Source organism: Candidatus Bathyarchaeota archaeon, assembly GCA_026014725.1.
GTDB lineage: Archaea > Thermoproteota > Bathyarchaeia > Bathyarchaeales > Bathycorpusculaceae > Bathycorpusculum.
On the sequence record JAOZHV010000052.1, the window covers coordinates 115,344 to 171,963 of the forward strand.

Annotated in this window: 61 protein-coding genes and 2 tRNA genes (2 of these 63 only partly in view); 33 read left to right on the top strand and 30 right to left on the bottom strand. The window is 45.7% G+C overall.

Annotated elements, in window-relative coordinates:
• From NWE95_10995 to NWE95_11005, 3 genes are all read left to right on the top strand, one after another.
• A protein-coding gene (locus tag NWE95_10995; GenBank protein MCW4004425.1) for a PQQ-binding-like beta-propeller repeat protein crosses the window boundary here: on the top strand, window positions 1-2,054 show its 3' portion. The gene continues 283 nt to the left of window position 1, outside the view; only the last 2,054 of its 2,337 coding nucleotides appear in the window; its start codon lies beyond the left edge, outside the window; its stop codon occupies window positions 2,052-2,054.
• 289 nt (window positions 2,055-2,343) lie between these two features.
• Complete coding sequence (locus tag NWE95_11000; GenBank protein ID MCW4004426.1) at window positions 2,344-3,099, top strand: diphthine--ammonia ligase; 756 nt, start codon at window positions 2,344-2,346, stop codon at window positions 3,097-3,099.
• Between the two features lie 242 nt (window positions 3,100-3,341).
• Window positions 3,342-3,647: a hypothetical protein gene (locus tag NWE95_11005; GenBank protein MCW4004427.1), complete on the top strand. Its 306-nt coding sequence runs from the start codon at window positions 3,342-3,344 to the stop codon at window positions 3,645-3,647.
• 8 nt (window positions 3,648-3,655) lie between these two features.
• On the opposite strand, the gene NWE95_11010 is transcribed toward NWE95_11005, so the two are convergent.
• The 3 genes from NWE95_11010 to NWE95_11020 all read right to left on the bottom strand — a co-directional run bounded on the left by NWE95_11010 (window position 3,656) and on the right by NWE95_11020 (window position 7,264).
• Window positions 3,656-5,116: a B12-binding domain-containing radical SAM protein gene (locus NWE95_11010; protein ID MCW4004428.1), complete on the bottom strand. Its 1,461-nt coding sequence runs from the start codon at window positions 5,114-5,116 to the stop codon at window positions 3,656-3,658.
• A complete protein-coding gene (locus NWE95_11015; protein ID MCW4004429.1) occupies window positions 5,035-6,447 on the bottom strand; it encodes a B12-binding domain-containing radical SAM protein in 1,413 nt (470 codons plus the stop codon). The genes NWE95_11010 and NWE95_11015 overlap by 82 nt, the downstream gene beginning before the upstream one ends.
• Window positions 6,448-6,535: 88 nt before the next feature.
• Window positions 6,536-7,264 carry a hypothetical protein gene (locus tag NWE95_11020; GenBank protein MCW4004430.1) on the bottom strand — a complete coding sequence of 243 codons (729 nt, stop codon included), beginning with the start codon at window positions 7,262-7,264 and terminating at the stop codon, window positions 6,536-6,538.
• Between the two features lie 227 nt (window positions 7,265-7,491).
• On the opposite strand from NWE95_11020, the gene NWE95_11025 reads away from it, so the two are divergent.
• Entirely contained in the window at window positions 7,492-8,868 is a 1,377-nt protein-coding gene (locus tag NWE95_11025; protein MCW4004431.1) for a B12-binding domain-containing radical SAM protein, read from the top strand.
• A gap of 11 nt (window positions 8,869-8,879) precedes the next feature.
• Here the strand turns inward: NWE95_11025 and NWE95_11030 are convergent, their stop codons facing one another.
• Complete coding sequence (locus NWE95_11030) at window positions 8,880-9,743, bottom strand: class I SAM-dependent methyltransferase (GenBank protein MCW4004432.1); 864 nt, start codon at window positions 9,741-9,743, stop codon at window positions 8,880-8,882.
• 149 nt (window positions 9,744-9,892) lie between these two features.
• On the opposite strand from NWE95_11030, the gene NWE95_11035 reads away from it, so the two are divergent.
• The gene (locus tag NWE95_11035) at window positions 9,893-11,308 is read left to right on the top strand and encodes a B12-binding domain-containing radical SAM protein (protein MCW4004433.1); all 1,416 of its coding nucleotides are present in this window, start codon (window positions 9,893-9,895) and stop codon (window positions 11,306-11,308) included.
• 7 nt (window positions 11,309-11,315) lie between these two features.
• On the opposite strand, the gene NWE95_11040 is transcribed toward NWE95_11035, so the two are convergent.
• The 4 genes from NWE95_11040 to albA form a co-directional block, all read right to left on the bottom strand.
• Window positions 11,316-11,750, bottom strand: coding sequence for a hypothetical protein (locus NWE95_11040; protein ID MCW4004434.1), 435 nt, complete (start codon window positions 11,748-11,750; stop codon window positions 11,316-11,318).
• A 269-nt stretch (window positions 11,751-12,019) separates the two neighbouring features.
• Entirely contained in the window at window positions 12,020-13,339 is a 1,320-nt protein-coding gene (gene aspS, locus NWE95_11045) for an aspartate--tRNA(Asn) ligase (GenBank protein ID MCW4004435.1), read from the bottom strand.
• A 15-nt stretch (window positions 13,340-13,354) separates the two neighbouring features.
• On the bottom strand, window positions 13,355-13,798 hold the full coding sequence (locus NWE95_11050; GenBank protein ID MCW4004436.1) for a hypothetical protein: 444 nt from the start codon (window positions 13,796-13,798) through the stop codon (window positions 13,355-13,357).
• Window positions 13,799-13,912: 114 nt separating this feature from the next.
• On the bottom strand, window positions 13,913-14,197 hold the full coding sequence (gene albA / locus NWE95_11055) for a DNA-binding protein Alba (GenBank protein MCW4004437.1): 285 nt from the start codon (window positions 14,195-14,197) through the stop codon (window positions 13,913-13,915).
• A 217-nt stretch (window positions 14,198-14,414) separates the two neighbouring features.
• Between albA and NWE95_11060 the strand changes: the two genes are divergently transcribed.
• From NWE95_11060 to NWE95_11075, 4 genes are all read left to right on the top strand, one after another.
• A complete protein-coding gene (locus NWE95_11060; protein ID MCW4004438.1) occupies window positions 14,415-14,891 on the top strand; it encodes an Lrp/AsnC family transcriptional regulator in 477 nt (158 codons plus the stop codon).
• Window positions 14,892-14,979: 88 nt separating this feature from the next.
• Window positions 14,980-15,141, top strand: a complete 162-nt coding sequence (locus tag NWE95_11065; protein ID MCW4004439.1) for a 50S ribosomal protein L40e — start codon at window positions 14,980-14,982, stop codon at window positions 15,139-15,141.
• 279 nt (window positions 15,142-15,420) lie between these two features.
• Complete coding sequence (locus NWE95_11070) at window positions 15,421-15,792, top strand: hypothetical protein (protein MCW4004440.1); 372 nt, start codon at window positions 15,421-15,423, stop codon at window positions 15,790-15,792.
• Window positions 15,768-16,196, top strand: coding sequence for a CTP-dependent riboflavin kinase (locus tag NWE95_11075; GenBank protein ID MCW4004441.1), 429 nt, complete (start codon window positions 15,768-15,770; stop codon window positions 16,194-16,196). Before NWE95_11070 ends, NWE95_11075 begins: the two co-directional genes overlap by 25 nt.
• Here NWE95_11075 and NWE95_11080 read toward each other — a convergent pair.
• From NWE95_11080 to NWE95_11150, 15 genes are all read right to left on the bottom strand, one after another.
• Window positions 16,186-17,685 (bottom strand): CoA-binding protein, encoded by a 1,500-nt coding sequence (locus NWE95_11080; GenBank protein MCW4004442.1) that lies wholly within the window; start codon window positions 17,683-17,685, stop codon window positions 16,186-16,188. The two genes, NWE95_11075 and NWE95_11080, sit on opposite strands and share 11 nt — an antisense overlap.
• Window positions 17,686-17,797: 112 nt before the next feature.
• Window positions 17,798-18,640 carry a coenzyme F420-0:L-glutamate ligase gene (locus tag NWE95_11085; GenBank protein ID MCW4004443.1) on the bottom strand — a complete coding sequence of 281 codons (843 nt, stop codon included), beginning with the start codon at window positions 18,638-18,640 and terminating at the stop codon, window positions 17,798-17,800.
• Between the two features lie 49 nt (window positions 18,641-18,689).
• Window positions 18,690-19,769: a radical SAM protein gene (locus tag NWE95_11090; protein MCW4004444.1), complete on the bottom strand. Its 1,080-nt coding sequence runs from the start codon at window positions 19,767-19,769 to the stop codon at window positions 18,690-18,692.
• A gap of 30 nt (window positions 19,770-19,799) precedes the next feature.
• On the bottom strand, window positions 19,800-20,855 hold the full coding sequence (amrS, locus tag NWE95_11095; protein ID MCW4004445.1) for an AmmeMemoRadiSam system radical SAM enzyme: 1,056 nt from the start codon (window positions 20,853-20,855) through the stop codon (window positions 19,800-19,802).
• A gap of 47 nt (window positions 20,856-20,902) precedes the next feature.
• On the bottom strand, window positions 20,903-21,235 hold the full coding sequence (gene hisI, locus NWE95_11100; GenBank protein MCW4004446.1) for a phosphoribosyl-AMP cyclohydrolase: 333 nt from the start codon (window positions 21,233-21,235) through the stop codon (window positions 20,903-20,905).
• Window positions 21,232-22,035, bottom strand: a complete 804-nt coding sequence (hisF, locus tag NWE95_11105) for an imidazole glycerol phosphate synthase subunit HisF (GenBank protein MCW4004447.1) — start codon at window positions 22,033-22,035, stop codon at window positions 21,232-21,234. Before hisF ends, hisI begins: the two co-directional genes overlap by 4 nt.
• 3 nt (window positions 22,036-22,038) lie before the next feature.
• Window positions 22,039-22,764: a 1-(5-phosphoribosyl)-5-[(5-phosphoribosylamino)methylideneamino]imidazole-4-carboxamide isomerase gene (hisA, locus tag NWE95_11110; protein ID MCW4004448.1), complete on the bottom strand. Its 726-nt coding sequence runs from the start codon at window positions 22,762-22,764 to the stop codon at window positions 22,039-22,041.
• Window positions 22,765-22,770: 6 nt separating this feature from the next.
• Window positions 22,771-23,376: an imidazole glycerol phosphate synthase subunit HisH gene (hisH, locus tag NWE95_11115; protein ID MCW4004449.1), complete on the bottom strand. Its 606-nt coding sequence runs from the start codon at window positions 23,374-23,376 to the stop codon at window positions 22,771-22,773.
• The gene (gene hisB / locus NWE95_11120; GenBank protein ID MCW4004450.1) at window positions 23,377-23,952 is read right to left on the bottom strand and encodes an imidazoleglycerol-phosphate dehydratase HisB; all 576 of its coding nucleotides are present in this window, start codon (window positions 23,950-23,952) and stop codon (window positions 23,377-23,379) included.
• A gap of 1 nt (window position 23,953) precedes the next feature.
• The gene (gene hisC / locus NWE95_11125; protein MCW4004451.1) at window positions 23,954-25,072 is read right to left on the bottom strand and encodes a histidinol-phosphate transaminase; all 1,119 of its coding nucleotides are present in this window, start codon (window positions 25,070-25,072) and stop codon (window positions 23,954-23,956) included.
• Window positions 25,069-26,367 (bottom strand): histidinol dehydrogenase, encoded by a 1,299-nt coding sequence (hisD, locus tag NWE95_11130; protein ID MCW4004452.1) that lies wholly within the window; start codon window positions 26,365-26,367, stop codon window positions 25,069-25,071. Before hisD ends, hisC begins: the two co-directional genes overlap by 4 nt.
• Window positions 26,349-27,344 carry an ATP phosphoribosyltransferase gene (gene hisG, locus NWE95_11135; protein ID MCW4004453.1) on the bottom strand — a complete coding sequence of 332 codons (996 nt, stop codon included), beginning with the start codon at window positions 27,342-27,344 and terminating at the stop codon, window positions 26,349-26,351. The genes hisD and hisG overlap by 19 nt, the downstream gene beginning before the upstream one ends.
• A gap of 240 nt (window positions 27,345-27,584) precedes the next feature.
• Window positions 27,585-28,169 carry a hypothetical protein gene (locus NWE95_11140; GenBank protein MCW4004454.1) on the bottom strand — a complete coding sequence of 195 codons (585 nt, stop codon included), beginning with the start codon at window positions 28,167-28,169 and terminating at the stop codon, window positions 27,585-27,587.
• A gap of 365 nt (window positions 28,170-28,534) precedes the next feature.
• Window positions 28,535-28,768, bottom strand: coding sequence for a hypothetical protein (locus tag NWE95_11145; GenBank protein ID MCW4004455.1), 234 nt, complete (start codon window positions 28,766-28,768; stop codon window positions 28,535-28,537).
• A gap of 13 nt (window positions 28,769-28,781) precedes the next feature.
• Complete coding sequence (locus NWE95_11150; GenBank protein ID MCW4004456.1) at window positions 28,782-29,453, bottom strand: PAC2 family protein; 672 nt, start codon at window positions 29,451-29,453, stop codon at window positions 28,782-28,784.
• Between the two features lie 127 nt (window positions 29,454-29,580).
• Here NWE95_11150 and NWE95_11155 point away from each other — a divergent pair.
• Window positions 29,581-29,656, top strand: a tRNA-Met gene (locus NWE95_11155).
• A 96-nt stretch (window positions 29,657-29,752) separates the two neighbouring features.
• On the opposite strand, the gene NWE95_11160 is transcribed toward NWE95_11155, so the two are convergent.
• Window positions 29,753-30,118, bottom strand: a complete 366-nt coding sequence (locus NWE95_11160; GenBank protein MCW4004457.1) for a nascent polypeptide-associated complex protein — start codon at window positions 30,116-30,118, stop codon at window positions 29,753-29,755.
• A 42-nt stretch (window positions 30,119-30,160) separates the two neighbouring features.
• On the bottom strand, window positions 30,161-30,628 hold the full coding sequence (locus tag NWE95_11165; GenBank protein MCW4004458.1) for a pseudouridine synthase: 468 nt from the start codon (window positions 30,626-30,628) through the stop codon (window positions 30,161-30,163).
• Between the two features lie 85 nt (window positions 30,629-30,713).
• Between NWE95_11165 and NWE95_11170 the strand changes: the two genes are divergently transcribed.
• The 10 genes from NWE95_11170 (at window position 30,714) to NWE95_11215 (ending at window position 37,755) form a co-directional block, all read left to right on the top strand.
• On the top strand, window positions 30,714-31,238 hold the full coding sequence (locus NWE95_11170) for a multiprotein bridging factor aMBF1 (protein MCW4004459.1): 525 nt from the start codon (window positions 30,714-30,716) through the stop codon (window positions 31,236-31,238).
• Window positions 31,232-32,491: a GTPase HflX gene (gene hflX / locus NWE95_11175; GenBank protein MCW4004460.1), complete on the top strand. Its 1,260-nt coding sequence runs from the start codon at window positions 31,232-31,234 to the stop codon at window positions 32,489-32,491. Before NWE95_11170 ends, hflX begins: the two co-directional genes overlap by 7 nt.
• Window positions 32,460-33,041 carry a tRNA (cytidine(56)-2'-O)-methyltransferase gene (locus NWE95_11180; protein MCW4004461.1) on the top strand — a complete coding sequence of 194 codons (582 nt, stop codon included), beginning with the start codon at window positions 32,460-32,462 and terminating at the stop codon, window positions 33,039-33,041. The genes hflX and NWE95_11180 overlap by 32 nt, the downstream gene beginning before the upstream one ends.
• Window positions 33,042-33,125: 84 nt before the next feature.
• Window positions 33,126-33,638: a transcription factor gene (locus tag NWE95_11185; GenBank protein MCW4004462.1), complete on the top strand. Its 513-nt coding sequence runs from the start codon at window positions 33,126-33,128 to the stop codon at window positions 33,636-33,638.
• Window positions 33,631-34,161, top strand: coding sequence for an HDIG domain-containing protein (locus tag NWE95_11190; GenBank protein MCW4004463.1), 531 nt, complete (start codon window positions 33,631-33,633; stop codon window positions 34,159-34,161). Before NWE95_11185 ends, NWE95_11190 begins: the two co-directional genes overlap by 8 nt.
• On the top strand, window positions 34,158-34,931 hold the full coding sequence (locus NWE95_11195; GenBank protein ID MCW4004464.1) for a DUF2110 family protein: 774 nt from the start codon (window positions 34,158-34,160) through the stop codon (window positions 34,929-34,931). Before NWE95_11190 ends, NWE95_11195 begins: the two co-directional genes overlap by 4 nt.
• 64 nt (window positions 34,932-34,995) lie before the next feature.
• The gene (locus tag NWE95_11200) at window positions 34,996-35,157 is read left to right on the top strand and encodes a hypothetical protein (protein ID MCW4004465.1); all 162 of its coding nucleotides are present in this window, start codon (window positions 34,996-34,998) and stop codon (window positions 35,155-35,157) included.
• Between the two features lie 125 nt (window positions 35,158-35,282).
• Window positions 35,283-36,083 carry a hypothetical protein gene (locus tag NWE95_11205; GenBank protein MCW4004466.1) on the top strand — a complete coding sequence of 267 codons (801 nt, stop codon included), beginning with the start codon at window positions 35,283-35,285 and terminating at the stop codon, window positions 36,081-36,083.
• On the top strand, window positions 36,083-37,174 hold the full coding sequence (locus tag NWE95_11210) for a hypothetical protein (GenBank protein ID MCW4004467.1): 1,092 nt from the start codon (window positions 36,083-36,085) through the stop codon (window positions 37,172-37,174). Before NWE95_11205 ends, NWE95_11210 begins: the two co-directional genes overlap by 1 nt.
• Window positions 37,159-37,755 (top strand): HAD hydrolase-like protein, encoded by a 597-nt coding sequence (locus NWE95_11215; protein ID MCW4004468.1) that lies wholly within the window; start codon window positions 37,159-37,161, stop codon window positions 37,753-37,755. Before NWE95_11210 ends, NWE95_11215 begins: the two co-directional genes overlap by 16 nt.
• Before the next feature lie 13 nt (window positions 37,756-37,768).
• Here the strand turns inward: NWE95_11215 and NWE95_11220 are convergent, their stop codons facing one another.
• Together NWE95_11220 and NWE95_11225 are read right to left on the bottom strand one after the other, a co-directional pair.
• Window positions 37,769-37,930 (bottom strand): hypothetical protein, encoded by a 162-nt coding sequence (locus tag NWE95_11220; protein MCW4004469.1) that lies wholly within the window; start codon window positions 37,928-37,930, stop codon window positions 37,769-37,771.
• 175 nt (window positions 37,931-38,105) lie between these two features.
• On the bottom strand, window positions 38,106-38,504 hold the full coding sequence (locus NWE95_11225; GenBank protein MCW4004470.1) for a hypothetical protein: 399 nt from the start codon (window positions 38,502-38,504) through the stop codon (window positions 38,106-38,108).
• 255 nt (window positions 38,505-38,759) lie between these two features.
• On the opposite strand from NWE95_11225, the gene NWE95_11230 reads away from it, so the two are divergent.
• The 3 genes from NWE95_11230 (at window position 38,760) to NWE95_11240 (ending at window position 41,376) form a co-directional block, all read left to right on the top strand.
• Window positions 38,760-39,176: a winged helix-turn-helix domain-containing protein gene (locus NWE95_11230; protein ID MCW4004471.1), complete on the top strand. Its 417-nt coding sequence runs from the start codon at window positions 38,760-38,762 to the stop codon at window positions 39,174-39,176.
• 141 nt (window positions 39,177-39,317) lie between these two features.
• Window positions 39,318-40,691: an FtsX-like permease family protein gene (locus NWE95_11235; GenBank protein MCW4004472.1), complete on the top strand. Its 1,374-nt coding sequence runs from the start codon at window positions 39,318-39,320 to the stop codon at window positions 40,689-40,691.
• The gene (locus tag NWE95_11240; protein MCW4004473.1) at window positions 40,684-41,376 is read left to right on the top strand and encodes an ABC transporter ATP-binding protein; all 693 of its coding nucleotides are present in this window, start codon (window positions 40,684-40,686) and stop codon (window positions 41,374-41,376) included. Before NWE95_11235 ends, NWE95_11240 begins: the two co-directional genes overlap by 8 nt.
• Before the next feature lie 135 nt (window positions 41,377-41,511).
• On the opposite strand, the gene NWE95_11245 is transcribed toward NWE95_11240, so the two are convergent.
• Window positions 41,512-41,718 (bottom strand): hypothetical protein, encoded by a 207-nt coding sequence (locus NWE95_11245; protein MCW4004474.1) that lies wholly within the window; start codon window positions 41,716-41,718, stop codon window positions 41,512-41,514.
• 14 nt (window positions 41,719-41,732) lie between these two features.
• Window positions 41,733-41,810, bottom strand: a tRNA-Pro gene (locus NWE95_11250).
• A gap of 641 nt (window positions 41,811-42,451) precedes the next feature.
• Between NWE95_11250 and NWE95_11255 the strand changes: the two genes are divergently transcribed.
• The 6 genes from NWE95_11255 to NWE95_11280 all read left to right on the top strand — a co-directional run bounded on the left by NWE95_11255 (window position 42,452) and on the right by NWE95_11280 (window position 50,465).
• Window positions 42,452-44,812, top strand: a complete 2,361-nt coding sequence (locus tag NWE95_11255) for an AAA family ATPase (GenBank protein ID MCW4004475.1) — start codon at window positions 42,452-42,454, stop codon at window positions 44,810-44,812.
• Window positions 44,813-45,463: 651 nt separating this feature from the next.
• Window positions 45,464-45,823 (top strand): endonuclease domain-containing protein, encoded by a 360-nt coding sequence (locus tag NWE95_11260; protein ID MCW4004476.1) that lies wholly within the window; start codon window positions 45,464-45,466, stop codon window positions 45,821-45,823.
• Window positions 45,824-46,070: 247 nt separating this feature from the next.
• On the top strand, window positions 46,071-47,597 hold the full coding sequence (locus NWE95_11265; GenBank protein MCW4004477.1) for a DNA topoisomerase VI subunit B: 1,527 nt from the start codon (window positions 46,071-46,073) through the stop codon (window positions 47,595-47,597).
• Window positions 47,578-48,690: a DNA topoisomerase IV subunit A gene (locus tag NWE95_11270; GenBank protein MCW4004478.1), complete on the top strand. Its 1,113-nt coding sequence runs from the start codon at window positions 47,578-47,580 to the stop codon at window positions 48,688-48,690. The genes NWE95_11265 and NWE95_11270 overlap by 20 nt, the downstream gene beginning before the upstream one ends.
• 108 nt (window positions 48,691-48,798) lie before the next feature.
• Window positions 48,799-49,623, top strand: a complete 825-nt coding sequence (locus NWE95_11275; GenBank protein ID MCW4004479.1) for a fructose 1,6-bisphosphatase — start codon at window positions 48,799-48,801, stop codon at window positions 49,621-49,623.
• On the top strand, window positions 49,623-50,465 hold the full coding sequence (locus NWE95_11280; GenBank protein MCW4004480.1) for a metallophosphoesterase: 843 nt from the start codon (window positions 49,623-49,625) through the stop codon (window positions 50,463-50,465). The genes NWE95_11275 and NWE95_11280 overlap by 1 nt, the downstream gene beginning before the upstream one ends.
• Before the next feature lie 155 nt (window positions 50,466-50,620).
• On the opposite strand, the gene NWE95_11285 is transcribed toward NWE95_11280, so the two are convergent.
• Window positions 50,621-52,381, bottom strand: coding sequence for a thiamine pyrophosphate-binding protein (locus NWE95_11285; protein ID MCW4004481.1), 1,761 nt, complete (start codon window positions 52,379-52,381; stop codon window positions 50,621-50,623).
• A 135-nt stretch (window positions 52,382-52,516) separates the two neighbouring features.
• Between NWE95_11285 and trxB the strand changes: the two genes are divergently transcribed.
• The 4 genes from trxB to gltA form a co-directional block, all read left to right on the top strand.
• Entirely contained in the window at window positions 52,517-53,449 is a 933-nt protein-coding gene (gene trxB / locus NWE95_11290; protein MCW4004482.1) for a thioredoxin-disulfide reductase, read from the top strand.
• A gap of 108 nt (window positions 53,450-53,557) precedes the next feature.
• Window positions 53,558-54,772, top strand: coding sequence for a hydrogenase iron-sulfur subunit (locus tag NWE95_11295; GenBank protein MCW4004483.1), 1,215 nt, complete (start codon window positions 53,558-53,560; stop codon window positions 54,770-54,772).
• Window positions 54,769-55,617 (top strand): sulfide/dihydroorotate dehydrogenase-like FAD/NAD-binding protein, encoded by an 849-nt coding sequence (locus tag NWE95_11300; GenBank protein MCW4004484.1) that lies wholly within the window; start codon window positions 54,769-54,771, stop codon window positions 55,615-55,617. Before NWE95_11295 ends, NWE95_11300 begins: the two co-directional genes overlap by 4 nt.
• A gap of 28 nt (window positions 55,618-55,645) precedes the next feature.
• Window positions 55,646-56,620, top strand: the 5' portion of a protein-coding gene (gene gltA, locus NWE95_11305) for an NADPH-dependent glutamate synthase (protein MCW4004485.1). Its footprint extends 390 nt past the window's final position; the window shows 975 of its 1,365 coding nt (coding positions 1-975); it begins with the start codon at window positions 55,646-55,648; the stop codon falls past the right edge of the window.

The window sequence follows — 56,620 nt, forward strand, 5'->3', positions numbered from 1 at the left end:
TCTACACCAAAGTCGGCTCCTACATAGAAGCTTGGGACTTCTCAAACCCAGCAAAACCGCCAACACGAACGTGGAGAACCTACATACGCGGCGGCGGCATAACAGGCATCGGAACTGCATACGGCGACGGCAAGGTTTTCACTGGCTCGTTTGAGAACCAGCAGTTGGCGCTTGATGCCAAAACAGGCGATGTTTTATGGACAACCCTGACCAAGGGTCCAATGGTTTTCACGGGTGCTTACTCTGATGGCAGATACTTCAAGGGAGGCACAGACGACAACACAATGTACTGCTTTAACGCCACAAACGGCGAAATCCTCTGGACATACAAACCTGACACAAACGGCTACTTCGTCACAGGCTGCGCTGTAGCATACGGCATGGTTTATGAAATGAACAAAGACGGTTTCCTCTACGCTTTCGATGTGGAAACAGGCGAGGTAATGTGGAAGTACAAGGGTCCAAACGATTCGCTCATGTGGCCTGGAATGCCCACAGTTGCAGACGGCAAACTCTACGTGACAACAGGGCAATCCGCCCAGTACAATGCTCCTGAAGGCATATCCGAGTTCTCTTGTTTAAACGCTTTCACAGGTGAAACTATTTGGTCACTTACCTTAGAAGCGTTGCCACCACGAGAATCTGTTGCCATTGCTTACGGCATGTTGCTTATGATTCCAGGTGACGTAACAACAGCGGTTGATACGATTTCAGGAACCGAGTACACTACAGCTAACCAGATATGGGCAATTGGAGAGAAATCGGTTCCCGTTAGTTCTTGGCCTATGTGGCGTGCTGACCCAGTCCACTCGTCTACAGCGCCAATTGGTCCAGCAAACCTTTCTTTGACTTGGAAGTTTGAAACAAAAGGCTCAGTTATTTCTTCACCAAGCGTAGTGGACGGCATAGTCTACTTTGGCTCTCAAGATAAGAACATATATGCCATCGGCGCATGGAGCGGCCAGTTGATTTGGAAATATGAAACCTTGGCACCCATCGAATCTTCCCCTGCAGTTGTGAACGGCAGAGTTTACACGGGAGGCGACGACGGCTACGTTTACTGTTTAGATGCATACAAGGGCACGCTAATCTGGAAAACATTTGTAAACGGCGATTTACCTTTCACCTTCGGCAACTTGGTTTTGAAATCTTCACCTGCAGTTGCTGACGGCATAGTTTACGTCGGTTCCTTAGACAATTACACGTATGCTATTAACGCAAACAACGGCGACATCGTGTGGAAAACCAAAACTGAAGGTCCAGTTTCGTCTTCACCAGCGGTAGCTGGGGGTGCTGTCTACATATTGTCTGAGGAACCCCAGACAGGAGCTTTCTACAAGTTTGATGCCAAAACTGGCGATGTAATCTGGAAGAAAAAGTTCCCCTACCGAATTTCCTTTGCCGGCGGTACCCAAATGATGGGTTCTCCATCCGTCGCTGATGGCATGGTGTTTGCAATGTCTAACTGGGGCGATTACTTCTGCATAGACACCCAAACTGGCGCGATAAAGTGGACTTTTTCAAACCCGACAGCCAGCGAGTTTATTGTTTCTTCACCCATTTACGTTGACGGCAAAGTTTTCGTCATTGACAAATTCAACTTGGCATGTCTCGACGCAACCAACGGTTACACCATTTGGAGTACGTATACAGGCGACGAGTTGTATGTTGCTCCTTCTTATGCTGACGGCAAAGTCTACATGGTAACGAGTCAACGTAACATATTCGTCCTAGACGTAACCAATAACGGTACAAAAATCGCGACTGCCACCACAGGCTCCAGCAGTTGGTCATCGCCAACTATAGCTAACGGAAGATTGTATGTGGGATGCCACGACTGGAATGTTTACTGCTACTCCGAATCATACACTCAAGGTGAAAGCACACCTGCTCCTACATCTACGCCAACACCGTTCGAGTTGCCCTCTGAATACATGGTTTTAATTGCAGTCGCAGTCATCATAGTTGTCATCTTTGTTTCTGTCGGCTACTTTGTTTTGAAACGGGCTAACATCTCCCTTTCAAACCGCTTCTCCGAGAAACCCACTGATTAAAAGTACTCCTGCTCAGCGCGCTCTTAACTTGAAGAAACCGATTTTCTGGTCACAATTGACAGAACCCGAACATATTTGGAGCATATTAGAAACTCTATGCAGAAACCTATAGGGGGTGGGTTACTATTGGTGATTTTGGCGGTCAATAGCATGTTGAAAACTTGTTGTCACGTTATTCTGAAAACGCAACTTAAACGTAGCGGTGTTGTCGGATTTCGTAAACGCTTAATAAGTTAACATGTTTAGTCTAACATCCAAAACAATTCAAACTCGCTTGGATGTTAAAGCAATGAAAGTTGTTGTTCACTGGAGCGGCGGAAAAGACTGCTGCACAGCACTCCACAAAGTAATCGAGCAGGGACACGAAGTAGCATGCTTGGTTACGTACATTTACATGGATCCCTACATTTTCCACAGCTTCAAAGTCATAGAGCTGCAAGCGAAAACGCTGGGGCTTCCGCACCAGTTTGTAAAAATCACAGACAACCGTTATGACGATATTATGGGTACCCTTGAACGGCTACATAAAGAAGAAGGCGTCGAAGCCATAGTCACAGGCGACATCGACAACGTCCATCATAGGCGCGTGTGGAAAGACGCTTGCAAAAAATTAGGCGTCAAACTCTTAATGCCGCTTTGGGATAGACCGCTCAACCTGATTCCAGGCAGTCGCTACCGCAAGCGAATCATGGAAATTGAGCAGTCAACAGGAGTTAAAGCAATCCTGAGCTGCATTGACCAAAGATACTTCACGCAGGATTGGCTGGGGCGCTGGATTGACAGGAAATGCATCGAAGACATGAAGCCCCTCGTTGGTCCAGCAGGTAAAGGAATAGATGTCTCAGGCGAGCCTGGCGAGTACCACTCAACTTCACTTGATGCGCCATTGTTCAAGGAACGCATTGAAATAACCAAATTCACCAAGAAAAGCAAAGTGGTTGATTTTGGAGGCTCGCCCTTCAGAGAGGGAAACTTTCTCTATATGGATATTGAAGAAGCCGTTCTTAAACCCAAAAACCAAAACACCCCTTCCCTAAAACAGTAGTTCAAGCCTTTTTTGATTGGTTTGTTTTTTTATAGTAGAAGAAGAGAGTGCCCGCCCTACTCATCATCTACCAGCAGATATTGTAAATTATTGCTTTTTTGTGTCATCGTTAGCCCCAGACTGCAGGCAGGTTGTAGCCAATTCTGCAACTTGATTAAAAATTTAAAGATTGCCGTTGACCTGTTTTATCGTAATGTTGATAAAGCGACCCTGCCCTAGAACAGTAAAGTCTGGAGTTAAGCATGGTGTCAGAAAAACAAGTTATCGGCAACCTTACACTAAACATTGTTTGGCTCTGCGGAGGAACAACCGCCGACATAACTCCAGCGCCGCCGGTAAAGTTTAAAATGGATCAAGCATGTGAAAAAATAAAAAAACAACACCTGAAAATCCGTGTGAAGTCGCCGATGATGTTGATGTTTGATTATATGAAGATGGAGATAAGCCTCTTTGACGGGGGGCGTATGCTAATCAAAAACGTCACGGACAACAAACTGCCAACAAAAGCCTACATCGAAATTCTCAAAACAATCAACGTGCCTATATAGCAAAATGGCTAGTGAAAAATCAGTTTAGTACCTTTCTTGAGGGCGCTTGCAAAGCCTTCTTGCCGAATAACGCGGATCAGCCTAGCCGCTGACTTTTGGCAGTTCCGCTGGAAGTCTCTTTGGATTTTCACAAGCATATCATAATCGAAGTCGGCAGTTTTGACGCGTGCCAAATAGTTATCCATCTGGTCATACAAGTCTTGGTTTACTACTTCATCGTAGAGTTTGCTGCCGGGGCAAGCGATGTAAATGTTGAATTGGCACCAGTCGGAATTCAAGCTCTTCGCGAACTTGAATGTGTCTTTCATGTCGTTAACTGTTTCTCCGGGGATTCCGAGCATAAATGAAGTAGCTGTTCGGATTCCAACTTGCCTGCACAACTCAAAAGTGCGTTTTACCTCTTGCAAATCGATGCCCTTGTTTAGCTTCTGCTGAATCTTGGGTGAGCCCGATTCGAGCCCAAAGAAGATGGTTTGGCAACCAGCAGACTTCATGTCAAAGAGCAATTCTTTTGAGATTAGGTCTGCTCGGGTTTCACATGTCCACTTAAGGTCTAACTTATTTTCTACAATTAGGCGGCAAAGCTCAGCTGTTCGTGTTTTGTTTATGGTAAAGTTGTCGCCGACAAAGTAGATGCCTCTTGTGCTGTAATTCGCTATCATGTGCTTTATTTCGTCTATGACTCTTTTCGGTGAAAAAGCGCGGCAAGTGGGTCCCCACAACTCTCTGGTTTCGCAGTAGGCGCATTTGTAGGGGCACCCTCGCAGTATACTCATGGTGTCAACAGGTTTAACATCCAAGTAGCTCAAGGCGCGATCATACATTTTCATCGGCAACAAATGACGCGCAGGAAACGGCACGGCATCCAAATCGGCGATGAACTCTGGTGGACTCTTAACGTTCTTGCCGTTTAGCCTAAGTGCCACGCCAGGAATCTTAGAAATTGTGCTGTCTGGTTCGCCTTTCAGGATGCTATTGGCAAGCTTTACCATTGCTTGCTCTCCTTCGCCGATGACTACGTAGTCTATTTCTTTATGCGCCAGCATGGTGTCAGGCATGTATGACGGGTGAGGACCGCCAACCACCACTCTGCAGGTTGGGCAGGCTTCCTTAACCGCCTTGGCTGTCTCGATGCATCGCTCGTACGTGAGGGAACTGCAGGTTATGCCCACAATTGTTGGCGAGCGCTTTTTGACTTCCAGCTTGACTTCTTCGATTGGTCGCTCCAGCAAGTAATTGTCATAGATTTCAGTTTGAAAGCTGCTCTTTTCTAGGGCTGCAGCAACATAGGCTAATCCCAGTGGAGGAAGCTTTCCAGCCATGCCCCAAGGCGATTTTAACGGTGGAGCAGTGGTCATCAGAAGAATCAAAGTGCTTTCTCCAAGCTTTATTTTAGTATACTGTCTGCTTTTGCCCTCACAGCTCTGCGGAAGTGCGCCAGTATTAGGCGAAATGCGCCAAGACCCCACATCTTGCCCTTCTTGAACATGCCCAAAGCACTGACAAAGTATGCTGGACTGAGGTAGAAGCTTTGGAAGGCTTGCTCTCGTATTTGGCTGAGTTCTTGCATGGTCATGTTTGGAATCTCAAACGTTGGGGTTGCCGTGTCGTACTTATCAAAGTCAGTTATTTTCAGCGAGCCGTTGGCTTTGACTTCGTCATACATGGGTGTTCCTGGGTAAGGTGTGGCTATGTAGAAGCCGACATCATTAGGGTTGAGTTCCTTGATGAACCGTATTGTTTCCCAAGCGCTCTCCTTGGTTTCGCCTGGAAAGCCCAAAATGACTCCTGCAACCGTCATTAAGCCTGCTTCTTTTGCCCACTTAAACGCGCGCCTTGTCTGCGCGAGCGAGAAGCCTTTGCCCATGCTTTCTAATTGTTTCTTTGAGCCTGATTCAACGCCGAACCAAACACCGACGCAACCTGCCTTACGCATCTTGACAAGTAGCTCTTTGCTGACCATGTCCACGCGGGTTTCACAATCCCATTTAATCTTTAAACCTCGGCGGTGTATCTCGTCGCAGATTTCTTCGGTTCTGGCTTGGTCTACTGTGAAGGCGTCGTCGTAAAATGTGAATTGGGTTGCATGATAGGTCTTGTGCAGATACTCTAGTTCGTCAACTACGTTTTTTGGGCTTCGCATGCGGTATTTTCTGCCGAACATTCGGACAGCAGTGCAGAAGTTACACCAGAACACACAGCCTCTGCTTGTCATCACAGGGTAAGGTATCGAACCGTACTTGCGGAGATTATCACTGTGCTTCCAAAGATGCAGTGCTGGGAAAGGCAAGCTGTCGAGGTCTTCCAAAAAGGGGCGGTCAGGGTTCCTCTTGATTTTGTTGTCTTCCCTGCAAGTTGTTCCTACAAGGTCGTGGAAGGCTTGATGGTTTTCCACTCTCTGGGCGAGTTCAAGCATTGTTTGTTCTCCTTCACCTCTTACGATAACGTCTAAGGCTGGCTCTTCCTGCAATGCCTTGTCATCCCAGAAAGTGACATGTGACCCGCCGATTGCTGTTATGCAGTTTGGGAAAACCTCTTTTGCACTTTTTGCGATTTTGAGGGCTGACTTGTAAGTGAGTGTGGTGGAGGTGATGCCGACTATGTCAGGTTTAAATTTAATGAGTTCTTCTCTGACCTGTTCGTGGGTAAGGTTGTATGCTTGGCAATCAACCACGTTAACTTGAAAATTGTTCTTGTGCAATACCGCGCCCAAGTAACCAAGACCCAGTGGCATGAACGCTGGATGCTGATGCGAACCAACTGGGTAGGGTGGATTGACAAGAGTTATGCGAGTTTTCATTGCGCTTCCCTAGGCAATAGGAGTTTACATATTTGGGGTTCATTTACTTTATGCAAAACTAATCGAGTTCTCAACAACGGCGTTTCCATCAAGTTACCAGCCCTTTTGGAGTTTCTTTTGGCTTCAAGAACGCTTCTTTTATGTCCATGTAGAGCCAGTTTCTCTTCCAATTCTTCGCTTTCTCCTTCTTGGTTTTCTTTTTGAATTTGCTAACGACTAGCGAGTCTTTAAAGAAAGGCGCATCCACAATCGTCGTGTGGTATCCTTGTCCGTCTTCGCTGGACACGTCTATGCCTTTTTCATCTGCCAACTGCTTTAGCTCTTTAATGGAGTTGCTGTCGATGGTGCGTCCTAACCATTCTTCGCCAAAAAAGTCCGTGTTGATGCAGTTGAGCATGGGTTTTAAGCCAGCGTCAACCACTTCCTTGAGAACGTCATAGGTGTCGCCTGAAGGATTCTCTAGCGGCATCATGAAAGCCATGCCTGCTTGTTTTGCCATGCTCTCGTAATAGCTTGAGTGGACGATGGCGCATCCTGCGCCTACGATGTCGCCTGTAACCATGCCTTCGACGCCTTCTTCATCGTGCAATTTGACAAGAGTTTTGAGGATGTCTTCGTATGACTTCTTAATTTTGACCCGTTTCAGGGGCACGCCTAAAGTTTTGGATTGGAGCTCCATCAGTTTGAAGCTGTGAAAGACGTAATCTCTCATGTACTCGTAGGTGAGAAGGTAAGCAACCTCATGTCCCTGCTTGAGGACTTTGTGGTAAGCTAAACAACATTCTTTTCCTCCGCTCCAGTGGACAACTAATTTCATTTTGAACGCCTTCTGCTGGAAAAAGGCGGGTGGAACCGCTATAAAGTTTTGCATTAACCAGCAGTAATCAGTCAAATCAGCAAAAATAGCAACAAAATGTTAACCATGACATTTTGAGTTAAAGCTATAAACTGCCAAATAATCAAAACTAAGCAAACATTCAAAGAGAGAGCCACCGTGACACACAGCCAGCTAAACCAAACATGCGGCAACGAGGAGAAGCAAATTTGATTCTTTTAATGACCACAGCGCCCCCTGAAAGCGGCGCATGGTACCTTGGAAAACGCTTGCCTCCGATAGGTTTAATGTACATTGCCGCGTCGCTTGAGAAAGCTGGCTTTGAAGTGCAGATGCTCGATAACTACCTCATGAAAAAATCAATCGCTGAAGTTAAGCAGTTGGTCGCGAAGCTTAATCCGCAAATTGTAGGTATCACATGTGGCTCAGCAACTTACGCACGCTGCATAGAAACCGCCAGAGCCATAAAAGAAGTCTTGCCTAACTGCAGAATCGTCGTGGGCGGATGGCATGCTTCCTATGAACCTGACAGTTTGCTGGCGAACCCAGAAATCGATTATGTTGTTATGGGGGAAGGCGAGAGAGCCATCACACAACTTGCCACCTGCATCACTAACGGCAACGAACCCGCCGCCATGACAATCGCTGGCGTTGCATTGAGGCGGCATGGAAAAAACATCAAAAACCCGCCTAAATTCATCGAAAACATGGATGAACTTCCTTACCCAGCAAGGCACTTGTTGCCGCTTGAACTCTACGACAGAACCATAGAATACCTAAACGTGAAGCCCGCGGATGTCATGAGCATCTCACGCGGGTGCGTCTACAACTGTGGCTTCTGTGAAACAAGAAAACTTTGGGGCAACATCTGCCGAGGCTTCAGCCCGCAAAGGGTTATCGGTGAAATGCAGGATTTAATGAGTAAATACGGCACGAAAGGCATCTATTTTATCAACGACAACTTTACGCTCAGAAAAAAAGAAACCCTGGAATTATGCGAATTAATGGTCAAAAACAAATTGGATTTAGAGTGGGTTTGCGACACACGCGTTGACCTCGTCAACCAAGAACTCCTAGAAAAGATGAGCAGAGCAGGATGCAAGACAATCTGGTTTGGCGTTGAATCAGGCTCAGAAAGAATGCTGCAACGGATTGGCAGAAACACAACGCTGAAGCAGATAGAAACCGCTTTTGAGCTTTGCCGCAAAAACAGAATACAAACCGCCTGCTCGTTTATGCTTGGCATGCCTGATGAGACGCTCAAAGACATGGAGATGTCGCTTAGGTTCGCTAAGAAGTTGAATCCTGACTGGTGTTTGTTTAACGTTTTCATCGCTAACCCAGACAGCAGGCTCTACCAAGAAGTGCTTGAATCAGGAAAATACGATAAACTTGACGATTTCTTGCTGAGTGTGAAAACTGAAGAGTTCGATTACAACTCGCTTCTGGAAATCCAGCGAAGGTATTTTAGGGAATTTAACATGTCGCCAAAGCAAATAATCAAGCGAGTGAGGCGTGAAGGCGTTATCAACTTTGCAAAAAGAAGGCTCAATCCTAAAGCGCCAAAACGTGTTGGAATCGCTTAACAGTTTTAGCACTATTTTTTTGCTATCCAATAACTCATTTCAGGTCTACATAGCAACCGATACAAGTAGAATAACGCGTTTGGGAACATTGCACCGTTTAGGTGGTAATCTGCCCTCTCAAACCGTTCGAAACCTGCTTGTTTGAACGTTTGAGCTATTGCATTGTGGTTTATGGCGTGCTCTTTTTTGTGCCAATAATCAGACAGCGTGTAATCGATTGAGGGCACCCTTAAGCCTGTGATTTGGAAGTAAAAACTGTTGATTAAGGGGTTCGAGTGGAAGTAGAGGCTCTTTACGAGTTCAGCTAGGCTACTGGGCTCGTTCTTCCAGTAAAAAGGCGAAGCCTCATGGTCAATGTAAATTACTCCGCCTTTCTTTAGTAAACCGCAAAGTGTTCGAAGCGCGGCAAGGTAATCGGGCAAGTGATGAAGCACCGAATAACCCACTATCAAATCAAACGCACCTTTTGTGAAGTTTAGGTCTTCGATTGGCGAGTTAATCACTGTGAGTTTGTCGTTGAGGTAGGCGAGGTACTTTTTCTTGAGGATGGCACACATTTCGGCTGAGATGTCTATGGCTGTGACTTTGTAGCCCATCTGTAGCAGTTTACCTGTTAAGTTGCCTGTGCCTGCGCCAACGTCAAGTGCGTTTTTTTGGTTATCAACAATCTGCTTGTCTATCTGCTCAAGAAGCGTCTTTACTCTTTTTTGTTCGCGTTTACTGTACACTTCAGGATGAATCAGCTCGTAGTACTCAGCTTCGCTACGGTGAACCTCAATGTTGGCTTGATGGATTTTCTCTTTTAGCGTTTGGTCTTTAGGCAATACTGTTTGTGCCTTCTTCACGGTTAGGTTTGTTGAGTAATTAGTTTCCAATTAATATATTATTTTCAAAAATTCAAGAATACGCATCGCAAAATCCAAGAGGCATTCTTAACCTACAGTGTCATAAGAAAATCATCACAGCTGTCTTGTCTTTGAATTTGCTCTAAAAATGCGAAAAGTTTAAGCACAAAGCGCCGCCTTTGAGAGATAAACACCCGCGTGAAGCAAAAATGAAGCCTCATATAACATTAGTGAACCCAGCCGCGCCGCCTGCTGCTGCTATGCATTGGCCCTTTGCACTGTTAGGCTTAGGGTACTTAGGTGCAGTTTTAGAAAAAAACAACTACAAAGTTGACGTAATCGATTGCCAAATGCTTAATCTCTCTTTTGAAGACTTCAGAGCTGAGATTGCCAAGCGGCAACCCAACATTGTCGGCATGACTTCCTCCACGTTAACGTATAAATCAGGCTTGAAATTGGTGAAAATCGCCAAAGAAGCTTGCCCCAACTGTATTACAATCGCAGGTGGACCCCACGTTACCTTCTGGGACGACCATGCTCTGGAAGAGTGCCCCGAACTTGACATTGTAGTTAGGAAAGAGGGGGAAGAAACTATGCTGGAACTGGTGCAGAAGATAGAAGCGGGCGAGAGCTACTATGACGTTTTGGGCATCACCTGCAGAAAAGACGGCAAAATCCACAGAACACCAGACCGCCCATACATTGAAGATTTAGATAGCTTGCCGTTTCCAGCGCGCCACCTGTGGCCAATGGAGAAGTTCCGTGAACACGAGGATGTGTTGTATTTGGCGACTAGCAGGGGGTGCGTGTACTGGTGTGAATTCTGCGCTACTGTTAGGATGCACGGTCGCAAGTACCGCATGCGAAGCCCAAAAAACGTAGTTGACGAGATAGAGTTTCTCCACAAGACGTATGGCATGAGCAATTTCACGTTTTGTGATGACGCTTTTACCGTGGACCAGCCCAGAGTCGAGGAATTATGTAATGATATCCTAAAACGCGGCTTAAAGATAAAGTGGAACTGTGGAACACGCGTTGACATGCTAACTAAAGAACTGCTTATCAAAATGAAAGAAGCAGGTTGCATCTCAGTCTGGTTTGGCGTGGAGTCAGGTACACAACAAATGTTAGATGCCATGAAGAAAGGAATCACCCCAGAATTAACCATTAAAGTTCTAGGTTGGGTACGAGAATTAGGGCTCCAGCCAGTTCCAAACGTTATTCTCGGCTTTCCAGGAGAAACCAAAGAGAGCGCTTGGAAGACCATAAAGTTTGTTGAAAAGATATCGCCTGACGCGGTAGGCTTCTACAATGTCGCTACACCTTTCCCTGGCACGCCGATGTACGACATGGTTAAAGAGAAAGGCTGGTTGAGAGTCACAGACTTTGACTTGTACGATACTACAAGACCTACCTTTGAGACACCGTGGCTTAGCATGAAAGAACTTGGAAAACTCCGCGAAGGCGCTTTTCACCATTACTATTTGCGTAGAGCGTACTTCTTTGATAAGAAAAGACGGTTTAAGCTGTCTACAGCATTGATTGTGGCGATGAACCTAATAGCAGACATCAAGCTAAAACTTCGAAGAAACTAAAAACTGCTTACCGCTTTTTTCTTCGTCTAAAGCGTAAGGCTTCAAAAAGAAAAATCGCGGCTGAAACAACCGTCACTATTGTCAAAAGCCAAAAAGCCTCTTGAATCCCAGACCCATAAAACAAATGCGGAATTAAAACCAAAATTTCAGCAATCAAAACACCTACGAATACAAAACCGAAGATTGCAAAGCTTGGAACAAGACTTTTCCCAACCCAAACATACCCTCGCATAGCTGCTTTTTTCTTTACAACGTAATTGCCGTACTCGTCTTTAGTAACTAACTCTAAATCCATGAGCTTTTGCAGGTTTCGGTACGCCACGCTTGGGCTGCTCAGGTTAGCGCCACGCATTAAATCTCTTGGACCAACTGGCTTGCCAGCCTTAACCAAATAAACGTAGGTATCAAACAATGTTGTGTTGAGTTCTTCCTCAAGCTCCAAGGTAAACACCATAAACCACTAATCGCTGTTTATCCTTAAAAAATAAAGCCCCAAACCACCACTAAACTGAATGCTCTCTTAAGCCTTGCACAGCCACATTACCGCTAAAATTGTCCCAAACTCACTACACCCAAAGGCACACGAATCAAATTTGAGTATAGTGATTTATGCAGAATCTTAAGGGGCAAGCGCTATTACGAAAAAATAGCAAAGCATTTCGAAACCAGCGCTTTAAATAGGGGATAGGGGTCTGTGGCAAAGCAAACTGTTTATGGTGTTAGTCTGACTCTGTCTCGTGGGTAGAGTGTTACTTCGCGTATGTTTTTGTTGCCTGTTAATATCATGGTTAGGCGTTCGAGCCCTATTGCCCAGCCTGCGTGGGGTGGCATGCCGTAGTCGTAGGCTTGCAGGTGGCATTTGAAGGATTCTGGGTTTAGTCCTTTCTCTTTGAGTCGCGCGATGAGTTGGTCTTTTTGGGCTATGCGTGTTCCGCCTGAGACGAGTTCGATGTAGCGCCACATTAAGTCGAAGCCTTCGCAGATTTCAGGTTTGTCGTCTTTGGGTTTAATGTAGAAAGCTTTGGCATGCGTGGGCCAATCCGTTATAAAGTAGAAGTAGGGGTAGAGTTTACCCAGTACACGGAATGCTTCTGTTGGGATATCTTCGCCCCACGGAATCGTGACACCTTGCGCTTTGAGGTCTTCTAGGACTTGGTCGTAGGTTAAGCGCTTAAACGGTAATGTGGGCACTTCAAACTTGTAGCCAAGCGCAGACAACTCTGTGGCACATTTCTCCTTAACAGTAGCGCAGGCGTATTGGATAACTTGCTCAAGGAGCGCCATGACATCTTTAGCATCAGCAAACGCTTGCTCAATGTCAACGGAGACGAATTCGCTGAGATGCCTGCGCGTGTGTGATTCTTCAGCGCGGAAAAATGGTCCGACCTCAAAAACTTTCTCAAAACTCAGCGTTAACTCTTCCTTGTAGAGTTGTGGGCTCTGCGCGAGGTAAGCTTTCTGACCGAAATAGTCAACGCTGAAGAGTTCGGCGCCTCCTTCAGTTGCCGAAGCAATAATTCTTGGTGTATGAACCTCCAGAAAACCTTTCTCAAAGAGGAAACCGCGAATTGCTTCTAGGGCGGTGTGTTGGATTTTGAAGGTGGCTAAGGTTTTTTCTTGGGTGAGGTCGAGGGGTCTTGCGTCTAAGCGTGCTTCTATGTTTGCAGGTGTTTTGCCTGTGATGTCGATGGGTAATTGTTCGGTTGCTGTGTTGAATATTTTTATGGCGTTAGGAATGACTTCTATACCTCTGGGCGTCATGTTGGTTTTTTTAACCGTGCCCTTCACGCCGATTGCAAACCGTTTCTGTAGGATGTCAGATTTGGCTAAAACTTCGGGCGGGATTCTTTTTTTGGGAATGGTCAACTGGATGGTGCCTTCGCGGTCTTGCATAATTATGAAGCGGATTCCGCCGAGGTCACGTATGTCTTGAACCCAACCGAAAACTGTTACTTCTTGACCGTCCGTTTCTGGCGTTATGTTGCTAGTATAATGTGTTCTAATCAAATCATCAATAGAGTCCAAATTCATGCCACTTCGCCAATCCTAGTCCGCGATTTCAACACGTAAGGACATTTTACGTATTTTACTAGCTATTTCCTTTAAAGCCTTAACGTCAAAAGGCAGTTGCGCTCCGCGTTTGCGCTTGAGAATTACGCGGGTTTCTGTGGTCCCGTCTGGAAGCCAGATGGTGTTTATTGTTAAGATGCTGAAGGGTATGAATAAATCTTCAAGGAATTTGCGGTCGTCAACTCCATACTCGAGAACGCGAACGTTTTTGCCTGTTTCATCGCCGATGGCTTTGACGATTTTGCCGCCATAACCTAGAATTCTTGGAACATCGCCGTGCCCCACGAGGATGGCTAAGGTTTTTTCTACTTCGACGGCTTTGTAGAAGCAGACGTTCTGTAGGGAAGGATACTTTTCTTCTAGACTCAGCAGTAGGCGGGCGATTTTCAGGTCTAAGTTACTTATTTCGCCAGCTTTCACTTTTGCTGAGCACTTTTGGCATAGAATGCCGCTTTTTAAGCAGAAGCTGCAGAGTTCTGTTTTCATTTGCCGTCGGTTTTTCCTGCAAAGAAGGAGTTTAGCTTTCGTGAATTTTTATCTGGTGAGCGTTATTTCTATGGTGCTGACGTTTGTTCCTTGGTTGCCTTCTTCATGGTCTTGTGGTAGGAATTGGTCTGTTCCAATGCCGATGTTTTTGATTTTTACGTCCGGGAGGAATTTGTGCCTGACTACTTCAACGACATCGATTGCTCGGCAGATGGATCTCCCGCGGGCTTTAACGCTGACTTCTTTTGCGCCGCTGTGGAAGAAGGTGATGCAAGCGAGGACATAGTTCATTGTTGGTTTTTTTCCGATTAAGACTGCGTTGGTTTCTGTCACGTTCGCTACACTCCTAGTTTACTTTGAGTGGTTTGTGTAAAGCTTTTTTTCGAAATAAATACATTGTGGTGGATGCTTGAGGTTCTTACTTTTCAATGAAGACTGGTTTTAGTTTCTTTTTAGCTAAATTAGTTTTTGTTACATAGGAGTTTGTTTATTTTTCAGGCATTAGATTCTTAAGCAACTTCACTATTGTAAAGGTTTAAGTTAACAAAACATGGCAAAAGTGACCAGTTTGGAACCATTAACTAAACGTTCAATCCAGCTGTTAAAAACCCTTTATGAAAAGGGAAAAGCCACAAACACTTACACTTTGAGAGTAAAACAGGATGAATTATCAAATCAACTTGGAGTAAGTAGGCAAGCGTTAAACGTGCATCTGCGCAAACTCAAAAATCGCGGTTACATCCGCACTGGCAGAGGCTTTATCGACGTAACTGAGAAAGGGTTAAGTGCCCTAGGTGTGTCAACCACCCCTGCGTTTGTTTTGCTTAAAGTTTCGCCGATGAAGCGGATTCACGTTTACCAGCAAATCCATGAACTCGGGGTTTCCAGAGCTTTCCGTATTGCAGGAGAAGTTGATGCGCTAATTATTGTTGAGCGAGAAAACCTAGATGAGTTCTTAAAGAAACTCTACAGCATCGATGGCATTGAGGACACGCGTTCTTATGTGACCATTGACACAATCAAGTAGACACACTAAGTTTAGGCGATGTTAGACAAAAGGTATATTTGATACTTAGCCATCAAAGACTTAGCCAAAATGGAAGGTTAACAATAAAATGCCGATATTAGACCCAGTAAAGAAATCCATAGCTCAAAAACACAGGCTTTACATGAAAATCTGCCGAGACTGCGGGGCACGCAACGCTGAAACAGCGTTAAAATGCAGAAAGTGCAAGGGCAAAAACCTGCGCTGGAAGAAACGAGAAATAGTAAAATAACCAGTTCACTTTTATTTTACTTTGTTTTCTCTAACGAAAATGAAGTTTTTATCTGCCAATTTTTAATGCCCAATTAGTGCTGTTTTGCGGAAGATTGTTGCTCTGCCACAGACCCCCCTCCCCCTATTTAAAGCGGGAAACTTTTTTTACTACGTACATGGTGCTTTACTGGTTCGCTAAAGCCTTGAGAAAAATGCTAACGGCTGTCTGTTAGGGTTATGGCAAAATTAAAAGGGAACGCTGACACATTAGCTAACCAGACAAGTGGAGAAGAAGAGTTTGACCAAAGCTGAGATAGCTGTTAGTTATCAGCCTTTTAAAGAAATTGTGGTTATGGAGAAAACCCGTTTCAACTCAGTAGAGGAAATAGCCCGATTCACTTCTGTCATCGCGGGCGGCAAGTTGGCAGGTTTGTACTGGGTGGACGGCGTGGTTTTCCTGTACTTTCCACTTACCGCTTCAACAACCATCGTTGCTAAGGAGCTTTTGGAGCACGGCAAAGTTTACTGGACTTTTGTAGGCTACGCGCTGATGCCAAAGTACACTCAAGTGATCGAAACTAAAGAGAAAATGATTGTACCTGTCGTGGACATTTCATCTGACACAATCTTAAAAACCGTGGCGCAGTGGCTAAAAGAACAGAAACCCTAAGCGCCGAGGGTCAGTTCTTGCCGCAGGTAGTTTTTTTTGGCACCGTTTTCTCGGGAACAGGTCAAGGAAAGAAGTTTATTGATTTGCCTTGGGTGAAGCAGCAGATAGAGGAAAAACTCGGTTTCACACCGTATTCTGGAACGCTAAACCTGCGTTTAACCAAAGAAAGCGTCGAAAACAAAAAACGGCTCGAGGATGCTAAGGGGTTTGTGGTTGAGCCGCAGGCAGGTTACTGTAGAGGCGTAATGTTTAGGGCGCAAATCGATTCTGTGCAGGGTGCAATCATTGTTCCGAAAGTTCCAAAATACCCCAGCAGTGTTTTGGAGGTTATTGCTCCTGTTTACCTACGCGAACACCTTAAGTTAACAGATGGCAGTCAAGTAGTTGTTACCGTCAGCGTTTAGGCGTACAGGACTTCTTGTATTCTGCGATGTACTCCTCTGAACAGCCTGCCCGTTTTAGGTACTCGCCATAGGTTACCAGCGATTTCATAGCTCGCGCCGCGTCCTCAGGTGACCCAAAGGACGGCACACACAACCTGTCAAATCGCGAGCGTGTGTAGAGCGCCATTTCTGTCTCGCCGATGTCACACATGACTATTGGTTTGCTGTATTTGGCAGCGACTTCCACAATACCGTCGATGTATTTTTCTCTGAGACCTGGCATGTGATGTAAACCAAGTAAAATGATGCCGTCAACTTTAGGGTCTTCGAACATCAGCTCAGCGGCGATTTCAAACATTTCATCCGTCACTGAACCTGTCAAATCCACAGGGTTAGAAGTTGTAGCAATCTTTAGTATAACCCCTTTGTCTTTGAGTTCTTGGAATTTTTGCAGTGTCGACTCAGAGAAGCGCTCAACCGTCAACCCTAATGTTTCGCATTCGTCAACTGTCATAACGCCTGGTCCACCAGCATCTGTGAGAATGCCGATGTTTCTGCCTAAAGCAGGCGGCTGCATAGCTAATGCTTTACCCATATCAAAGAATTCTTCCATGTCGCGTGCCCTGATGACTCCGCCCTGCTCAAATGCCGCATCATAAATCTTATCCGACCCCGCGATAGCGCCAGTGTGCGAAGCCGCTGCTCTTGCGCCAGCAGTACTGCGTCCCGACTTGATGGCTACAATTGGTTTTTTAACTGTGACTTTTTTGGCTACGTTGAGAAATTCTCTGCCGTCTTTGACGTCCTCTATGTACATGAGTGTAACCTTGGTGTCGTCATCATAAAACAAATAGTTGAGGATATCTGATTCGCTAACGTCACATTTGTTGCCGAAACTTACGAATTTGCTAACACCCATCTGGCGACCAGTCAAGTAGTCCAGTGCAGCTACACCAAAAGCTCCACTCTGTGTGACCATTGCAATGCTTCCAGGCATAGGTCTTGGCGTCGCAACAACATCATCACCAGTGGTCAGCACCTTCGTCTCAGGCAGGAACAAGGTGTCGATGCCTGTTTTTGAGTAGTAGACGCCTAAGCAGTTGGGTCCTAAAATTCGAATTCCGCCCTTCTTGGCAGTAGCCACCACTTGCTCTTCCAACTCGGCATTGCCGACTTCTCGGAAGCCTGAGCTTATGATTATGGCGGCTTTAACTTTCTTGGCGACAGCCTCCGCCATAACCGAGGGGACAACTTTGGCAGGCACGATAATAACAATCAACTCTACTTCGCAGGGGATACGGGAAAGCGACTTGTAGCATTTGAAGCCTAGAATTGACTCTTCGTTGGGGTTCACAGGGTAGAGCTCACCTTTGAAAACTCCGCGTTCCTTGTTTGTGGAGAAGTTCTTGAAAATAACATGCCCTGCTTTATCAACCTTTTTTGTAGCGCCGATAACGGCGACTGAACGCGGATTGAAAAACGCGTCTAACTGGTGTATTGATTCTTCCATACATACCCCTACTAGCTATTTGCTTGGATGCCCAAGGCATTTTTATGTGTTGCCCTCTATAAAACCACATTCAAGCTCAAATGCATTAATGTTTTGTCATGTATTAACTTTCTTAGAGGTGTTTCCTGACGATTACGATAGGGTTGTGCTTGATGGAGCCAAGCATCTCCCAACTCACTGCATTAACATCCACGCCAAAACGAGAAGCCATGTCCCACACTGTCGCCCCTGAGCCTGGGCCTCGGGCTCTGTCACCTATGTTTGTGATTTTCAATGCCTCGACAGCGGAAAGATTGCAGCCTGCAACTGCAAGGGGCGTGGAACTCTTCTTTAGCTTCAAAACCCTGCCTAAAATGTACGTGGGAGTGCCCCCAAAGGAATGTATGCCTTTTAGAGGATTGGGTCTGGGCGTGAAGAGGAAGTTTCTGAACTTGTAGGTTTTGTCCGTGTCAGCAATAATTACACAAACGTGTGTCTTTAATCGGTGAAGAATTTCGTGCTGAATCTCCACCGCAACAGCCTCACTGTTAGCTAAGGGCAAACTCACATAAGAGTAAGCCAAGTTAGAGCCATCAATCCCGCCCTCGGAACCAAACATCAACGCCTGCAAAAAACCAACACGCTCCAGCGCAACCTGCTTGTGGCGACTACCAGCCTCCAATGGGTACTCGCGCAAACGCTTCAAAAGCCGTTGCCCAAAACCGCAGAGAAAACCAAGACAGTAACCCCAAACAATTCGCATCCAAAAACCCGCCAACACTTTCGCAGTACCGCTTGGTTTTACGGCGCTTTCATCTATCATGTTGCCTGTTGCTGTGGAGATTGCCTTCTCTGAAACCACAACGAAATCACCGTTCTGCACCCTGTTTTGCAGGGCAGTTATGATTTGTTCTGTGTAGTTGTCGTTTGGTTTCCAGTAACAGGTAGCAACCGCTAAGGCAGAGTACGTGGTCATTGATGAGCACTTTCTTCAGAGATGCAATTTGGCTTTCTCTTAAATAAGATTAAGCCAAGTTCTCCAGCCCTACCTGCTCCGCCAACCGCAAAGCCTTATCCATCTCGGATTGCGTTAGCCTTCTGCGCAGTTCTGGGACTTCACCAGCACGCCACGCTGGCCTGTACTGGAACATCAAATTGACCCTTGTTTGTACACCTAAATTCTGGGCTATCCACTCCAGAATCGGCTTAGTGCAACAGTCCAAGTGTCCTGGCAACACTAGCACACGCACGATTAATTCACCATACTTTTTGGCTTCCAGATGGTTGCGAGTGCAAACCTGCCAGTAATTTGGTGCATCCGAAATCCTGTTTGCGCAATCGCTTGGTCCATACTTGAAATCCAAAAGGTAAACATCCGCAAAGCCCGCAAGCAACCGTGCTGTTTCTTGGCTGTAGTAAGAGTTTGAGTTCCAAACCACAGGCACGTTCACGTGTACATGCTTGAAAGTTTCCAGCCAGTGCCAAAGCCACGGCGTCGGCTCTCCCCCGACCAAATTCACGTTTCTGCAACCCTCTAAACGCAGGTTTTCCACTTCTTTTGCCAACTCTTCAGGCTTATACTCCAGCGGCGTTTCTTGCCATTGTGATATTGTCCAGTTCTGGCAGTGCTTGCATCTGATTGTGCAACCCATTGTGAAAACGGTTCCAGAAGGCACCAGCTCAGGCTCCTCCCCCAAATGCGTAAAAATGCTTGAAACACTCATTGATTTGCCGCAGTTGCAAAATCCCCGATGGTCAGCCAAACGGTTCACGCCGCATCGGCGATTGCATAAGTGACAGCACTCAAGAATTTTTTGGGCAATTCTTACTTTCAAATCAAAATACGATTTCTCAGGAACAGCAACCGCATCAAAGTTCATGCCAGCATCAACTTGGCGCTCAAAAGTTAGATACTCCTCTGTGGAGAGCTTATGTTGTTCCCAGAGCGCTTCCAAAGAATCGGCGCTGCCAAATTCAGCCTTGACTTTTCTGGCTAAAAGAAATTTCGCCTTCTTCTTGTTCTCAATTATGGCAAAGTATCTGGCTAAACTTTTCCTTACTAATCTGTCGTCTGGGAAGGCAGGGTTGCTTGTGATTTTATGCATTAGTTTTCGCTTATTCCCGTCTGATTGTTACTAAAACAGTGAGTAGGGAAATCGCAGGTTACTCTGATACACTTTGCCTTTTATTGGGATGCGGTATCCGCACACGGGGCACTGCATGTCGCTTGTGAGTTTCCATTCGACAATTTCGAAGCTGTTGCGTTTAATCACTGCTTGGTCACAGTTGGGGCAATACGTGTTCTCTGAGGGGTGGCCTGGCATGTTACCAAGATAAACGTACTTTAGTCCTTGGTTTTTGGCGGTCATGTAAGCCTCCTCCATGGTCTGCACGCTTGTGGCAGGTATGGTGGTTAATTTGTAGTCTGGGTGGAAGCGCAACAGGTGAAACGGCGTGTCCTCGCCCAAGTAATCCTTAATCCACTTAGCCATTTTCCGAATATTATCCATAGAATCGCCGATTTTTGGCACAACCAAATTAGTAAGCTCAATGTGAACATCGTTCAGCTTGAGTTCCTTTAACGACTCATAAATCGGCTCCACTTTAGGAACCGACATAACAGACTTGTAAAAATCAGGGTCTGCCCCGCCTTTGTAATCAACAGTCGCCGCATCTAAGTAAGGCGCAATGGTCTTGACGGCTTCAGGCGTCATGTAGCCGTTGGTGACAAAAGTGTTAAACAAGCCTGCCTTTTTGGCAAGCTTCGCTGTGTCATAAGCATACTCAAAAAATATAGTGGGCTCCGTGTAAGTGTAGCTGATTCCTTGGCAACCACTGTTCTGCGCTGATTTGACCACCTCTTGGGGCGGAAACAGTTTGCCCGCAATTTCTTTTTCTTGGCTAATCATCCAGTTATCGCAGAACTGGCAGCGGAAGTTGCAGCCAGCCGCCGCAATCGAGAGCACCAGCGCGCCAGGATTAAAGTGTGAGAGCGGTTTTTTGCTAATCGGGTCAACGCCAGCGGAAACGGCTTTGGCGTAGTTGAGTGTGAAGAGGGTTCCGCCTTGGTTTTGTCGGACTAAGCAGAAGCCGGGTGCGCCGTTACTGATGAGGCAACGCCTTGCGCATAAGCAACATTTTACTTTGCTTTCTTCTTGGCGTTCGTAGAGCATAGCTTCATGTAACGACAAAACAATTCACAAAAGAGAATAGATGATTATTTGTTTAAAAATCTTAACTACAGCAGTTTGTTATAGAAGCAGGAGTATTTGCCTGTGTGGCACGCTGGGCCAGTCTGTTCAACCACGTACAGGAGCGAGTCATAGTCGCAGTCGGTTGATACTGAGATGACTTTTTGGGTGTGCCCTGAGGTTTCGCCTTTTATCCAAAGTTCGTTTCGGCTGCGGCTCCAGTAGGTTGCTTTCTTGGTTTTGAGGGTGTGTTCTACAGCTTCTTTGTTGGCGTATGCTTGCATCAAAATTTCCTTTGTCTTTGCGTCTTGAACTATAACGGGAATGAGCCCGTTGCCTTTCTTGAAATCAAGTTTTTCCAGCAAATAGTTTGTTGTCATGGTCTAATAGTTACCCCCATCTTGCGCAAGTAATCTTTCACCACAGGAACAGGATACTTGTTGTAGTGGAAAATTGAAGCCGCCAACGCCGCGTCTGCCTTGCCCTCGGTCAGCACATCAAAGAGGTGTTTGGGGACGCCCGCGCCGCCGCTTGCAATCACTGGCGCTTTCACGTTCTCGGAGATGGTGCGTGTTAGTTCGATGTCGTAGCCGTCTTCGGTGCCGTCTTTATCCATTGAAGTGACTAAGAATTCGCCTGCGCCAAGCTCATTTGCACGTTTAGCCCATGCTATAGCGTCGATGCCTGTGCGTTTTCTTCCCCCGTAAGTGACAACCTCAAACCATACTGGTCCGTCGCTAGTTTTCACGATGGTTTTGCCTTCGCTTGGCGTACTGTTTCTTTTTGCGTCTATGGCGACGACTACGCATTGGCTCCCAAAAACTTCAGCCAACTCCGAAATTACTTTTGGGTTTTCAACTGCTGCCGTGTTAACTGAGACTTTGTCAGCGCCACTGCATAAGACGAGCCGTGCGTCGGCTACGTTGCGGATTCCGCCGCCCACTGTGAAGGGTATGTTGATAGCTTTTGCTACGCCTTCAACGTAATTGCGCATGATGTCGCGCTTCTCGTGTGAAGCGGTTATGTCTAAAAAGACAAGTTCGTCGGCGCCTTCGTCAGAGTAGCGTTTTGCTAATTCTACTGGGTCGCCTGCTTGTTTGAGTTGGACGAAGTTGATGCCTTTGACTACTTTTCCATGGTCAACGTCTAGGCATGGCACGATTCTTTTTGCTAGTGGCATTTTTTATGCTCCTATGGTTTGTATGGCTTGCTTTAACGTAAACTTTTCCTCGTAGAGGGCTTTTCCGATAACTGCGCCTTCCACGCCGATTTCTTTGAGGGCAACCAAATCACCAAGGGTGCCGATTCCGCCTGCCGCAATGATTTTGACATTCGGATACAGTGCGGCTCCGCTGAGCGTTTGCAGGTCTGGTCCAGTGAGCATACCATCTTGTGCAATTGAAGTTATCAGAAAACGGCGCACCCCAAGAGCAGTGTACTTGTCGAGTGCATCGTCAACGGTCATTGCGGTTTTGGTCTGCCAGCCCTCAACCATTATTTGCCCGTCCTTGTTGTCTAAGGCAACGATGACTGATTCATCACTAAATTTCTTTTGGATTTTCGTGATTGCTGAGGGGTCGCTGAAGGCTAAGGCACCCAGTATGACTTGAGTGACGCCTGTCTGCAGAATTTTTTCAGCTATTTCATAACTGCGGATGCCCCCGCCGACTTGAATTGGCAGATCAATGTTTTTTGCAACCTCAGCGATGACGGCGCGGTTGTCGCCGATGCCGAAAGCCGCATCCAAATCGATTATGTGTAGTTTACCTGCGCCCTCGTCTCGCCAGCGTTTTGCGGCTTCAAGGGGCGTGCCGAATTTTTTTTCGTAGGTTTTGGCGGTTTTGGCTTCGCCGCGGGTTAAGCGCACGATTTTTCCACTCATCAAATCTATTGCTGGAATCAACTGCATCTTGGTTTACCTCACGACTGCTTTGGCGAAGTTTTTGAGCATCGCCAAGCCGATGTCTCCTGATTTTTCTGGGTGAAACTGTGTACCGTAAATGTTCTTGCTGACAACTGTTGAGGTAAAGACTGCCCCGTATTCGGTTGTGGTGCAAATTATGCTTTTGTCTTTTGGCACAGGGTAGAGGGAGTGCACAAAGTAGACGTACGAAGCGTCCGCTATCCCGTCTAAGAGTTCGTTTTGTTTTATGATGTTTAGTGTATTCCAACCCATGTGCGGCACCTTAACTGTGCTGGGTAACTGTACGCATTTGCCTTCGAAGAATGCTAAGCCGTTTCCTGGTCCTTCCTGGCTGGTTTCAAAGAACAGTTGCAAGCCCAAGCAAATGCCGAGCAGTGGCGTGCCTTCTTTGACTTTGTTTTGGAGGGTTTCTTTGACGGCGTCAAGTTTTGTGGCTGCGGCGCTAAAGTTTCCGACTCCGGGCAGTGCGATGGCGTCTGCTTCTTTGAGTTCTTTGGCTGTTGTTGCTATTGTTGCGTTTAAGCCTGCTTTTTCCAATGCGATTTTGAGGCTCAACAGGTTGCCTACGCCATAGTCGAATATTGCTGCTTTCGCCACTTAGATGACTCCCTTGGAACTGGGCACGCCTTTACGTCTGGGGTCCAGGGCTATTGCTTGTCTTAGTGATAGGGCTAGGGCTTTGGTTGCGGCTTCTGCTTTGTGGTGGTCGTTGCTGCCGTACTCTACGTACATGTGTACGTTGGCTTGGAGCGCTTGGGCTAAGGATTCGTAGAAGTGGACGATGTCTTCGGTTGGCATGTCTTCTACTTTTTTGCCTCGGAGTTTTAGGTCGATTTTGAAGTATGGGCGCTTGACGAGGTCAACTGCGGCGAATGCGAGTGAGCAGTCCATGGGTGCGGCGGCGTTGCCGAAGCGTGTGATGCCTTCGCGTGTGCCTAAGGCTTTGTTTAGGGCTTCTCCTAAGCCTATGGCTAAGTCTTCTACAGAGTGGTGTGCCAAGTCGCCTTTTACGGAGGCGTTGATGTCGATTAGGCTGTGTGTTGCTAGGGAAGTTATCATGTGGTCTAGGAACGGCACAGGTGTGCATACGCTGACTTTTCCTTCGCCGTCAAGATTCACGCTCACTTTAACTTCGGTTTCTTTGGTTTTACGGTAAACCTCTTCTTTACGCATATCAATCACTTTGAATTTCCTTTAATGCCTCGATTAGTTTAGCGTTCATTTGGGGTGTGCCAATGGTCACGCGGAAGCAGTTATCGTACTGGAGCAGTTTGCCCCATTTCTTGAGCATGATGCCCCTCTTTAGCAGTTTCTCGTAAACCTCATCCGCAGGCTTCTTTGTGTTCATCAGCAAGAAGTCTGCTTGCGACTCGAAGGCTTGTACGCCTTCTATTTGGTTTAGTGCCTTTATGAGTTTTCCGCGTTCAGCCTTCAGTGCCGCTACGGCTTCTTTCATTATGTCCATGTTTTCAAGCATTTTTATGCCCATGCGGATTGAGAAGCCGCTCACTGGGTAAGGAAGCGGAGACTTCTCAGTCAGCAACTTCGCTAATTCAGGGTTTGCAACAGCGTAACCAAGTCGCAGCATTGCTAAGCCGAAGGCTTTGGAGAACGTTCGCAGGATAATCATGTTTGGGAACTCGCGGATTCTTGGCACAAACGAGTAGTCAGCAAATTCCCCGTATGCCTCGTCTAAGATGACGATGCCTGGGAAAGCTTTGACTAAGGTTTCTACGTTTTTTGTTTTCATTTGGTTGGCGGTTGGGTTGTTGGGCGAGCACAGATACAGCAAGCGGGTTTTATCTGAAAATTTAGACAGCATGCCTTGCACGTCTAGTTGGAAATCACTTTTGAGCGGCACCGTAACGTATTCGCCCTCTAGACGCTTTATGCAGAGGCGGGGAATTGCGAAAGATGGAGCAAATGAAACGGCGGCGTCGCCCTTTTCCATGAAGAGGCGTATTGTACGGTCGATTAACTCGTCGCCAGCATTGCCAATCACTAAGTAATCTTTTGGGACACCCATGTATCCTGTGAGTTTTTCTCGTAGCTTAACTTCTTCGTCTTCTGGGTACATGCGCAAGTCAATTTCGTCAGCTAACTCCTTAATGAGTGCTGACTGCTTGGCTCGGTTTATGAAGAAGTTTTCGTTAAAGTTTAGTTTGACAATTTTTGATTGGTCAACGCCAAGTTGCTCCGCTAATCCTTCAGGCGTGACCCCTGCTGAATAGCAGTCTGTTGCCTGCAGTTTTGCTGTTTTTTCTTTTAGCCATTTTTTGTAGGATGCGCTCATTTGTTAAACCTTGCCTCTATTGCTTTGTAGTGATTTGGAAGGTTCTCTGCGTCAGTTAAGACTTTGACGTTGCCCCTGACTTTTTCGAGCCCTTCCTTGGAGCACTCCGTTATGCTGACTCGGCGCATGAAATCGATTGCGGATAGACCTGAGAATGATTGCGCGAACCCGCCAGTGGGAAGAACATGGTTGGTTCCACTCGCGTAGTCGCTCAGCGGAACAGGACTGTACTGACCAATCAAGATTAAGCCTGCCACGAGTTTCTCAGCAAGCTTCTTGGCATCGCTGACTATGACTTCTAAGTGTTCAGCGGCAAACTGGTTTGTCAGCGCCACAGCTTCTTCGATGTCTTTGCAGACGATTATGAAGCCGTATTTGTTTAGTGATTCAACTATTTTTTCTCCTCTTGGAGCAACAGCCGCCAGTTTTGACAGGTTGAGTTGGACTTCTTGGGCAAGTTTTTGCGAAGTTGTGATGAGTCCTGCAACGCTGTCTCCGCCGTGTTCTGCCTGTGAAATCATGTCGTAGGCGATGAGTCGTGCATCAGCCCATTGGTCGGCTAAGATTAGGACTTCGCTTGGACCCGCAGGCATGTCGATGGCTACGTCAGTTGAAACCAGCACTTTAGCCATTGTCACGTACTTGCTGCCTGGCCCCACAATCTTGCGTACGGGTTTTATGGTGTCTGTTCCGTATGCCAAAGCGGCTATAGCTTGGGCTCCGCCGACCTTGTAAACCTCATCTACGCCACAGACATCTGCGGCGACAAGAACAAGAGGGTTCACTTTGCCTTCAGAGTCAGAAGGAGAGCAAACAACCACACGGGGCACGCCTGCGATTTTTGCTGGAACAGCAGTCATAACCACTGTGCTTGGATACGCGGCTTGTCCTCCTGGAACGTAGCAGCCCACGCTTTCGATGGGGCGCAGAACGGTTTGAGTCATGATGCCTTCGTTGAAGGTTGTGACTTGGGTTTGGTTTAGCAGTTGTTTTTGGAAGACGCTGACGCGTTCCTTCATGAATTGGATTGCGGCGACTTGTTCTTTGGTGATTTTGCTGTAGGCTTCCTTGATTTCCTCAGCAGTGGCTTTGAGTGTTTGCGGGGTGAGGTTGGCTTTGTCAAATTTCTGCGCCAACGCAACGAGCGCTTTGTCGCCGTCCTGTTTAACTTGGTTGATGATGGCTTTTACGTTGCTTTCTAGTTCAGCGGTGGCTTTTTGGTCAACTTGTTGGCGTTTGAACCAGTCGGCTGGTAACTCTTTGGATTTGTAGAGTCTCACTTGGACCTTCTGCACGGCTTCTCCTCTCGCTGGTTTATCTCGTCAAGCGCCAGCACCTGCCTCGGCTCGTAAACTACCAGTCCCTGCGCAAGTTTGCGGATTTTTGGTAACAGTTCAATTAGGCAGTCTTTTTCGATGACTGTGTTGACGCCTACCCACGCGTCGTCTGCTAGTGGCGAAATGGTTGGGTTCTTTAGGGCTGGCAGTTCCGTGAGCAGTTTTTGCAGGTTTGCTTTTTTGACATTAACAAATATATGAATCCTCTTTGAGCCGTCCACGACGCCTTTGAGTAATGCAACTATGTCGAAGATTTTTTCTCGTTTCTCTGGGTCTTCGAGAGCTTTCTTGTTGGCAATTAGAATGGCGCTGGATTTGAGGATTGTGTCTATGATTTTTAGGTTGTTGGCTTCTATGGTTGAGCCTGTCTCGGTTACGTCCATGATGCAGTCGCTGTTTTCTGGCGGCTTGGCTTCTGTTGCGCCAAAGGAGAGGAAGATTTTGGCTCTTGGGTTGTCGCCTTTTTTCCACCATGGCGTCACAATTAATGGTTCAGCGTTGCCGAAGCGTTTTTTGTACTGTGGCGTGTTTTTGATGTAGTCTGAAGCTATGTTTAGGTATTCTGTGCTTACGCGGAAGTTTCTGCCTTGACTCCAAACAGCCTCCATGAATTCTCCGATGGTTTCTTGAGGAACGCTTTTTGGCACAGCTATGACGAGCCTGATTTTTCCGTATTCAAGGTTCTGAAGGATTTCTACGTCTGCACGGTTTTCTTTGACCCAGTCTTCTCCTGTTATGCCTATGTCTTGTAAGCCTTCGCTGACAAAAACGGGGATTTCTTGGGGGCGCAGAACTTTCATTTCGATTTGGGGGTCGTTTATGCTGGGGCGGTATGTGCGCTCTGACGAGCCGATTTTGAAGCCTGATTTTGAGAAGAATTCGGCTGTTGCTTTTTCTAGGGAGCCTTTTGGGATGGCAAATTTTATTTTATCCATAAATTTTTTTCACCTAATTTAGAGTTATAACTAAGGGGTTTTTGTTTTGTGAGAACGTTTTGCTGTGGGGTTGCGCCTAATTTCAAATAACTAAACGGTATTGTACTTATGGGGTTTCGATTGCTAACTTGGATGAACGCAATCGCCTTGTATGAACGCAATCCCTCATCATACGTCACTGGAAGACACCTTTGCTTGTCTTCCTAATAAACCTGTTTACTAATATTTAACTGTCGAATGCTAAACTGAGCCTGACTTACGCTTTTTTATCTCAAAAACAATCGGAGGCACCGAAGTTCTAGTCTCCAATTCAACGCTCAACAAGCCCTCCATGATGCCCCTCAAAATCTCGCAATCATGAATGAACGGCGTTTTGAGAAGCAAAAACTTGTCTTTCAAATAGAAGTCGCCGAACCCCTGAACTTTGAGCCTGTGGAACACGGCGTCCCAACTTTCCTGCTTACTTGCATCCGCACCAATCGTTGACTGTATAGAAACTCGAAGAGCATCGCCCATTTTCTTGCCTATATCAAACCATTTTTCTTTTGGAATCTCCTGCGTTAATATGTTGAGTAATTCAACGTTAACGAAGGCTATGCGGCTTATTCCACAGTAGTATTCGCCGGGGTAGCGCCAGTCATGAATCATCATTTTCTTGTAGATGTCAAGCATCTTTGAGATGAGCGGTTTGATTCCTGCTTCTTTGCCTTCTTTTAGGAGCGATTCAATGAAGTCCCGCTCGGCTTTTTCAAGAATAATCGTGGTTCGCTTGGCGTCGTCTCTGTGGCGCGAGTCTTCAGGGAGGTCTTTTCTGTCAGCCTGCATAACTAGTATTCTTCGGGCAATATCTAATATGCCTTATGCATCCAGCAAACATATTAAAACTCAAGTTTCTCGACCCAACTCTTCACTTCCTCAAGTAAAAACAATGCTACAAAAGCAACCGAACCACTGATTGTGCAACGCCACAACCAACCATCAACGCAAACCAAACCCAAAAACCAAAAAGCAACATTCCACACAACCCACTGCTTGTTGTTGTGAGGGGAGAGGGGGGTCACACCCAACAACCCCCAAAAAAACAAACATCAAAAGAATACTTAATAAAACAGGTTCTGCCCTACTTTGTCGCCGATGAAGAATCTAAAAAGCTGATTGATGATGCACTCTAGGGTATCTGAGGCAAAACTCTAAGTAACAACCTTCTTGCGGATAAGGAAGAACAACACAACAAGCCCCAAAATGAACAGCACCAAGCCGACGCCGATGGAAGCAAAATACTCCATGCCGATGACATTCGCTAGCAAGAATGGTATGTAGGTTGGACCAACGAAAATCAAGAACACCGCAACAATTGTTAAAACTATCCGAGTGAATTTAGACTCTATACCGCTAACTTCCACATTCTCATTCTCTTCCATCATACGAACGCCCAACTTACTCTTCTTCAAGTGCATTGTTTTCTATTAATCCTTCTTTTATCTCTTTTCCTAAACTCTTCATCAAAAACTTAAAAACCAGAAATCCAGCGCCCCTATCAGCCTTAAAACCCATAGTTGTCCCCAGCAAACTCACGCCGTCAATCTTTCGCTCCTTCGCCAACGCCAACGTTAAGCCTGTTCCACCGACTATTCTGCCCTTACTGTAGATTACGCCGCCTTTCTCCATAAACTCCGTTGCCAACCGCGGAGACGTAGCAGCAATGTAAACCTGAGTCTTATCCTCAGTAATTGGCACACCGCCCATCGTAACAATGAAGCGGCAACCTATTTCTTCAACAAAATCCATCACCGCATCACAAACCGTATAGTGAGCAACCACATCATCAAACGAAGGCTGAATCTCACCCGTCATGATAACCAAGTTATTCTTCTCCATGGGTGCATAAAAGAACTCATACCTTGGCAGATGACAAATGCCTTTGGATGAGATTGAAACGTAATCGGGAAAAGAAGGCGAATACAACTCCGCAAACGGCTTCGCATCACAGAACTTGATGAGCAAATGTGCCGCAATCCTGCCTACGTTGCCAAAGCCCGGTAGTCCCTGAATAAAAATCGGATTATCCAACGTCGGATTCGAAAGCTTACGCAAATACGGCTTATCCATCGGCAAACCACACGCCCAAATAAAACAATGTTCCCCTCTAAAATGCTTTTGCCGACAAACGAAAAAGAAACTATTAATATTTGACGAAGGAAGTAATAGGTGCGCTGGCGAAATATAAGGAATATTCAGCGGGGTGGGGTAGCCAGGATTAACCCGCTGGGCTCATAACCCAGAGATCAGTAGTTCAAATCTACTCCCCGCTACTAATCCTTCAATTCTACTAAGAAGCACAAAAAAGCGTAAAAAAGACTTAATTTGCATTTCAGCAGGTCAGCAAAACTCTAGCCAACAGAAAGGTCTTATGATTGAAGCAGCAGAATTGCTTTAGCTAAGTCTCCGCCGCATTCTTCAAGCGCTTCTTTAGCCTTCTCCAAACTCTTCCCCGTTTGGTCTGCTACCAGTTGCACGTCTTCTTCGCTGAACGCCGGTTTAGCAGGTGCCCCCACGCCTCGTTTGGAGGGCGCTTGCTCGCTGACTTGTCCGCCGATGACTTGGTACATTTTTTGTCCCTGAACCTGCAGAATAGCTACTTCAGGCTCATCAATAACAATATCTTTAGTGTTAGTTCGGATTATGACCTGTTGGACATCAGCGACGGAGTCCATGTTCATGCCCATGCGCTGCATCAGGCGCTTTTGCTCTCGAGGATTCATTCGTCTATGCATAACTTTTCACTATCCAAGTATTCACGCTAGAAGTTGATATATTTAGCTTTCCTTGCTGCCATGCCTGACCTTGACGGCGACACCTGTCTTGAAAGCCAACATTTCCCCACTGGAGAGCACAGCTCGCCCCACAGCCAAAACACGCCTATCCTCATCCAAAACTATGACTTCATCCTTAGCGCCTATCTCATCGTCAACCTTTACGACGTGAACGGCAAAAACGTCTCCGCCAGCCGCAATGTACTGCGCCACATCGTTCTGCACGGTTACAAAGCATTTGGCGAAAGGCGTGTGCTCAGCCATGAACTGTGCAGCTTTGACGCTCAACGAAAGCATTCCATCAGTTGGGCGCAGCGTCGCTAGTCTTTCTCCGTTTAGGTTAATGTAACGTATCCTGCCTGTCCTAGGCGACAGCTGTATCTCGGTATTATCTGGAAAGAGGAGTTCACCCACGCCTTTGCCGAACTGGTAATCAGCGATGCTTCTTACTTTGCCCACTGGATTTTCCATCGTTTCTCATCATATTCTTTTGTTGATATTTCGACAAGTATAAACATAACAAGGTAATAAAGACACTGAAAGGTGAAAGGTCACAATGAGATGCGAAGTCTGCGGACGTAAAATACACACCGAACCCATACGCGCAATCATCGAGGGAGCAAAACTAACAGTATGCGTCGAATGCTCCAAGCACGGAAAAGTAATCCTGCACGAAGAAGCAGACCTCCCTAAAAAAGTCACAGCTAAACCGCAGGCGCCAATCAGCGTGGTTCCGAAGCGACCAATCGTCGCCAAGGTTGAGATTACACAAGAAGTAACCGAAGATTATGCTAACAAAATAAAAGCAGCAAGAGAAAAACTAGCCTTAAGCCATGAGGAACTCGGCAAAAAAATCAATGAAAAAGCCTCAGTTCTGCGAAATCTTGAAGCGGGAAAGATGGCGCCAAACAATCAACTTGCATCAAAACTTGAACACATGCTAAAAATCAAGCTACTTGTCCCTGTTTCTGAAGAAAAAGTAACCACTTTGCCTAAAGCTACAAGTCAAGAATTGACTTTGGGGGACCTCATTGAGATGGATAAGAAAGGGGAGGCTTCCACAGAACGAAAGCCATCCTAGTCCAGCGTAGGCTTAATCGTGAAGAATCAAGCTTAGATGAACTCAAAAAATTGGCGCAATCCGCTGGTTACACTATTGTTGGAGTTTTAGAGCAAACTCGAAGGCCTGATGCCCGTTACCAGATTGGCGCTGGAAAAGTCGAAGAACTGGCCACTATGGTTAAGGAAACAGGTGCAGAAAAAGTAATTTTCGACAACCCCCTGCGAACCCTGCAGACATATAACCTTGCTAAGGCAACTCGTGTCGAAGTCATAGACCGCTTCCAACTCATCTTAGAAATCTTTACTAAACGAGCCACAACAACCGAAGCGCAACTGCAGATTCAACTTGCCACCCTGCAAAACGAGCTAAAGCACGCCAAAGAAAAAGTGCGACTATCCAAAGGAAGCGAGCAGCCTGGCTTTATGGGTCTTGGTGCTTACGAAGCAGACGTTTACAGAGAAGCCATAAAACGGCAAGTTCAAACAATCCTCAAGAAACTGTCAAGAATCCGAGAGAAAAGAATAATCCAGCGGGAACGAAGAGCAGAACTGGGCTTTCTTAGCATTTCACTTGCAGGTTACACGAGTGCAGGAAAAAGTTCACTGTTCAACGCTCTAGCCGAAGAGACAGCACGGGTGGACAAGGCGTTGTTCACTACGCTTTCAACTACAACTCGTGTGGTGGAGTTCTCAAACCGCCGCTTCCTATTAACCGACACTGTCGGCTTTATTGACCGCTTGCCCATCTCGCTGATTGAGGCGTTCCATTCAACACTGGAAGAAACCATCTACTCAGACCTAATCATTTTGGTCATTGATTTAAATGAGCCAATCCAAACCATAGAGAAGAAAAATAACATCTGCCTTGAAACCATCGAGCGCCTTGGAGCCTCAGGAATACCGCTCATCACCGCCCTAAACAAAATCGATTTAATGAATAAAGATGTGGTAGAGCAGAATGTGCAAGCGCTCAAAGACAAGGTTCATAATCCGATTCTTATTTCAGCCAAATGCAAAACAAACCTCGGCACTCTGAAGAAGGAAATTGTGAAAATTCTCGAGTACTTCGTGCAAGCCCAGTTCTCCGTGCCCTTGACAAACAAGACTATGCCTTTTATGTCGTGGGTGCATGAGAAAACGGTCATAAAAAAAGAAGACTACACCAACGACTCCGTCCAAGTGGTGTTTGAGGCTGACCCAGCCTTAGCGGAGCAAGTGAGAAAGAAAGTGAAAGATTTAAATGGAAAATTCCAAACCAACCCAACCAAATAACAAACCCCAAATAGTTGTACTGCGATGGGGGCACAGGCCACAACGTGACGTGCGATTAACTACTCATGTAGCTTTGACGGCGCGGGCTCTTTGCGCCTCAGGCTTCATACTTTCAGACACGCAAGACAAGCACATAGAACAAACTGTAACCAAAATCAGCAAGGCATGGGGCGGAAAATTCCACTTTGAAATGGGAACCCCTTGGAAAGTGGCAGTTCAAAACTGGAAAGCAAAAGGCGGCATAATCGTGCACTTAACCGCTTACGGAGAAAACATTCAAACAAGCGATGTGCTGAGCCGAATCAAAGCACAGAATAAGGATGTTATGTTGCTTGTTGGGAGCCAAAAGGTGCCGGGCGAATTCTACTCCAGCGAGGTTTCGGATTTCAATGTTGCAGTTGGGAATCAGCCGCACTCTGAATGTTCGGCGCTTGCGATATTTTTGGACCGTTACTTTGAAGGCAAAGAGCTTGCTGAGCCGTTCCAGAACGCTAAGATGGAGATTGTTCCCAAAGAAAGAGGCAAAGAAATCAAGACTCGTCGACGTTAATTCACGTCGATTTTTCATAGATATGTGATAAGAGTTTTATGGAAGCATGTAGCAGTATTATAGGTGTTAAAAGGAACACCAGATATGTTATCGACTATTGATGATGCAACTTTAATGAAAGTGGCTTTGGCATTAGGCGAAGAAGATGCCGTAAAACTTATTGAGCATTTAAAAGGCGTAGACGAAATAACTGATGATGAAATCGCGAACAAAACAGCCATACGTCTAAATTCTGTTCGTAAAATTCTCTACAAACTCTACGACCACTCACTTGTTAGCCTCCGTAGAACACGTGACCCCAAAACAGGCTGGTTTATTTTTCACTGGAAGCTTCAACCAGACCAGCTTGAAGGCTTCATTTTAAGCCAGAAACGCCGTGTTCTGGAAAAACTCAACGTTAGACTGGAATATGAGAAAAACCACGATTTCTACTACTGCGGCAGCCCAGAGTGCAAACGGGTTCCGTTCGAAGAAGCCGTCGAACTGGTTTTTCACTGTTCCACATGCGGCAAACCACTGGTGCATTTTGGAAACGAAACCATGATAAGTAGACTTTCAGAAAAAGTCGAATTGCTCAGGAAGGAACTGGGTGAGTGAGAGGCTTCCTTCAAGGGAGCAAGCAATAGCCCTTCTCAAAGACAACGGTTGCTCAGACCACGTCATTAGCCATTGCCTAGCCGTTGCAGAGTTATCCTTAGAGATTGCAAACAAACTCCAAAAGAAAGGCTTAACAGTTAACCTCGCTCTGGTTGAGGCAGGTGCACTTCTCCATGACATTGGTCGCGCAAAAACGCACACTGTTGACCACGCGGTTGTTGGAGCGCAAATCGCAAAGTCCATAGGGTTACCAGAATCTATTATCAAGGTAATCAAGCGTCATGTCGGTGCTGGCATCACGGCAGAGGAAGCAAAATGGCTTGGCTGGCCACAAGACGTGTACACGCCTCAGTCGCTTGAGGAAAAGGTTGTTTCATACGCTGACAAGCTAATCGACAAGTCAGAGCGAATTTCAATCGAAACAGAAATTAAGCGGCTTCGAGAGGAAAACAAGAGTGAGGCTGCCCAAAGAGTTGGATTGCTTCATCAAGAAATGACTAACTTGCTTGGCAATGAAAAATGACCATCTTAACGTTGCTGGTTAAAGCTTCAAACACAGGCCAACTAAGACAAGTAGGTGACTTGCTATCAGCAGAATTCGAAGACTTAGACGTTGAAGCTAAAGTTTTAGGCAACCCGATCAACAAGTGGGTTCAAGTTTCCCTCTCAGGCGAAGATGAAACCATAGCCGCAAACTACATCAACAAGGAAATCGGCACATGCCCCACAACTCTCGAGAACGCAAAAAACCAGCCAGTCTTGAAAGGTTACATTTCAAAGATTGACCAAACCAAGCAGGAACTAAAAGTTGACGTTGGAATTTTCGAGCCCAAAACGATGCATGCAATTGTTCCTTTGTCGCGTTTGCAAGCTCAACTTGCAGAGGGCAAAGAGGTTGCCTTCAAAAAAATTGTTGATGCCTTCGGGTTGGCTGAAGGGTTGCCTTTAAGCGTTAAAGAAATTGGCGAAGAGGCGGAAGGGTTAGGCACAGAATTATCAAAGCCGCAAGTTGAAAAGTTGCTGGGGTGGCAGCAATCGCTTTTGGATAGACTGATTATTTTGGGTGCAGCCCGCGGCACGGTTGATTCTGTGCTGGAGCGAACAAGGCTAGACAGGGATGTTATCGATTTGGAAGCGCTTGGATTTTTTGAGCATGCTTTAACGTGTAAGCTTGGGACTGATGCGACTGGAGTTATTCCAAGAATTGGGGGGTACTTGAAACATTCTGTTTTTGTTGTCTTTAGTGCCAAGAAAAGCGTTAGTTTTCTGGGTGAACAGGGATTAACCTTATAATCTGGTACATAAATAGTTGAACGCTCTATAATCCAAAAATGAATTATGAGAGGGAGAGGGGTTCATGAGTCAAAGTGAAGATAGAGAGAGAAGAAAATATCGGATAGATATCGGAGCTTATGGCAGCATAGGCGTTGAAGCACCAACAAAAGAGGAGTGCCTCGAATTATTCAAAGAGGTTACTCGAACGCGGCGCGACTCGAAACTAGACGAAGCAATAAGATAAAACACTAAAGTGTTCATTCTCTCTTACTTTTTTATTAAAGTAGTCGCAACTAAAGCGCACTAAGTCAAAAAGTGCCATAACCAATTATTTATTAGCCAAGAACCTGTAAAGCAGAGCTAGAGACCATGCCTAAACCAACCCGAACCCTAATCCTTACGCACGATGTTGATTGGCCACTTAACGGTCCAGGGAAAGCGCATGTTTTAGCCAGACTCGACAGGTTTCCCCCAGAAATTGTAGCCAAAGTAACCAAGGAGGACTTTAACCCTTACTACGGAATACCTACTATAATGGAGATTGAAGAAAAGTTTGGTGTTCGTTCAACTTTTTTCTTTAGACCAAGTTATGATGACGGCAACGGGGTAAGCCAGTATAGAGAAACGATGAATGCGCTGATTTGTGGTGGTTGGGAAGTCGGTTTACACTGCAACGACACAGCTACTTTTGAACAAGTCGCAGAGGAAAAAGCTCTTGTGGAGAAGGCTACTGGTCAGGCGGTGTTTGGTTCGCGGGTTCATTGCCTAAAAGTCTTGGACAGCACTTTTGAGAATCTTGCTAAGGCAGGACTCAAATATGATTCATCACTCTCGTTCAACAAAGAGAAAATAGACCTTAAAAACACCGGGTTCTTGGAGAAGAGCGGGTTGATTGTTTTTCCGATAACTTTTATGGATGCTTACCTGTTCACTTACATGGGGCTGACTGAAGAGACAATCGTGCCTTTCATGGTGAAAACGATAGAGAAACTGTTTGCCCAAGGCGCTCAGATGTTGACGTTGCTTTGGCATGACAACGCCGTTATGATGAAGGGCGGCAGAGCCTATGGGGAACTAATCAAGCAGCTGGCTAATGCCCCAAAAGAGATAAAGTTCCTAAAGGGCATAGAAGCCTACGAGATAGTCAAACAAAAAGGAGAAGCCAAATAATGACAAGCATCTTGGTAACGGGGTCAGGTGGGTCAGGCGGAATAAGCTTTGTCCGAGCGTTGAGGCTTGCAGAGGAACAGCAAAAACAAAAAATGTTCATCGCCGCTACCGACCACAACCCTCACTTTCTACAGTTTCCTCAAGTAGACGGTAGAGCGGTTTCTCCAAGGCATGATGATGCCGCGTTTGTTCCTTTGCTGTTGGAGCTTATCAAGAAGCATAAAGTTGAGTTTTTGCACCCTCACCCAAGCAGTGAAGCACGCATCGTTTCAGAAAATCTTTCCGTTTTCAAGAAAGCGGGCGTTAAGACCTATCTGCCTAACCCAAAATCAATCATGCCCGACAAAACCGAAATCCAAAGCGCCCTCTCAAAAAAGAAAGTGGCAGTCGCTAAAACTGTTGAGTTGACCACTCTTGACGACATTGACAGAGCCTTCTCGGAGCTCGGCGCGCCTCTTTGGATAAGAGCTAAACGCGGAGCAGGCGGAAGGCTGGGCTTGAAGGTGGATTCGCCAGAGCAGGCAAAGCATTGGGTTGAACTAAACAGGCTTCAGCACCGAAGCGAGGTTATAGATTTTATTATTCAAGAGTTTTTGCCGGGCAGGGATTTGGCTGTTGATTCCTTATGGTTCAAAGGACGCTTGGTAACTTCTTACGGGAGGGAGCGGCTTGAGTACTTCCTAAAGCACATTTCGCTCTCAGGAATCACTGGCACTCCAACAATAGCGAGAACTGTGGCTGATGAAAAAGTGAACAAGGTAGGCATCGAAGCGGTAAAAGCGTTAGACCCTAAGCCGCATGGGTTTTTCTCAGCAGACATCAAAGAGGATGCTTCTGGCAACTGTGTGGTTACTGAAGTCGATGGCAAATGGCACACAACCGCGCCGCTTTGGGGCTTTGCCTTCGCAAAAGCATTCAACAAGCCAGAGTTGAACTTAGCTTACCAGTACCTCAAGTTGGCTTTGAGCGATGGCGATGCAGATTTGGGCTTGCCCAGCTACAACCTGTTTCCAGCGGACTACTATTTGGTGCGGCAGCTTGATGCTGGCGTAATTCTTCAAAGTGGGGATAAAACATGGCGCGTAGTTTAGACATCAAAGCTGTTGCTCTTGATTTTGACGGAGTAGTCACCAATCTGGATGTTGACTGGAGGGACGCTGTGCGCCGAGCGTCCGAAATTGCTGGCTACGAAGTGAAAAGCCTCAACGTGTTCTATGAGACTAATGGCGAAACTGGGCTTTTCAAAAAAATCAGCGATGAAATAGAAAAGCTGGAACTGGATGCCATAAAGAAAACGCAGCCTAAGCAAAGCATCAAAGAGTTTCTCCAAAAAATCCGAGAAGAAAAAATTAAAATCTTCATGGTTTCCATGCAGAGTCGCAAGGTAGTTGAAACCTTTCTGAACATGCATGGGTTGGCAGGCTATTTTGAGGATATCATAACACGCGATAGGTGCCCAAGCAAAAGAACCCAAGTTGAGTGCATCCTAAAACAAACGGGAATCACTGCAAGCGAGGTTTTGTTGATTGAGGATTCTAAGAAAAACATCGGTGTATGCAGGAAACTGGGTGTGGTTTGTTTTCTCTTTGACAGGAATGCGAGTCCTAAAAAAACCAAGCACACGTGGAATAGGATTTTGGGTTTATTAAAAATAGGTAATTTGATTTCTTAGAACAGGCTCGCGTTTAGAGTACGTCGTGTTCTTCTTTGCAGTGCGTCTCATAGTCTTCGCGGTTATCGTAAACTTCTTGGTCTATGGGGCACTTGAACTTCTTGTCCTTGGTCATTTCAGGCTCTGGAATAGTTACGCGAGGTGCCGTGCGTTTGAGTTCATCACTTTCAGGCAAAACTTCACCTCCAAAGGTCTGGTTGCTAAAACAGACACATAGCTGGTTGAATGATTATTAAGAGTATGTGACTGTACGTAGCCAACAACCAACCGTTAAAAAGCAAGTGCTAAGCCCAAAATTTGCGTTTAGAAAAAAGAAAAAGAGGGATAACAATTGGAAGGGATTTTACGTTTCAGCTCTTGCGATAGTAGACTATACCTGTTACTCCGCCAAAAGCGACAGCTAATAGTACTCCCCCTACCATGAGGGGCAGAGTATTGTCAAGAGCGCCTGTGTTTGTCGCTATCAAGTTGGCTTCATTTTCAGCACCGGGCACTTGAGCGTCATCAGCGGATTCACGTCCGTCTTGGTATAGTTGATAGATTTTGTCATCCTGTGTTATTGTTGAGTTTTCGTCAGGCGCGATTTTTTCTGGCACGTCAGGGTTCGGTGTGGAATCAGGTGCAGGAGCTATAAGGTTTGGCTCTTCATCTGTTCCTGCTTCTTCTTGGGCTGCTGCCACTGAAAATAAGGCGCTACTCAAGAGAACTGTTGCGAACAGTGATATGACGAGCAGGGTTGTTTTTCGCATTATTTATTCCTCGGTTTTTGCTTGTTAGAAGTAGAGGGTGACTGGGTATTTAGCACCAAGCATGCGAACAAACCGTCCAATTTCTGGAACCATCATGGAAAAGCAACAAATGTTATTTGTGGGTCAAGTCGGGACTTGAATCAGCGACCTTGGCAACAGGGCAACTTGCCTTGTAAGTCTGCGCAGTCAGCGATTTTAGGGTGCGAAAAATGCATAAAGGATAGTGCTGTAACTACTTTTCGAGGGGAAATAAATATGGTTGAAAAAGAATCCGAGACTCTAAAGGGAACAGCCCTTGACATCTACCGTTTACTGCTCAAAGCCAACAAGCCGCTGGGCATCAGAGAAATCCAGCGCATCCTAAAACTCAGCAGTCCCTCAATAGCCCAGCATCACCTCGCCAGATTGGAGGAGGCGTGCCTTGTCAAACGAGAATGGGGCGACTACGTAATCAACCGCGTGGAGCTGCAGAACTGTGTAAAAATCAGTAGCTTCCTAATTCCCCGGCACTTCTTCTACCTCATATTTGCCGTTGGGGTTTTAGCGCTGGAGCTTGTGGTTCTTGAGCCGATTTTCACCCTCGCGTATGCAATCTCAGTCGTCGCCGCACTGGTCTTTATAGTGATTTTCGGATATGAAACAATCAAAGTCTGGCGTAGGGGTAGCCTATAACAAGTCCATGCATGACAGGTTCACGATAACCTGTATTTTTGGCAGTCAAGTGACTGTACTAAACCGTAGTACAAAATCGCCTAGACCGTAGAAATAATAATTTAATATAGCTTTCATAGAAAAGCTGGGGAACGAGAGAAGATGGGAATCTTAACAAGAGCCACAAGAAACATATCCAGAAGAAAAGCAAGAGCGTTCTTGCTGATTGTAGTGTTGAGTTTGGCTTTGGCGATAATAATTTCTTTGCCGCCAAACATCGTCGCAAACCAGAAAGGCAACCAGGGGGTGCTGGACGAAATATTTGGCGTCATCGACAGCAATAATCAGGCTATGAATATCACTGCAACCCAACTGGACTGCTCTCTACAATTACAATTTCTCCATAATCAAGGACCATACAAAAATATGACTATGATGGTAACGCCATTTTTGAACATATCTGACTACGCTAACCTTACCTCTATCCCAGAAATCGCCGACGTTATACCTATAATGTATTATTGGATACCAGATGAGGAGAACTTTTTCTTCAATGCCACTTACAATGGATATAACTACGTGGGCTTCATGAACATTTGGGGAATACCTTTAGACGCCTCTTATCTCGAAAGGTTTCCCTCGGTTATTCCTTCAACGGCCACAGCGACTTTCAGCACAAGAGCAAATATTACCGCTGGCAGAAACCTAGAGGCTGGAGACCATGGCGTCGTCGTTTTGCAGGATTTTATTGCTCATTACTTTAACGCCAGCGTTGGCGACACCGTTAACATTTTAGGGCAAAACTTTACGGTAGTAGGCATTCAGGGAACGAGAAAATCAGGCGGCCAAGAGTTTGATATGTACATGAATCTTGAGGATGCCCAAAAAATCACCAACACAACGGGGCAAGCACTAACCCTCGTAGTTTTTGCTGATAGTGTAGAAAACGTAGAGACAGTCGAGAGTAAAATCAAAACTGAATATTCCCAGCTTGATATTCAGACTAATAAAGCGTTGATAAACAATATTTTAGATGCCCAAGAACAATGGACGCGGCAGATGCAAACAGCACAAGCTAAAATGAGGAATATAGAAAACACCGGTATACTGATTATAGGCATCGTGGTGGCTGCTCAAATCGCCATAATACTGCTTGTCATGATGTATAATGTTCGAGAGAGGACCAGAGAAATCGGAACCCTCAAAGCTATGGGCGCAAGCAACAGAATGATTCTGGGGCAATTCATGATTGAAGGCACACTTCTGAGCCTAATCGCTGGCGTAATCGGTATAGTCATCGGTACAGTTGGTGCATCAGCAATAGGAACCCTGCTTCTGCCACGTCTAAACCAATATGGAGTCGATTTGATAACTGTAGATGGACAAGATGTGGCGGTACCCCTTGCTATTACAATAACCCCCGAGCTTATCCTTGCTGGATTGGGTATTGCATTGGCGCTGGGAGCGCTTGGCAGCCTCTATCCGGCATGGAGAGCAGCAAAAATCCGTCCAGCGGAGGCGATGCGCAATGATTGAGACAGTTGTAAAAATCGAAAACCTATCCAAGACATTTACGCTTGGCAAACGCAAAATACAACCTCTAAACGGCTTAGACCTTGAGGTTAAACGAGGCGAGTTCACAGCCATCATGGGACCTAGCGGTTCAGGCAAAACTACTCTGCTAAATCTTATCGGCTGCATGGACAAACCAACAGACGGCAAAATAACCATAGACAACATAGACATTGCCCATCTGCCAGAATCAGAGCTATACAAGATACGACGAGACAAAATAGGCTTTGTATTCCAAAACTTCAACCTGCTACCCTATCTAAACGCAAGGGAAAACGTCGAGCTAGCAATGGAGTTAGCAAGCAAGTTCAAAGGGCAACGAAAACAGAGAGCACTCGAACTACTCAATACCGTTGGTTTATCTGGAAGAGAACAACACAGACCCCAACATTTAAGCCAAGGAGAACAACAACGGGTCGCAATTGCACGAGCACTAGCCAACGACCCAGCCATAATTTTAGCTGACGAGCCCACGGGCAACTTGGATGCCGCCAACAAACAGGAAATCGTCAAGTTGCTGGCAAAGCTAAACCAGACACAGGGCACAACCATCTTGATGGTGACGCATGACGAGCAGGTTGCGGCACATACAGAACGGATGCTCTTGTTAAATGAGGGAAAAATAACCCAAGAAAAACAGGGCTCATAAAACAGTGCTTGAGCAACAAAACAAATCACAACTCGCGGGGATTTTGAAACCAATGGTGGGCATCAGTGCTCTTTGGCTCGTAAAGCCATGCTGAACTTGCTGTAGTTTTGTATTTTACTTAAGTGGGTTAAGTACTTAAGGGGGGTTAAGTTCCTGCCGTTTTTCAGCCGCGCCCAAGAAAGCCAAACCTAAACCAAGGGCGCTTACCGCTACTTGTACTGCGTCCACAACCAACAAGTAATCCAAACCAGACGCAGGCACAAAAAAGCAATGCGCAGATAAACCCGCTGGAAGATGATGAGCAAGGAAGCTACTTTCTTCTTCTACTACTAGAAAAAACAAAAACCGAAAACAAGTGGTGGGGCTGCCCGGATTTGAACCGGAGTCTATAGAGCCCAAGTCTACAAGCCTAGACCAAGCTAGCCGACAGCCCCAAACCGTGTCGCAGACAACAATAATTTCGCAAGAACCATAAAAACCTTGTCAACCACCAAAACAAAAACAACATCAACCAACCGCACACCCAAACACACAAACACCACAAAAACCAAAACAACCACTAATCAACAACTTGTTTCCTCACCATGCAACAACATACATTTATTAGATTTCCCCTCCGCCTTCTTAAATGGTGAATTTTAATGCATCATAAAGGAAAAACAATAATCATGGCCGCTCTTTTAGGAGTAGCAATCGGCGCATCAGTCGCAACCATATGCCTGCACGCTAAAAAACACCAAGACAAAGGCTACCACTAAACACAAAACCGCCCTTTTCTCTGCCACGTAACCTTATCCAACCGCTCCGCCCAGAACAGCCTTTACTCTAAACTACTCAAACCTCACCACCAAAAACCTCTTCATATAGGAGGATGGTAATTGCAGTGCGATAAAACTGCGACCATTTGAAGTATAAATAAGGGGCTATAACTATAAAATTACAGCTAGCTCAACCCCGCTCCAAAAACACTTAAAAGTTAAAAAGACTTTTTTCAAGTAGTCACCGCGGAGAGGATTTTGTCTTGGTCAACAAGTTACCAATAGAGAAATTGAGAAACGTTTGTGATGCAAGTTTTATGCAGTGCGAATCAACCAAAAACCTGCAACCCCTAAGCGAAATTATCGGACAAGAAAGAGCCGTTCGCGCTCTCAAATTTGGACTCGGCATCAAAAATAACGGCTTTAACATGTACGTTGCAGGTTACCCCGGCACAGGAAGAAAAACCGCCACTAAAAACTTCGTTGAAGCCCAAGCTAAAACACAGCCTGTTCCGCCAGACTGGTGCTACGTAAACAATTTCAGCGATCAATATGAACCAAAAGCTATTCAACTGCCAGCGGGAAAGGGCAAAGAATTCAAAGAAGACATGAAGAACTTTATCGAAAACATAAGAACTGCACTGCCAAAGGCTTTTGAAAGCGAAGACTACATCGCCAGAAGAGAATCAACACTCAAAGGACTCGAAAACCAAAGAAAACAACTAATCCAAGAACTAAACGCAAAAGCCCAACACGAAGGATTCGTAATCCAAACAACACCCATCGGCATCCTGCTCATCCCAGTTTTAGACGGCAAACCACTAAGCGAAGAAGAAATTCTAGCCTTACCCCAAAGCATGAAAAACAGGCTTCAGGAAAAACGCGAACATCTCGAGAAAGAGTTCACTAACACCATGAGACAACTCATTGACATGGAAAGGCAAATCCATGAAGCCCTCAACAAGCTAAACAAAGAAGTTGCCCTCTACGCCATCGGCAACCAAGTGCAGAATCTCATGGAGAAATACAAGGCTCTATCTGAAGTTACAGCTTACCTTAAGGCTGTAGAAAAAGATATCCTAGACAATCTACAGCAGTTTGTAGGAAGAGGAGAACGAAAACAGCAACTTTCCCTCCAGATGCCATGGATGCGCGAAGAACCATTCAGAAAATACGAAGTCAACGTTGTCATCGACAACTCGGAAACCACGGGTGCGCCAGTAGTTATGGAAACCAATCCGACTTACCACAATCTTTTGGGCAAAACAGAAAAAGAAGCCCAGTTTGGTGCGCTCACAACAGACTTTACTATGATTCGAGGTGGTTCAATACATAAAGCAAACGGTGGATACCTTATAATTCCAGTTGAGGACCTGTTAAGAAACCCCTTCTCATATGACGGTTTAAAACGAGACCTAAAAGACGAAAGCATAGTCATAGAAGAACCAGAAGAACGCTACGGCTTTCTGAGCGTTAAAAGCCTCAAGCCGCAACCCATAAAATTAACCGCCAAAGTAATCCTCATTGGTAACCCCTACATTTACCAAATGCTTTTCCAGCTTGACCCTGACTTTCGAGAGCTCTTCAAAATCAAAGCAGAATTCGACACAACGATGCCCCGAACAGAAGAAAAAATCAAAAAGTATGCGGCTTTTGTTTGCATGCTCTGCGAAAAAGAAAACCTCAAGCACCTTGATGGCTCAGGATTAGCCAAACTTGTTGAATACAGTTCAAGAATTGTCGAAGACCAATACAAACTGTCAACTCAATTCTCCAACATCGCCGACATCATCCGAGAATCAAACTATTATGCCACACAAGAAAACTCCCAGCACATAACAGGCGAACACGTAAAGAAAGCCATAGAAGAAAAAATCTACCGCTCAAAACTCATACAAGAAAAAATCCAAGAAATGATACAAAGAGGATTCTTCCTAATAGACACCGTTGCAGAAAAAGTTGGCCAAGTCAACGGGTTAGCAGTCATGGGCTTAGGCGACTTCGCCTTTGGGAACCCCTCACGCGTAACAGCAAGCATCGGCTTAGGCAGAGAAGGCGTAATCGACATCGAGCGAGAATCAAAAATGGGTGGTCCAATCCACACTAAAGGTGTGCTGATCCTAAGCGGTTACATCAACGACAAGTATGCGCGCGATAAGCCGTTGAGTCTTTCCGCTCGGTTGGTTTTCGAACAAAACTATGAGGGAGTTGAGGGCGATAGTGCATCAAGCACAGAATTGTACGCTCTCCTGTCAGCGTTGTCTGGTCTACCGATTAAACAAAACATTGCGGTGACAGGCTCCGTTAACCAGAAAGGTGAAGTCCAAGCTATCGGCGGCGTGAACGAGAAAATTGAAGGATTCTTTGAAGTATGTAAAGCTAAAGGGCTAACTGGCGATCAGGGCGTTATGATTCCTGAAAGCAACGTGCAAAACCTTATGCTAAAAGAAGAAGTCATTGACGCTGTAAAAGCTGGCAAATTCAACATATACTCAGTAAAAACCATCGATGAAGGTATAGAATTGCTTACTGGAACCAAAGCTGGGCAGAGGCAACCAGAAGGCGGCTTTGAAGAAGGGACAGTTAATTACCTTGTGGATAAGCAGCTCAGAGAGATGGCTGATAGACTCAAAGGATACCTGTCTTTTGAGGTGCAAACCAAAAAAATGGAAAGCTAATGAACTATTGGCAAAAATCAGCTTCGTTAATTGCCTTATTTGACGAAAATGTTGTTTCTAACTGTTGATATTAAATCTTAATTCTTAATAATCAAAAGCTTTTTTACTGCTTTCAACCATTACAATGCAGTGGTGTACCCTTGAAAAGCAAGCATAAACGCCTCAGGCTTCTGCTTTTCCCCATATTCATCCCTATATTCATTATAGGATGGTGCATGAGTTTCTTTGGCGATAATCGGAGAGCAAAACAGAAGAAGCATAATACAAAAAACAAAGCGGACTTTAGCTTCATGCCAGCCATTTTTGAAAAGGAACAGGAAATTACATAATAGTATCACTAATAATACATGCTTGTTGGCTGATGTCATACAACCACAATTCCATTTATAGTTGGCGAAGAGTTGTTATTTTGCGAGAAATAGCCATCCAAGAGGTACACCCATGCTTGGCAGACCACCGTTAAACGGGACGCGCGTCGCCCAGACACCCTAAAGAAGGATTAGGGTTACTATTTTTGATTCGCGTTCTCGTCTTAAACTTGGGTGGTCTGCCAAGCCTACTTTTGGTTACAGCAGTTGCATATATGTTTAGTTGGTTTTTTCTATAGAATTTATAAGGGTTAGCTGCAATCATAATGCTGGGAAGCTAACGTTGAGTTATAAGGCAAACATGCATCCGAAGGTCAGCAAGGCAGAAATCGAAATATTCAAAGCCCTAAGCGTTGCTGGATTAACCAATGGCATGGTAACCCAAAAACCCATCATCCTGAAAACCACTATCCCTGACTTTTGCTGGATAAACAAGAAGAAAATCGTCTATATAGATGGACTTCCAGTTCATTCCAGCGATAAACAGCAACAGCGGGATGCCGAGATTTTTGATCTCTTGGAGGCTCAAGGCTGGGATGTGCTTAGGATTCCGTATGAGCCGCCTTTAACCGAGCAAGGTTTGCAAGAGATAGTTTTGACGATAAAACGTTTTTTGAACATTGACGAGGAAGACATTGAGTAAACGGGTTTTGTCAAGGGTCAGGTTCACATTACAACATATCTGCAGATGATTTCGTGTTACCGAGCAACCTTTTTTTGAAAAATGTGTTATTTGACAGGTTCACGGTAAAAGTAACCATACACATAGCAATTTTCGTCTTTTGTAAACAAGGTTTTATTACTCAAATTGCAGTTAACTTAAAGAACCAGCAACCACATACCTAAACAAATTGTAAAACTAAAAACGGGGAAAGTGGTGTAAGCAGCAAGTGGCTCAAGCAACCTTTGAAGAAATAAGCGCATCAGATTTTTTTTACCGTAACCGAGACATTGCAGGCTTAACAAACCCATCACGAGCAATTTTCGTTGCTATACGAGAAATCGTGGAAAACTCGCTCGATGCAGCTGAAAGCCAAAAAATTCCTCCAGACATTTATGTGCGATTGTCGTTCGAAGGAGAAGCTACTAAAGACACGCAAATCTACCGATTAAGAGTTCAAGATAACGGTAGCGGAATACAACCTCGTTTCATTCCTTCAGCTTTTGGGCAGGTTCTCTACGGAAGCAAATACAAACTAAAACAAATGCGTGGAACGTTCGGTTTAGGCGGAAAAATGGCAGTTTTATACGGGCAAATTACGACTCATCAACCTGCGTTTATAACGTCTTGCACTGGGCAAACGAAAATTTACAGTTTCAAACTGATGATTGACATCCAGCGCAACCGCCCCATAATCCTTGACCGAAAAGTCCTCATTAACAAGGACAACTGGCATGGCACCATCGTCGAATTTACCCTCGAAGGCGATTACCTGCGGGCTATGCCAAAAATTTTAGAGTATTTCAAGCAGACCGCCATGGTTAACCCATACGCCAACTTGACATTCGTTGACCCTAAAGGAAGGCTCTACAAGTTCACTCGCGCCACCACAAAAATGCCTGAGCCTCCCAAAGAAACCATGCCGCACCCATACGGTGTTGACGTGGAACTGCTTCAGCGTCTTATCCAGATAACGTCATACAAAACTATGACTGATTTTCTAAAGGGTCATTTTCACCGAGTTGGAGACATTACTGCACAAAAATTCCTCGAATTCAGTGCATTACCTCCCACGAAAAACCCCAAAAAATTATCTCATGAAGAAATAGTCCGCTTGATGCAGAACCTGAAGAAATTCAAGGAGTTCCTTCCACCGGACGCCAGTTGCCTCTCACCATTAGGCGAGGAATTGCTCAAAGCGGGTGTCACGAAGGAACTTAAACCAGAATACCTCGTTGTGCACCAGCGCAAACCGGCCACGTACGCTGGACATCCATTTATCATAGAGATGGCGATGGCATACGGCGGCGAGGTACCCAAACGGGAGAATTTTGTAATCTACCGCTTTGCCAACAAAATCCCCTTACTTTATGATGAAGCAAGCGATGTTTCTTACCGCGTAATCTCTACCATGAATTGGCGACGCTACAAGGTTTCACCAGACATGCCAATCGCCATTGTAGTCCACATTTGCAGTACTAAAGTGCCCTACAAAACTGTTGGGAAAGAATTCATTGCTGACCGACCTGAAGTGCGCAGAGAAGTTGCGAATTCTCTACGTGAAGTTGCTCGTCAACTTCAGCATTTCCTCAGTCGCCAAGAGCATGTGCACATGGAAAAGAAGCGGCTGGGAATCTTCAGTAAATATCTTCCGAAAATTGCTCAGTTCGCAACCACTTTGGCGCAGGAAGAGAAAGTTCCAGATATAGAAAAACTCCTAAAGAGTGTGCAAAAATATGGAGCAGAAGAAAGTTAAGATAACTGAAAAAAAACAAGAGGTCCTCAGAGGACTTAAGACCTTCGGTGCTTCGATTTATAATCAACTCAACCAAGGTGTATTCCCAACAGTAACAATGCCCAGCCGCTCCACTGAAAACATCACATACGATCCATCTCTGCGCCAATACATCCTTGGCGAAAAAAGTGTTGACAGAAGTGCCAGAAACATCCGCCACATTAAACCCTTCACCCAGCTTGCTTGGGTTGCAATGTTTAGTAATGAACTTACTAGTCAGCGTAAAACCTCAACGTTAAGAGATGTCTACTACTCCGCGCAAGCGTACGAAATGACATTTGCTGACCAGCAAGAATCAAACAACATAATCACAGACCTAGAAACTCTTACAGGTTTTGCACGAGAAGACTTCAGCATATTTCCCGAAGAACGCAGCGCAATTTTCGGCGACCTCGACATTGGCTATACTGTTCCCGGCTATGAAGGCAAAACGGTGAATTTAACCAATCATCCTGACGGCGTACTCATTGGACCCGCCGTAACTTCTGCAGAGTTCATAAAAACCAGCGCTGACAAAGTCATAGCCATCGAGAAAGGCGCGCTCTTCACCAGATTCATCGAAGAAAACGTCCACACCAAACACAAATCGTTGTTAATCTCATGCGGTGGACAAGCGCCAAGACAAACCCGCAGTTTCATACGCCGACTGCACGACGAGCTTGGTCTCCCCGTATACATACTGACCGATGGCGACCCTTGGGGCATGCACATCGCCCAAGTCATCATCTCAGGTTCAGCCAATGCTGCCCACTTAAGAGACTTAAACACGCCAGACGCTGTTTGGAGTGGAGTTTGGGCAAGTGACATCATCGAATACAAGTTGCCTACTGATCCGCTAGATGAAGTGGACATCAAACGTCTCTATGAACTGCAGAAAGACCCAAGATACCAAAACGACCCCGTTTGGCAACGCGAAATTAAACTAGCCCTCAAGATTAGGCGTAAGACGGAACTTGAGGCTTTCAGCCGCTATGGCTTAACTTACATTGTAGATGAGTATTTGCCTACTAAACTGGAGCAGCAGCCAAACGGCGCAAACGGCAAGAAAAAGTAATTCTTTGCACTTTTTTACCATATTTAGACTTAAATTACACATCACTACCTTTCACACGATAAGAGTTTATCAACTCGACAGTAAATAGTAAAAGCTGAAGGTCAAGCAATGAAAAAACAAATCAACTGGCAACTAATCTTTAAAGAATGCAAAACCCAGATAGAAGCAGGCATCATCCCACACTTAACAACTCTGCGTCAACCGCAACCTGACTTAGGCAGAGGCGCTGGCGGAGACGCCGTGAAACCCGTGGATTTAGCCGCGGAAACGGCAATCATTAAAACGTTACAGCAACACGGTGTTTCTTTCACGCTGGTCAGCGAGGAGTCAGGCATAAAAGAGTTCGGCAACTCAGCCAAAGAGTGTTATGTAACCGTTGACCCTATTGACGGCACAACGAACCTGATGCATGGGTTGCCCTTTTACGCTTCCTCTATCGCGGTTTCACATAAGCCTGAACTTGCCGATGTTTATGCTGCTTTGGTTGCTGATCTCGCCCACGGTATAACTTATACAGCGTTTAAAGGAGAAGGCGCCTACCGTGACGGCGAAAGAATCTCAACATCAAAAAACACCTCTTTGGATGAAGCATGCTTGGGCTTGGACATAAACAATTATCAAGCCAAACCCATGCTTCCTAAGGTTAGTGCTCTAATCGAGAAGACAAGGCACATTCGACATTTTGGCGCCAACGCCCTAGAAGTCTGCTACGTTGCAGATGGCTCAACAGATGCCTTCATTGATTTGCGGGGGAAAATTCGCACGACTGATGTTGCCGCTGGCTTTCTTATCGTTAAAGAAGCCGGTGGAATAGTAAGCACGGCAGACAATAAAGAAATAAACGTTGGGCTTGACCCTAAACAGAGCCTGAGTTTTATTGCTTCAGGCAACGCGGAGCTTCACAAAAAAATCTTAAATTTGGTAAAACCCTAATGCTGAATTTGCTCTTGCCTCACCCTGCAGCCCTCATAAAAACCGAAAAAACCAGAACACTCCTTATCGCTGATCCTCATCTGGGCTGGGAAAACTCTCTGCAAGAAAAAGGTATCCATGTGCCAAGCCAAACCCAGAAAATCCTAAACAAGCTCATCTCGATTATTACCAAGTACAAGCCTGACAAGCTGGTTATTCTTGGTGACGTGAAGTACACTGTTGTTTCCAGCGAACTGGGTGAATGGCAGGACATCCCTGACTTTTTTGCCAAACTGCAAGACCACATCAGCGACATAGCCATTGTACGTGGTAACCATGACGCTAACCTTGAACCACTCTTGCCAGAGAAAATCTCGCTCTTGCCTGCAACAGGAACCGTTATCGGTGATGTCGGAGTTTTTCATGGACACAAATGGCCTTCTCCAGCCATACTTGGCTGTAAAACGCTGGCTATGGGGCACCTGCATCCAGTGGTTGTTTTCCGTGACCCAGCAGGCTTTAAGATTACACGGCAAGTCTGGATGAGAGCAGGTTGCAAAGCCGAAGCCTTAGCAAAAATTCTCCTGCAAAAACACGGCATAAAAATCGAGGGTTCAGTTGCCCAAACACTACAGAAGCACTACAACGTTAAACCAAAAGCGAATGAACTGATTATTATGCCCAGTTTCAGCGATTTCTTGGGTGGCAGACCAGTAAACGAAACAAAACCACGAAAAGAAATCGGAGCGGAAGCCCTCATTGGACCTGTGTTGCGCTCGGAAGCAATCGATGTGGATGACGCTGAATTGTATCTTTTGGATGGCACTTACCTTGGGACTCTAAACCAGCTAAGGAAACTATAAAGACAAATAGGAATAGGTTACTACTACGTACATCCCAACGCTGGTCTGCTGATGGATAATACCACGTACATCTCAAAACTTAGTTTGTACGTAGGTTCATTTTCCTTAATTTACGCAGTAGACATTCGCGCCTCAGATATGTGCGCACAGCTTTTTTAACTAAAAAACCTGCGCGGGTCAGTATCTATGTCCACAATCGCAGGTTTAGTAGCCTTCAGTGCGTCATCGACTGCTCTTTCCAAGTCGCTGGGTTCTGACACTTTAATTCCCACGCCGCCCGAATGCTTAGCAAAATCGGCAAAACTGTAATCAAATAGTTCTGTCTGCCAGCCCTCGTAGCCCTCAACTTTCTGCTCCTGCATAATCATACCCAACCGCTTATTGTTAATGACAAACACTTTGATGGGCAACTGGTACTTGAGCGCTGTCAAGAAGTCGCCTAAAACCATGGTTAACCCCCCGTCACCAGTTAAACAAACAACCTGCCTTTTCGGGTAAGCCAACGCAGCCGCTAACGCTCCAGGCAAACCAAACCCCATCGTAGCTAAAGTTCCACTCATCACCATCTTCTGAGATTTCTTCATCCTAAAGTTGCGTCCAAACCACCAGCAATTCTCGCCAACATCAAGCGAAATTACCGCGTCATCAGCAATCTTCTCGTTTAACACCTTGATAATGTAAGGTGGACGAATTGGTTTCGCGCTGGCGTCTGCTTCTTTTTCAAGCTGGTTTAGCCACGCCTGCTTGAGCCGTGAAACCTCCGCTAAGTACTCTGCGTTCTCTTTTTTCTTCACGTGCTCAGTCAACTTGGGAATCAAAACCGCACTATTACCCAACAACCCAACCTCCACAGGGTAGCGGCGAGCAATCATTAACGGATTAATGTCAATCTGCACCATGCGTCTCTGCGGAATCTGAGTCAAATCCGAAAAAGACGAGCCAATCACTATTAGCAAATCAGTCTTCTCCATAAGTTCCCCAGCCGCAGTTGAGCCGACACCGCCATGGCAACCAACATACAAAGATTCATTCTCATCAACCACGCCTTTAGCTCTAAAAGTAGCCATAATCGGCGCGCCAATCTTTGAGGCCAACGCTAAAACCTTGTTTCCTTGTCCCCTAGCTCCGAATCCAGCTAAAATCACTGGGCGCTTCGCTTGGTCAATGATGTTTGCTGCCTTCTCAATCACCCATGCCTCTTGGCCATACGCCAAATTAGGCATTCGCCCCTCAAACGGCAAAATCTCTGCTTCATAGGGCAACTTTTGCACATCGTTTGGGATTCCGATGTGGGCAACGCCTTGATCTAAAAGTGCGTGCTTGATTGCCAAAGTCGCCAGCGAAGTCGTTTGGTCTTCAGTCATTAAAGTTTTGTTGTAAACGCTTATGGGCTCAAAAAACGCGTGCTGATCAATCTCTTGCACTGCACCTTGACCAATAAGTCTTCTAGCAACCAAGCCAGTTAAAGCTAAAACAGGCGTATGATCCAGCTGAGCATCATACAAGCCAGTGGCCAGATTCGTTGCGCCAGGACCCGAAATCCCAAGACAGGCTGCCACGTGCCCAGTTAACTTTCCATATGCTGAAGCCATGAATGCTGCTGTTTCTTCATGCCTGACCTGAATGTATTGGACTTTGCCGTTAGTTTTCCGTATGGCATCTACTACGCCGAGGGTTGATGTGCCTGGAATGCCGAAAACATATTTGACTCCCCACTCAGCGATTTGGTTAATCAGAATCTCTGAAACCGTGTGTTCAACCTTTTTTTCTGACGCCTTCTCAGATAGCAAAACGAATGCTGATTTGGGGACTCCGCAAACAGGGCATACCCACTCTTTTGGCAAGTCGGCGAACTTGCGTCCTTCTTTCTCCTCGTCAAACACATAATTACAAACTGTGCACCTGTATTTCGCCATAATCAACCCTCAAAAACATTACAAACTAAATCACCTTCGCGCTTATCAGTTTATTGGAGCCACCGAAAATAATCATTAGCTATCGAACAATTCATAAACCGCTCCAACCAAGTATTTCCCAGTAGAGAGATACGTATGGAAAGTTGGGATGTCATAATCATCGGCGCGGGGTCTGCTGGTTTAGCAGCAGGAATCTACGCTGTACGAAGCGGACTAAAAACACTAATTCTTGACGAAAAATTCGCTGGAGGAACAATCTCTGACGCTCCAACCGTGGTGAACTACCCTGGCTTCGCAGAGGTTAGCGGTGGAGAACTTGCACAGAAAATGGCTGATCACGCTAAAAAACTCGGCGCAACAGTTCGAGATATAGAAGCCGTAACAGCCCTCAACCTGACAGGCGAAACTAAAACAATAACAACCACAAGAACAACCTACCAAGCCAAAGCAGTAATAATCGCCACTGGCTCACACTACAAAGAAATCGGCGTTAAAGGCGAAAAAGAATACCGCGGAAGAGGCGTAAGCTACTGCGGCGTGTGCGATGGGCCCTTCTTTAAGGGCAAAAGAGTGCTCGTTATAGGTGGCGGAAACACGGCGGCAACCACCATTTTGTACCTTGCGGGTATTGCCTCAGAAGTTGTGGTGGTGCACAGGCGAGGTGGTTTTAGGGCTGAAGAATCTCTAGTTAGAGATATTTTAACAAAACCAAATGTTAAGATAATGTGGAATACGGAAGTCCAAGAGATTAAAGGCAACAAGCAAGTAAACGCGGTAGCATTAATTGACAAGATGACTCAAGCAAAAAGTGAGATAAGTGTTGATGCGGTTTTTGTGCAAATCGGTGAAGCACCCAACAGCCAACTTGCTCAAGCCAGCGGTGTTGAAACAGATGAGCATGGATACATTAAAATTGACATTCGGCAACGCACAAACATAGCTGGCGTCTTTGCTGCGGGTGATGTGACTAATCATCCAGTGAAGCAAGTGGGCACAGCGGTGGGTCAAGGCATCACTGCCGCCCTAGAAGCGTACAGTTACATTAGACAACCATATTACAGAAAATAGAGAGAAAGGATTATATGATTCTAAAGCCCTTTTCAAGATTTCAATAAGCTTAGCTAGCATGCTCAAGCTGTCAAGGTAACAGCGGAAACGCGAAAAAGAGGTTTACGAATGAGTGAAAAATGTCTCGCTGTAGTAGAAATCAACCAAGACTTGTGCAGTCGATGTTATGTCTGTAAATCAATCTGCCCTTATGAAGCCATAAAAGCTGACTCAGCTGGAAAAGTGGAAATTAATAATGAAGAATGCCAAGTCTGCGGTATATGCTACAGTGCTTGTCCGTCTTCAGCCATAAAAATGAAGTATTACACCTATGATAATCTTTCCGAATATGTTAAGCAAGCTCGTGGACAAACCAAGAGCGATGTTGACACGCTTGTTTTGATGTGCCGAGGAAACTCGCCTTCAACTGGCGAAGTCCAAGACATCCTCAAAGAGGAAGGTTTGAAGGTTGACAACTATATTGCTCTGCGTGTGCCATGTGCAGGCAGGGTTCCAACTGACTTTGTTTTTGAATCGTTGAATTCAGGCATTAAAAATATTGTTTCTGTGCAGTGTGAAGACCCATTCTGCCGCTACAAAGAAGGCACAAAAATTAACACTCGAAGACTTGTCTTAGCAAGAACCGTGCTCAAGCAGTTAGGCTTTGACGAGGATGCAGTTAGACTCATAAAGTTCTCTCGAAAAGCACTCTACGACGTGCAGGAATGCGTGGGCTGCGGAAAATGCGTCTTTATATGTCCGTATGACGCTTTGGAATTCGAATCGTTTGCCACTCCAAAGGTGAATGAGGATAAATGCGTCGGTTGCGGTGCATGCCAGCTAGTTTGCCCTCACCATGCTATACAAGTGAAAGGATTCGAGTTTGAAAATGTTCTCAAACGTTACGGTGGAGTAGCCGAAAAACTGAAAGCAAAAGGAAATGGTCCAGCAGTTTTGACTTTTGTTTGTCAGTGGTCAGAGTTCTCAGCCTTAGATAACCCAAACAAAGCCTTCGAAGGCAAAAACGTGTTGGCTCTGGAAGTTCCATGCTTCAAATCCCTCGACCCAGTGCATGTGGTGAACGCTCTTAACTGCGGTTTTGACGGTGTGATGGCTGTTGTTTGCTCATCAAAGGACTGCAAGCTTCAAGAAGGCCGTGACACTGCAGAACGCAACTTAGGCGTGATATTTGATGTGCTCAGGAAGGAGGGTTTGCTTGAACGGTTCGCGATTTATGAAGAGTCACCCAGATGCGAAGGAGATTTCGAGCAGAAACTGGATGCTTTCTACAAGAAGATTTCAGCGTTACCTAAATGTGAAATGACAGCGGAGGCGAAAGCATGACCTACAAAATAGTTACTAAAAAAGAACTTGTTCCAAAGATTAAACTCTTCGAGGTTGAAGCTCCAGATGTGGCGGCAAAAGCACAAGCTGGTCAATTTTTAATCGTAATTCACGGCAAGACAGGCGAACGAATGCCCTTAACAATCTGCGGATATGACAAAGTGAAAGGCACGGTTTCTTTTGCATTCCACGAAGTCGGCAAAAGCACAAAAACTTTGGGCTTACTAAACGAAGGCGACTCCATAGACAACGTTACTGGTCCGCTTGGCAATCCTTCAGAGGTTCAAAAATTCGGCAATGTCCTCTGCGTTGGCGGTAGCGTCATGATTGCGCCGCTACTTTTGCAGGTTAAAGCCATGAAGGAAGCAGGTAACAGTGTTACTACTATTCTTGGTGCAAGAACAAAAGAGTTCATTATGATGGAAGAGGAAGCAAAAAAGATGAGCGACAAAGTTTACATTGCGACCGATGACGGCACCAAAGGCTATAAGGGCTTGGATTTTCTCAAAGAATTGCTAAAGAAGGAAAAGTTTGACCGCTGTGTGGTAATGGGTCCAGTTGTCCTCATGAAGGATGTTAGCGAAATCACCAAACCATACAACATTCCGACAATTGTCACCACGACACCCATAATGATTGACGGTATGGGCATGTGCGGCGTTTGCCGTGTAACAGTGGACGGCAAAATGAAGTTCGGCTGTGTTGACGGCCCAGAATTTGAGGGACACAAAGTTGATTTTGACGAGTTAATTATGCGTCAGCGAATGATGCTGCCTGAGGAACGGTTAAGTTCCGTTCTTTGGGAAATGAGAGGAGGTTGCCAATGTGGCAGAAGCAAAGCCTAAACCAAAGTTGAATAAGAAAGCTGTTGAAATGGCAAAGCAGGACCCTAAAGTTAGGGCTAAAAATTTCAGTGAAGTTGCTTTAGGTTATACTGAAGCGGAAGCACAAGAAGAAGCCAGTCGCTGTTTACAGTGTCCAAAGCCCCAATGTGTTACTGGTTGTCCAGTGGAAGTTCCTATTCCAGGCTTCATTAAGCTACTTAAGGAAAAGAAGTACGATGAAGCTATCGCACTGATTAAGTCGAAGAATGCGTTGCCAGCGGTTTGCGGGCGAGTGTGTCCTCAAGAAGTACAATGCCAAGCAAAATGTGTCGTTGGAAAAGTTGGTGAACCAATTAGCATTGGACGGCTTGAGCGTTTCCTTGCAGACTGGGAACGTGACAACGGTTATCAACTTCCGCAGAGGGCTCCGCCAACAGGTAAAAAAGTAGCGATTGTCGGTGCTGGTCCAGCTGGATTGACGGCTGCTGCTGACCTTGTTAAACTTGGTCACGAGGTTACAATGTTTGAGGCACTGCATGTTGGCGGTGGAGTGCTCATGTATGGTATTCCAGAGTTCCGTTTACCTAAAGCCATCGTCCAAAACGAAGTTAATTACATACAAAAGCTTGGCGTTGACTTACGCCTTGGCAACTTAATAGGCAGAATCCACACAATCCCTGAACTCATGAAGGAAGGCGGTTATGACGCTGTTTTCATCGGCAGTGGTGCCGGCTTGCCGCAGTTCACAGGATGCCCGGGAGAAAACTTGGGAGGAATCTATTCAGCTAACGAGTTCCTCATACGCGTTAACCTGATGAAGGCATTCCAGTTCCCAGAGTACGATACGCCAATCCGCATCGGTAAACACGTGGTCGTTATCGGCGGCGGAAACGTTGCCATGGACTGCGCAAGATGCAGTATGCGTTTAGGCTCTGAAGTATGCTTACTCTATAGGCGTTCACGTGACGAATTGCCAGCTAGGCATGAAGAAATTGAAAACGCTGAAGAGGAAGGCTTAGTCTGC

What these genes read in the sequence shown, in the direction of transcription:
- NWE95_11085 (MCW4004443.1), bottom strand. Translation starts at nt 18,640, where the DNA reads ATGACCACGTACTCTGCCTTAGCGGTTGCTACCTGTTACTGGAAACCA.
- NWE95_11295 (MCW4004483.1), top strand. Translation starts at nt 53,558, where the DNA reads ATGAGTGAAAAATGTCTCGCTGTAGTAGAAATCAACCAAGACTTGTGC.
- NWE95_11180 (MCW4004461.1), top strand. Translation starts at nt 32,460, where the DNA reads ATGGAAAATTCCAAACCAACCCAACCAAATAACAAACCCCAAATAGTT.
- NWE95_11300 (MCW4004484.1), top strand. Translation starts at nt 54,769, where the DNA reads ATGACCTACAAAATAGTTACTAAAAAAGAACTTGTTCCAAAGATTAAA.
- NWE95_11185 (MCW4004462.1), top strand. Translation starts at nt 33,126, where the DNA reads ATGTTATCGACTATTGATGATGCAACTTTAATGAAAGTGGCTTTGGCA.
- aspS (MCW4004435.1), bottom strand. Translation starts at nt 13,339, where the DNA reads ATGAATTTGGACTCTATTGATGATTTGATTAGAACACATTATACTAGC.
- NWE95_11020 (MCW4004430.1), bottom strand. Translation starts at nt 7,264, where the DNA reads ATGAAATTAGTTGTCCACTGGAGCGGAGGAAAAGAATGTTGTTTAGCT.
- NWE95_11240 (MCW4004473.1), top strand. Translation starts at nt 40,684, where the DNA reads ATGATTGAGACAGTTGTAAAAATCGAAAACCTATCCAAGACATTTACG.
- NWE95_11165 (MCW4004458.1), bottom strand. Translation starts at nt 30,628, where the DNA reads ATGGAAAATCCAGTGGGCAAAGTAAGAAGCATCGCTGATTACCAGTTC.
- NWE95_11065 (MCW4004439.1), top strand. Translation starts at nt 14,980, where the DNA reads ATGCCGATATTAGACCCAGTAAAGAAATCCATAGCTCAAAAACACAGG.
- NWE95_11280 (MCW4004480.1), top strand. Translation starts at nt 49,623, where the DNA reads ATGCTGAATTTGCTCTTGCCTCACCCTGCAGCCCTCATAAAAACCGAA.
- hisA (MCW4004448.1), bottom strand. Translation starts at nt 22,764, where the DNA reads ATGCAGTTGATTCCAGCAATAGATTTGATGAGTGGAAAAATCGTGCGC.
- NWE95_11090 (MCW4004444.1), bottom strand. Translation starts at nt 19,769, where the DNA reads ATGCATAAAATCACAAGCAACCCTGCCTTCCCAGACGACAGATTAGTA.
- NWE95_11015 (MCW4004429.1), bottom strand. Translation starts at nt 6,447, where the DNA reads ATGAAAACTCGCATAACTCTTGTCAATCCACCCTACCCAGTTGGTTCG.
- NWE95_11210 (MCW4004467.1), top strand. Translation starts at nt 36,083, where the DNA reads ATGACAAGCATCTTGGTAACGGGGTCAGGTGGGTCAGGCGGAATAAGC.
- hisF (MCW4004447.1), bottom strand. Translation starts at nt 22,035, where the DNA reads ATGCCACTAGCAAAAAGAATCGTGCCATGCCTAGACGTTGACCATGGA.
- NWE95_11275 (MCW4004479.1), top strand. Translation starts at nt 48,799, where the DNA reads ATGAAAAAACAAATCAACTGGCAACTAATCTTTAAAGAATGCAAAACC.
- NWE95_11150 (MCW4004456.1), bottom strand. Translation starts at nt 29,453, where the DNA reads ATGGATAAGCCGTATTTGCGTAAGCTTTCGAATCCGACGTTGGATAAT.
- hisC (MCW4004451.1), bottom strand. Translation starts at nt 25,072, where the DNA reads ATGAGCGCATCCTACAAAAAATGGCTAAAAGAAAAAACAGCAAAACTG.
- NWE95_11235 (MCW4004472.1), top strand. Translation starts at nt 39,318, where the DNA reads ATGGGAATCTTAACAAGAGCCACAAGAAACATATCCAGAAGAAAAGCA.
- NWE95_11205 (MCW4004466.1), top strand. Translation starts at nt 35,283, where the DNA reads ATGCCTAAACCAACCCGAACCCTAATCCTTACGCACGATGTTGATTGG.
- NWE95_11255 (MCW4004475.1), top strand. Translation starts at nt 42,452, where the DNA reads ATGCAGTGCGAATCAACCAAAAACCTGCAACCCCTAAGCGAAATTATC.
- NWE95_11285 (MCW4004481.1), bottom strand. Translation starts at nt 52,381, where the DNA reads ATGGCGAAATACAGGTGCACAGTTTGTAATTATGTGTTTGACGAGGAG.
- NWE95_11270 (MCW4004478.1), top strand. Translation starts at nt 47,578, where the DNA reads ATGGAGCAGAAGAAAGTTAAGATAACTGAAAAAAAACAAGAGGTCCTC.
- NWE95_11145 (MCW4004455.1), bottom strand. Translation starts at nt 28,768, where the DNA reads ATGATGGAAGAGAATGAGAATGTGGAAGTTAGCGGTATAGAGTCTAAA.
- hisG (MCW4004453.1), bottom strand. Translation starts at nt 27,344, where the DNA reads ATGGATAAAATAAAATTTGCCATCCCAAAAGGCTCCCTAGAAAAAGCA.
- NWE95_11200 (MCW4004465.1), top strand. Translation starts at nt 34,996, where the DNA reads ATGAGTCAAAGTGAAGATAGAGAGAGAAGAAAATATCGGATAGATATC.
- NWE95_11005 (MCW4004427.1), top strand. Translation starts at nt 3,342, where the DNA reads ATGGTGTCAGAAAAACAAGTTATCGGCAACCTTACACTAAACATTGTT.
- NWE95_11195 (MCW4004464.1), top strand. Translation starts at nt 34,158, where the DNA reads ATGACCATCTTAACGTTGCTGGTTAAAGCTTCAAACACAGGCCAACTA.
- NWE95_11160 (MCW4004457.1), bottom strand. Translation starts at nt 30,118, where the DNA reads ATGCATAGACGAATGAATCCTCGAGAGCAAAAGCGCCTGATGCAGCGC.
- trxB (MCW4004482.1), top strand. Translation starts at nt 52,517, where the DNA reads ATGGAAAGTTGGGATGTCATAATCATCGGCGCGGGGTCTGCTGGTTTA.
- NWE95_11225 (MCW4004470.1), bottom strand. Translation starts at nt 38,504, where the DNA reads ATGCGAAAAACAACCCTGCTCGTCATATCACTGTTCGCAACAGTTCTC.
- NWE95_11080 (MCW4004442.1), bottom strand. Translation starts at nt 17,685, where the DNA reads ATGGAAGAATCAATACACCAGTTAGACGCGTTTTTCAATCCGCGTTCA.
- NWE95_11140 (MCW4004454.1), bottom strand. Translation starts at nt 28,169, where the DNA reads ATGCAGGCTGACAGAAAAGACCTCCCTGAAGACTCGCGCCACAGAGAC.
- NWE95_11215 (MCW4004468.1), top strand. Translation starts at nt 37,159, where the DNA reads ATGGCGCGTAGTTTAGACATCAAAGCTGTTGCTCTTGATTTTGACGGA.
- NWE95_11060 (MCW4004438.1), top strand. Translation starts at nt 14,415, where the DNA reads ATGGCAAAAGTGACCAGTTTGGAACCATTAACTAAACGTTCAATCCAG.
- NWE95_11170 (MCW4004459.1), top strand. Translation starts at nt 30,714, where the DNA reads ATGAGATGCGAAGTCTGCGGACGTAAAATACACACCGAACCCATACGC.
- hisI (MCW4004446.1), bottom strand. Translation starts at nt 21,235, where the DNA reads ATGACAACAAACTATTTGCTGGAAAAACTTGATTTCAAGAAAGGCAAC.
- NWE95_11230 (MCW4004471.1), top strand. Translation starts at nt 38,760, where the DNA reads ATGGTTGAAAAAGAATCCGAGACTCTAAAGGGAACAGCCCTTGACATC.
- NWE95_11000 (MCW4004426.1), top strand. Translation starts at nt 2,344, where the DNA reads ATGAAAGTTGTTGTTCACTGGAGCGGCGGAAAAGACTGCTGCACAGCA.
- hisB (MCW4004450.1), bottom strand. Translation starts at nt 23,952, where the DNA reads ATGCGTAAAGAAGAGGTTTACCGTAAAACCAAAGAAACCGAAGTTAAA.